At 69.7% G+C, this 56,649-nt stretch carries 47 protein-coding genes (2 of these 47 cut by a window edge); 18 read left to right on the plus strand and 29 right to left on the minus strand.

Annotated elements, in window-relative coordinates; genetic code table 11:
• The 3 genes in view from ACSFA5_RS00490 to ACSFA5_RS00500 are tightly spaced (at most 59 nt apart) and all read left to right on the plus strand, a layout consistent with a single transcriptional unit that may run on beyond the window.
• On the plus strand, positions 1-931 hold the 3' portion of the coding sequence (locus ACSFA5_RS00490) for a LysR substrate-binding domain-containing protein (RefSeq protein ID WP_435442040.1). Its footprint begins 125 nt before the window's first position; 931 of the gene's 1,056 nt are visible here — the last part of the coding sequence; its start codon lies off the left edge, out of view; the stop codon is at positions 929-931.
• On the plus strand, positions 897-1,700 hold the full coding sequence (locus tag ACSFA5_RS00495) for a helix-turn-helix domain-containing protein (RefSeq protein ID WP_435442041.1): 804 nt from the start codon (positions 897-899) through the stop codon (positions 1,698-1,700). Before ACSFA5_RS00490 ends, ACSFA5_RS00495 begins: the two co-directional genes overlap by 35 nt.
• A gap of 59 nt (positions 1,701-1,759) precedes the next feature.
• Positions 1,760-4,219, plus strand: coding sequence for a penicillin acylase family protein (locus tag ACSFA5_RS00500; protein ID WP_435442042.1), 2,460 nt, complete (start codon positions 1,760-1,762; stop codon positions 4,217-4,219).
• 14 nt (positions 4,220-4,233) lie between these two features.
• On the opposite strand, the gene ACSFA5_RS00505 is transcribed toward ACSFA5_RS00500, so the two are convergent.
• The 3 genes from ACSFA5_RS00505 to ACSFA5_RS00515 all read right to left on the minus strand — a co-directional run bounded on the left by ACSFA5_RS00505 (position 4,234) and on the right by ACSFA5_RS00515 (position 7,466).
• On the minus strand, positions 4,234-5,481 hold the full coding sequence (locus tag ACSFA5_RS00505; protein WP_475539805.1) for an MFS transporter: 1,248 nt from the start codon (positions 5,479-5,481) through the stop codon (positions 4,234-4,236).
• Positions 5,482-5,588: 107 nt separating this feature from the next.
• Positions 5,589-6,797, minus strand: a complete 1,209-nt coding sequence (locus ACSFA5_RS00510; RefSeq protein ID WP_435442043.1) for a Fic family protein — start codon at positions 6,795-6,797, stop codon at positions 5,589-5,591.
• A 144-nt stretch (positions 6,798-6,941) separates the two neighbouring features.
• A complete protein-coding gene (locus tag ACSFA5_RS00515) occupies positions 6,942-7,466 on the minus strand; it encodes an MOSC domain-containing protein (RefSeq protein ID WP_435442044.1) in 525 nt (174 codons plus the stop codon).
• 112 nt (positions 7,467-7,578) lie between these two features.
• Here ACSFA5_RS00515 and ACSFA5_RS00520 point away from each other — a divergent pair, with 112 nt between their 5' ends.
• The 7 genes from ACSFA5_RS00520 (at position 7,579) to ACSFA5_RS00550 (ending at position 15,974) form a co-directional block, all read left to right on the plus strand.
• Complete coding sequence (locus ACSFA5_RS00520) at positions 7,579-8,526, plus strand: GlxA family transcriptional regulator (protein WP_435442045.1); 948 nt, start codon at positions 7,579-7,581, stop codon at positions 8,524-8,526.
• Between the two features lie 107 nt (positions 8,527-8,633).
• Positions 8,634-9,458 (plus strand): SDR family NAD(P)-dependent oxidoreductase, encoded by an 825-nt coding sequence (locus ACSFA5_RS00525; protein ID WP_435442046.1) that lies wholly within the window; start codon positions 8,634-8,636, stop codon positions 9,456-9,458.
• Between the two features lie 102 nt (positions 9,459-9,560).
• Entirely contained in the window at positions 9,561-11,432 is a 1,872-nt protein-coding gene (locus ACSFA5_RS00530) for an acyl-CoA synthetase (protein ID WP_435442047.1), read from the plus strand.
• Between the two features lie 31 nt (positions 11,433-11,463).
• On the plus strand, positions 11,464-12,273 hold the full coding sequence (locus tag ACSFA5_RS00535; protein WP_435442048.1) for an enoyl-CoA hydratase-related protein: 810 nt from the start codon (positions 11,464-11,466) through the stop codon (positions 12,271-12,273).
• A gap of 49 nt (positions 12,274-12,322) precedes the next feature.
• Positions 12,323-13,324 (plus strand): Bug family tripartite tricarboxylate transporter substrate binding protein, encoded by a 1,002-nt coding sequence (locus ACSFA5_RS00540; RefSeq protein WP_435442049.1) that lies wholly within the window; start codon positions 12,323-12,325, stop codon positions 13,322-13,324.
• Between the two features lie 2 nt (positions 13,325-13,326).
• Positions 13,327-15,045 carry a tannase/feruloyl esterase family alpha/beta hydrolase gene (locus ACSFA5_RS00545; protein WP_435442050.1) on the plus strand — a complete coding sequence of 573 codons (1,719 nt, stop codon included), beginning with the start codon at positions 13,327-13,329 and terminating at the stop codon, positions 15,043-15,045.
• A 71-nt stretch (positions 15,046-15,116) separates the two neighbouring features.
• A complete protein-coding gene (locus ACSFA5_RS00550; protein WP_435442051.1) occupies positions 15,117-15,974 on the plus strand; it encodes a helix-turn-helix transcriptional regulator in 858 nt (285 codons plus the stop codon).
• A gap of 63 nt (positions 15,975-16,037) precedes the next feature.
• On the opposite strand, the gene ACSFA5_RS00555 is transcribed toward ACSFA5_RS00550, so the two are convergent.
• On the minus strand, positions 16,038-16,325 hold the full coding sequence (locus tag ACSFA5_RS00555; RefSeq protein ID WP_435442052.1) for a hypothetical protein: 288 nt from the start codon (positions 16,323-16,325) through the stop codon (positions 16,038-16,040).
• Between the two features lie 266 nt (positions 16,326-16,591).
• On the opposite strand from ACSFA5_RS00555, the gene ACSFA5_RS00560 reads away from it, so the two are divergent.
• Together ACSFA5_RS00560 and ACSFA5_RS00565 are read left to right on the plus strand one after the other, a co-directional pair.
• On the plus strand, positions 16,592-18,151 hold the full coding sequence (locus ACSFA5_RS00560) for a sensor domain-containing diguanylate cyclase (protein WP_435442053.1): 1,560 nt from the start codon (positions 16,592-16,594) through the stop codon (positions 18,149-18,151).
• A 107-nt stretch (positions 18,152-18,258) separates the two neighbouring features.
• Positions 18,259-19,398 carry a BMP family ABC transporter substrate-binding protein gene (locus ACSFA5_RS00565; protein WP_435442054.1) on the plus strand — a complete coding sequence of 380 codons (1,140 nt, stop codon included), beginning with the start codon at positions 18,259-18,261 and terminating at the stop codon, positions 19,396-19,398.
• Here ACSFA5_RS00565 and ACSFA5_RS00570 read toward each other — a convergent pair.
• Both ACSFA5_RS00570 and ACSFA5_RS00575 read right to left on the minus strand, forming a co-directional pair.
• Entirely contained in the window at positions 19,391-20,749 is a 1,359-nt protein-coding gene (locus ACSFA5_RS00570; protein WP_435442055.1) for an LLM class flavin-dependent oxidoreductase, read from the minus strand. The genes ACSFA5_RS00565 and ACSFA5_RS00570 overlap by 8 nt on opposite strands.
• 133 nt (positions 20,750-20,882) lie before the next feature.
• Positions 20,883-22,316 carry an aldehyde dehydrogenase gene (locus tag ACSFA5_RS00575; RefSeq protein ID WP_435442056.1) on the minus strand — a complete coding sequence of 478 codons (1,434 nt, stop codon included), beginning with the start codon at positions 22,314-22,316 and terminating at the stop codon, positions 20,883-20,885.
• A 130-nt stretch (positions 22,317-22,446) separates the two neighbouring features.
• On the opposite strand from ACSFA5_RS00575, the gene ACSFA5_RS00580 reads away from it, so the two are divergent.
• The gene (locus ACSFA5_RS00580) at positions 22,447-23,349 is read left to right on the plus strand and encodes a LysR family transcriptional regulator (RefSeq protein ID WP_435442057.1); all 903 of its coding nucleotides are present in this window, start codon (positions 22,447-22,449) and stop codon (positions 23,347-23,349) included.
• Positions 23,350-23,375: 26 nt separating this feature from the next.
• Here ACSFA5_RS00580 and ACSFA5_RS00585 read toward each other — a convergent pair whose 3' ends face one another.
• From ACSFA5_RS00585 to ACSFA5_RS00680, 20 genes are all read right to left on the minus strand, one after another.
• Entirely contained in the window at positions 23,376-24,725 is a 1,350-nt protein-coding gene (locus ACSFA5_RS00585; protein ID WP_435442058.1) for an LLM class flavin-dependent oxidoreductase, read from the minus strand.
• A gap of 37 nt (positions 24,726-24,762) precedes the next feature.
• Positions 24,763-25,653 (minus strand): ABC transporter ATP-binding protein, encoded by an 891-nt coding sequence (locus ACSFA5_RS00590; protein WP_435442059.1) that lies wholly within the window; start codon positions 25,651-25,653, stop codon positions 24,763-24,765.
• Between the two features lie 14 nt (positions 25,654-25,667).
• A complete protein-coding gene (locus tag ACSFA5_RS00595; RefSeq protein ID WP_435442060.1) occupies positions 25,668-26,486 on the minus strand; it encodes an ABC transporter permease in 819 nt (272 codons plus the stop codon).
• On the minus strand, positions 26,483-27,331 hold the full coding sequence (locus ACSFA5_RS00600; protein WP_435442061.1) for an ABC transporter permease: 849 nt from the start codon (positions 27,329-27,331) through the stop codon (positions 26,483-26,485). Before ACSFA5_RS00600 ends, ACSFA5_RS00595 begins: the two co-directional genes overlap by 4 nt.
• 52 nt (positions 27,332-27,383) lie before the next feature.
• Positions 27,384-28,469, minus strand: a complete 1,086-nt coding sequence (locus ACSFA5_RS00605; RefSeq protein ID WP_435442062.1) for an ABC transporter substrate-binding protein — start codon at positions 28,467-28,469, stop codon at positions 27,384-27,386.
• 5 nt (positions 28,470-28,474) lie between these two features.
• The gene (locus tag ACSFA5_RS00610) at positions 28,475-29,992 is read right to left on the minus strand and encodes an amidohydrolase family protein (protein ID WP_435442063.1); all 1,518 of its coding nucleotides are present in this window, start codon (positions 29,990-29,992) and stop codon (positions 28,475-28,477) included.
• A 109-nt stretch (positions 29,993-30,101) separates the two neighbouring features.
• Positions 30,102-30,941 carry an ATP-binding cassette domain-containing protein gene (locus ACSFA5_RS00615; RefSeq protein ID WP_435442064.1) on the minus strand — a complete coding sequence of 280 codons (840 nt, stop codon included), beginning with the start codon at positions 30,939-30,941 and terminating at the stop codon, positions 30,102-30,104.
• A 9-nt stretch (positions 30,942-30,950) separates the two neighbouring features.
• Positions 30,951-31,802: a nitroreductase family protein gene (locus ACSFA5_RS00620; RefSeq protein ID WP_435442065.1), complete on the minus strand. Its 852-nt coding sequence runs from the start codon at positions 31,800-31,802 to the stop codon at positions 30,951-30,953.
• Positions 31,799-32,842 carry an ABC transporter ATP-binding protein gene (locus ACSFA5_RS00625; protein ID WP_435442066.1) on the minus strand — a complete coding sequence of 348 codons (1,044 nt, stop codon included), beginning with the start codon at positions 32,840-32,842 and terminating at the stop codon, positions 31,799-31,801. The genes ACSFA5_RS00620 and ACSFA5_RS00625 overlap by 4 nt, the downstream gene beginning before the upstream one ends.
• Positions 32,839-33,675, minus strand: a complete 837-nt coding sequence (locus tag ACSFA5_RS00630; protein WP_435442067.1) for an ABC transporter permease — start codon at positions 33,673-33,675, stop codon at positions 32,839-32,841. The genes ACSFA5_RS00625 and ACSFA5_RS00630 overlap by 4 nt, the downstream gene beginning before the upstream one ends.
• Complete coding sequence (locus tag ACSFA5_RS00635; RefSeq protein ID WP_435442068.1) at positions 33,672-34,703, minus strand: ABC transporter permease; 1,032 nt, start codon at positions 34,701-34,703, stop codon at positions 33,672-33,674. Before ACSFA5_RS00635 ends, ACSFA5_RS00630 begins: the two co-directional genes overlap by 4 nt.
• Positions 34,700-36,325, minus strand: coding sequence for an ABC transporter substrate-binding protein (locus ACSFA5_RS00640; RefSeq protein WP_435442069.1), 1,626 nt, complete (start codon positions 36,323-36,325; stop codon positions 34,700-34,702). Before ACSFA5_RS00640 ends, ACSFA5_RS00635 begins: the two co-directional genes overlap by 4 nt.
• Before the next feature lie 57 nt (positions 36,326-36,382).
• Entirely contained in the window at positions 36,383-37,564 is a 1,182-nt protein-coding gene (locus ACSFA5_RS00645; protein WP_435442070.1) for an SfnB family sulfur acquisition oxidoreductase, read from the minus strand.
• Positions 37,561-38,931, minus strand: a complete 1,371-nt coding sequence (locus ACSFA5_RS00650; protein WP_435442071.1) for an LLM class flavin-dependent oxidoreductase — start codon at positions 38,929-38,931, stop codon at positions 37,561-37,563. Before ACSFA5_RS00650 ends, ACSFA5_RS00645 begins: the two co-directional genes overlap by 4 nt.
• Before the next feature lie 72 nt (positions 38,932-39,003).
• On the minus strand, positions 39,004-39,939 hold the full coding sequence (locus ACSFA5_RS00655) for a TauD/TfdA dioxygenase family protein (protein ID WP_435442072.1): 936 nt from the start codon (positions 39,937-39,939) through the stop codon (positions 39,004-39,006).
• Positions 39,940-40,051: 112 nt separating this feature from the next.
• Entirely contained in the window at positions 40,052-40,984 is a 933-nt protein-coding gene (locus ACSFA5_RS00660; protein ID WP_435442073.1) for a CysB family HTH-type transcriptional regulator, read from the minus strand.
• Positions 40,985-41,199: 215 nt separating this feature from the next.
• A complete protein-coding gene (locus ACSFA5_RS00665) occupies positions 41,200-42,153 on the minus strand; it encodes a substrate-binding periplasmic protein (protein WP_435442074.1) in 954 nt (317 codons plus the stop codon).
• A complete protein-coding gene (locus ACSFA5_RS00670; protein ID WP_435442075.1) occupies positions 42,146-42,973 on the minus strand; it encodes an ABC transporter permease in 828 nt (275 codons plus the stop codon). Before ACSFA5_RS00670 ends, ACSFA5_RS00665 begins: the two co-directional genes overlap by 8 nt.
• A gap of 184 nt (positions 42,974-43,157) precedes the next feature.
• Positions 43,158-43,976, minus strand: a complete 819-nt coding sequence (locus ACSFA5_RS00675) for an ABC transporter ATP-binding protein (protein WP_435442076.1) — start codon at positions 43,974-43,976, stop codon at positions 43,158-43,160.
• Between the two features lie 4 nt (positions 43,977-43,980).
• The gene (locus ACSFA5_RS00680; protein ID WP_435442077.1) at positions 43,981-45,072 is read right to left on the minus strand and encodes an ABC transporter substrate-binding protein; all 1,092 of its coding nucleotides are present in this window, start codon (positions 45,070-45,072) and stop codon (positions 43,981-43,983) included.
• A 341-nt stretch (positions 45,073-45,413) separates the two neighbouring features.
• On the opposite strand from ACSFA5_RS00680, the gene ACSFA5_RS00685 reads away from it, so the two are divergent.
• Positions 45,414-46,874 (plus strand): SidA/IucD/PvdA family monooxygenase, encoded by a 1,461-nt coding sequence (locus ACSFA5_RS00685; protein WP_435442078.1) that lies wholly within the window; start codon positions 45,414-45,416, stop codon positions 46,872-46,874.
• Positions 46,875-46,919: 45 nt separating this feature from the next.
• On the opposite strand, the gene ACSFA5_RS00690 is transcribed toward ACSFA5_RS00685, so the two are convergent.
• Positions 46,920-47,903 (minus strand): tripartite tricarboxylate transporter substrate binding protein, encoded by a 984-nt coding sequence (locus tag ACSFA5_RS00690; RefSeq protein WP_435442970.1) that lies wholly within the window; start codon positions 47,901-47,903, stop codon positions 46,920-46,922.
• A 181-nt stretch (positions 47,904-48,084) separates the two neighbouring features.
• Between ACSFA5_RS00690 and ACSFA5_RS00695 the strand changes: the two genes are divergently transcribed.
• Genes ACSFA5_RS00695 through ACSFA5_RS00710 form a run of 4 tightly spaced genes read left to right on the plus strand, consistent with a single transcriptional unit; the run spans position 48,085 to position 54,068 of the window.
• Positions 48,085-50,313 carry a rhodanese-like domain-containing protein gene (locus ACSFA5_RS00695; protein WP_435442079.1) on the plus strand — a complete coding sequence of 743 codons (2,229 nt, stop codon included), beginning with the start codon at positions 48,085-48,087 and terminating at the stop codon, positions 50,311-50,313.
• The gene (locus tag ACSFA5_RS00700; RefSeq protein ID WP_435442080.1) at positions 50,310-51,293 is read left to right on the plus strand and encodes an ABC transporter permease; all 984 of its coding nucleotides are present in this window, start codon (positions 50,310-50,312) and stop codon (positions 51,291-51,293) included. The genes ACSFA5_RS00695 and ACSFA5_RS00700 overlap by 4 nt, the downstream gene beginning before the upstream one ends.
• A 53-nt stretch (positions 51,294-51,346) precedes the next feature.
• Complete coding sequence (locus ACSFA5_RS00705) at positions 51,347-52,336, plus strand: ABC transporter permease (RefSeq protein ID WP_435442081.1); 990 nt, start codon at positions 51,347-51,349, stop codon at positions 52,334-52,336.
• A 1-nt stretch (position 52,337) separates the two neighbouring features.
• Positions 52,338-54,068, plus strand: a complete 1,731-nt coding sequence (locus tag ACSFA5_RS00710; protein WP_435442082.1) for an ABC transporter ATP-binding protein — start codon at positions 52,338-52,340, stop codon at positions 54,066-54,068.
• 678 nt (positions 54,069-54,746) lie between these two features.
• On the opposite strand, the gene ACSFA5_RS00715 is transcribed toward ACSFA5_RS00710, so the two are convergent.
• Together ACSFA5_RS00715 and ACSFA5_RS00720 are read right to left on the minus strand one after the other, a co-directional pair.
• On the minus strand, positions 54,747-56,348 hold the full coding sequence (locus ACSFA5_RS00715) for an ABC transporter substrate-binding protein (protein WP_435442083.1): 1,602 nt from the start codon (positions 56,346-56,348) through the stop codon (positions 54,747-54,749).
• A 38-nt stretch (positions 56,349-56,386) separates the two neighbouring features.
• A protein-coding gene (locus tag ACSFA5_RS00720) for a hydantoinase B/oxoprolinase family protein (RefSeq protein ID WP_435442084.1) crosses the window boundary here: on the minus strand, positions 56,387-56,649 show its 3' portion. Its footprint extends 1,474 nt past the window's final position; only the last 263 of its 1,737 coding nucleotides appear in the window; the start codon falls outside the window, past its right edge; its stop codon occupies positions 56,387-56,389.

The following is a 56,649-nucleotide window of genomic DNA, read 5'->3' on the forward strand; positions in this document are numbered from 1 at the left end:
GAAGCTGGAGTCGCAGGCCGGCACCGTGCTGTTCCGCAAGGAGGGGCGCGGCCTGGCGCTCACCGATGCCGGCGAAACGCTGCTGGCCTATGCGCACCGCATGCTCGAGCTCAACGACGAGGCGGGCGCCGCCATGCGGGGCGCCGACCTGCAGGGCTGGGTGCGGCTGGGCCTGCAGGAAGACTTCGGCGAGACGCTGCTGCCCGCCGTGCTCGGGCGCTTCGCGCGCGCCCACCCCAAGGTGCGCATCGAGGCCTGCGTGGCGCGCAGCGGCGAGCTGCGCGAGCGGCTCGAGCTCGGCCAGCTCGACCTGGCGCTGGCGTGGGACGCGGGCGACCAGCCGCTGTCACCGTACGCCGAGCGCGTGGCGCGGCTGCCGCTGTTGTGGATCGGCCCGACGGCGCCCGAGCGGGTCGATGCCCCCTGGTGGACGGAGCGCGAGCACCGCGGCCCCGGCGCGCGCCAGCCCAAGAGCAAGGAGCCCTTGCCGCTCGTGATGCTCGACGCCCCATGCCCGCTGCGCGAGATCGTCATCGCCGCGCTCGACCGCGCCGGCCTGCCCTGGCGCCGCGCGTTCGGCAGCGCCAGCCTGGCAGCCTTGTGGGCCGCCACCTCGGCCGGACTGGGCCTGACCGTGCGCACGCCGTTCGGGTTGCCTTCGCATGTGCGCACGCTCGACCGCTCGGTGCTGTCGCTGCCGGCGCTGCCGCAGATCTCGCTGGTGCTGTACCGCGCGCAGGCGCACGCCGAGGCGCCGGCCAGCCGGCTGGCGACGTTGCTGCTGGAGGCGGTGCGCCAGCACGTGCAGCCGGTGCAGCACGTGGCGGGGCCGATGCATGAGAATCCACCGCTGGAGACAAAGGCAAAAGCAAAAGCAAAGGCAGAAGCGAGACCGCATGGCAACGCACAACTTCCTGCATCTGTGGGATGACCGGTTCCTGTACATCACGCCGGCGATCCAGTCGGGCCTGACGGCCCGTTCGTCGGCCACGCTGCTGGCCTCGGTCAGCGGCCACCCCTTCACCCTGGAGGCGGTCGACGGCACGCGCGTGCGCTGCACCGCCGCGCTGGTGGCGCCGCACGTGTCGCGCCGTCTCGACGTCGACGGCTGCGGCCTGCTCTCGCTCAACCTCGACCCGGCCTCCGTCGCCTACCGCATGCTCGCCAGGCGCATGGGCGGCCACGGCATCCAGCCGCTGGACGCGCGGCGCTTCGGCCGTCTGCGCGACGACTTCGCGCCGGCGCAGTGCGGCGCCCTGGCCGACGACCGCTTGCAGATGCTCAGCGCGAAGATGGTCGAGGCCATCACCGAAGGGCCCGAGCTCGAGGCGCCCATCGACCCGCGCATCGAACGCGTGCTGCAGGCGATTCGCGCGCACGCGGGCCAGATCGCCCTGCGCGAGCTGGCGGCGGTGGCCTGCCTGTCGCCCGACGGGCTGACGCACCTGTTCGCCCGGCAGGTGGGTGTGTCGGTCAAGCGCTATGCGTTGTGGACCAAGGTGCGCCGCACGGTGCAGCAGTTCACCGGGCAGCGCGCGCTGACCGACGTGGCGCTGGTCAGCGGCTTCACCGACGCGGCGCACATGAGCCGGACTTTTCAGCGCTACTTCGGTTTGCCGCCGTCCTTCCTGGCAAGCCAGGTGTGCGTGACGGCGGATGCGCAGGCTTCTCATGCATGGGGTCAGCGGTCGGTGCACTGAGGCTTTGTTTGCTGCCTTGTGTTTTGCTGAACAAAAGCGCAACCAGAACGTCAACCAGCATGCGCGCCAAATTTCCTCGCGGCCTTCGGCCGCTTTTTCTTGTGTCCGTTGCCATGGCCCTTGCGGCTTGCGCCGGCATCGACGATCGACCGGCGCCCGCGCCCCAAGGCGCCTACAAGGCCGAAATTCGCCGCACCGCCATGGGCGTGCCGCACATCAAGGCCGACGACTGGGCCGGTGCGGGCTATGGCTATGGCTTCGCACAGGCACAAGACAACCTTTGCACCCTGGCCGATGCCTTCCTTACCTACAGCGGGGAACGCTCGCAGTTCTTCGGCGCCGAAGCCCTGGTGTCGGCCAAGAGCACCATCGGCCGGCCGAAGAACATCGATGCCGATTTTTTCCACAGGCACGTGCTCGACGCCGCGCATGTCGATGCCATGGCCCGCGCGCAGCCCGCGAACATCCAGCGCCTGGTCGAAGGCTTTGCCGCCGGCTACAACCGCTATCTGCGCGACCTGAAAACCGACGCCCACGGCGCTGCCCATGCGCACGCCCACGCCGCCTGCCGCAACGAAGCCTGGGTGCGGCCCGTGACCCCCCACGACATCTACCGCCGCATGTACGCCACCAACCTGGCGGCGGGCTACAGCAACTTCGTCGCCAACATCGCGACCGCAGTGCCGCCCGGTGCCAAGGTGTCGTCGCACGACACGCGCGACTCGGCACAGCAACAGCAGCAGTTTGCGATGGAAGTCGGCGGCACCGCCGGCGTGGGCAGCAACATGATCGGCTTCGGCACCGCGGCCACCGGCGACGCGAGCCCGCTGCTGTTCGGCAACCCGCACTGGTACTGGCGCGGACCCGACCGCTTCTACCAGGCGCAGATCACCATTCCGGGGCAGATCGACGTGAGCGGCACCTCGTTCCTGGGTGTGCCGGTGATCCTCATCGGCTTCAACGAGCACGTGGCGTGGAGCCACACGGTGTCGGCGGCGCGGCGCTTCGGGCTGTACCAGTTGCAGCTCGCGCCCGGCGACGCCACCAGCTACCTGCGCGACGGCCGGCCGGTGAAGATGCAGGCCCGCGTCGTCACCGTGCAGGTGAGGCAGCCTTCGGGCGCGGTCGAGCCCGTGACGCGCACGCTCTACACCTCGGCCTACGGCCCGCTGGTGAACCTGGGCAGCCTCAGCCCGGCGCTGGCCTGGAGCTCCACCTCGGCCTTCGCCATCCGCGACATCAATGCCGACAACTACCGCACCTTCCGCACCTGGCTGCGCTGGGGGCAGGCGAAGTCGCTCGACGAGCTGATTTCGGTGCAGCGCGAAGAAGCCGCCATTCCCTGGGTCAACACCGTGGCGGTAGGCCGTGGCAGCGCCAAGGCCTGGTACGCCGACATCGGCGCCGTGCCCAACGTGTCGCCCGCGCAGGTCAAGGACTGCACCCCGCCCGCGGGGCAGGCCATCGGCGCCGCGATGCCGCGCGTGCCGGTGTTCGACGGCTCGCGCAGCGCCTGCGACTGGCAAAGCGATGCCGACTCGGTGCAGCAGGGCGCCATCGGCCCTTCGCGCATGCCCAGCCTGCTGCGCGACGACTACGTCGCCAACATGAACGACAGCCACTGGCTCGCCAACCCGAAGGCGCCGATCAAGGGCTACCCGGTCATCTTCGGGCCGGCCGGCAGCGACGCGCAGACTTTCCGCACGCGGCTGGGCCACCTGATCGCGCAGGGGCTGGCGGGCACCGGCGCCACGGTCGACGGCATGAAGCGTGTGGCGCTGAACAGCCGCGCCTACACCGCCGAGCTGTTCAAGGCCCGCGCGCTGGCCCTGGTGTGCAGCGTGCGCCGTATCGCGGTCAAGGCCGACCCGCAGACCGGCGAGGCGTTCTCGCCGCCGCGCAGCGTCGACACCGGCCCTGCCTGTGCGGTGCTGAAAGCGTGGAACGACACCGGCACGGCGTCGGCGCGCGGCGCCCATGTGTGGGACGAGTTCTGGGCGCGCGCCGAGCTACTTCCCGCGGCCCGGCTCTACGCCATGCCCTTCGGCGCGAGCGATCCGCTCGCCACGCCGCGCGGCCTGCAGGCCTCGGCCGCCGACGACCTGCGCCAGGCCTTCGGGGCGGCGGTACTGCGCGTGCAGGCCAGCGGCTACGCGCTGGACGCCTCGCGCGGCGAAACCCTGTTCGTGACGCGCAACGGCCGCAGGATTCCGCTGTCGGGCGGCTGCGACGGCCAGGGTTACTTCACCGTCGTGTGTTCAGAAAGCCGCCTCGACCGGGGCGGCTACGGCATGGACGGCGACCCGAACGGCAACAGCTACATGCAGATCGTGCGGTTCCCGCAAGGCGGGGTGGAAGCCCACACCTTCCTGAGCTTCTCGCTGTCGGACGACCCGGCCTCGGCGCACCACGCCGACTACACGCGCGCCTACAGCGCGGGGCAGTGGCTGCGCGTGCCGTTCTCGCAGGCCGAGATCGAGGCCGACGCGGCCTACCGCAGCGTGACGATCGGCGAATAAGGGCCCACAACGCGTCAGGGCTGGCGCCGTTTGGCGAGCCAGTTCCACCCGGCGCCCGCGGCCATCAGCAAGCAGGTGCCGAGGAACACGGCGCGCATGCCGATGTGCCCGCCCACGAAGCCGCCCAGCAGCGGCCCCGCGACCTGGCCGGTGTACTGCGCCGAGGTCGAGTAGCCCAGCATGTTGCCGGCCACGCGCTCGGGCACGTTGTGGCGGATCACGCTGGCAATGCACGGCAGCAGCCCGCCGAGCGACAACCCCATCAAAAAGCGCAGCACCACCAGCTGCCAGCCCGCGGTGACGAAGGCCTGCGGCACCAGCAGCAGGGCAGACACCGCCAGGCAGCCGACGATCACGTTCCAGTGCCCCACGCGGTCGGCCAGCTTGCCCAGCCGCGAGGCCGAGAGAATGCTGCCGAGCGCGGCGGCCGACATCACCACGCCCGCCATCATCGTCACGCGGTTCGGGTCGTCGACCAGCGTGGCCACGTACACGGTGATGATCGGCTCGATCGACATGTTCGCGAGCATCAGCAGCATGCCGGTGAACAGCATGGCGACGAGCGGGCGCTTGTCCGCAATGGCGGCCCAGCCGCCGTCGGTGGCGTTGCGCTGCTTCTTGTCGGCGGGCGTGTTCCTGTCTTCGCGAATGAGGAAGGCCGTCGCCAGGAAGGCCACGAAGATCATCGCGCCCGCCGCGAAGAAGGTTGCGCGAATGCCGATGAGCGGCGGCAGCACGCCGCCCACCAGCGGCCCCACCAGGTTGCCCGCCATGATGGCCGACGACATCGTGCCCAGCGCCCAGCCGGTGCGGTCCTTCGGCGTCTGCGTGGCCACCAGCACCATCGAGCCCGAGGCATAGCCGCCCAGCAGCCCCGCCAGCAGCCGCAGCCCGACGAGCTGCCACACATTGCCCGCCAGGCCGATCAGCGCCATGGCCACCGACATGCCCAGGCTCGCGCGAATGAGCATGGGCTTGCGCCCGTAGCGGTCGGCCAGCCGGCCCCACAGCGGCGCCACCAGCGCGGCGCTCAGAAAGGTCGCGCCATAGGCCGCGCCCGACCACTGCACGATGGCCGCATGGTCCGTCACGCCCAACTGCTCGACGTACAGCGGCAGAAAGGGCAGCAGCAGCGTCATCGCGATGATGGTGGTGAAGGAGCCGAACATGCACACGGCGAGGTTGCGCTGCCAGTGGATGTGGGTGTGGGCGGCCGCCGCGGCTTCAGGTGCGGGCGCGTTCGTTGTCGTCGGGTGCGTCATGGGAGCGGCCATTGTGTGACGCGACAACCGGGATGGCGCCTGCCGGATGGCGGCGGCACCCATCGTGAGGGGCGGGGGCGGCAGGGCACGCTGCCGATCCTGCTGGCTCAGTCTTGAACTGCCGTCGATGCTTCCGGGTAGAGGTTGGGCAGAAGGATGCTCAACGAAGCGAGCGGAAAGCCGATGCTCAGATCGGACCGGTGTCCTTCGCTTTTCAGAAGCCCGTCCTTGAGGAATCGCGAGATCACCTTGCGTGCCGTGCGCGCTTCCAGTCCCATCATTTGAACGAAGTCGCCGCGTGACACGCCGCCGCCGCAAGCGACGGCCTGGAGCGCAAGGACGGCCTCTTCGCGGTATTCGGCAATGCCGTCGACGATGCCTCTCACCGTCACATAGGCGCGAATCCGGTCCTTGAGCCTTGCAAGATCGAGCATCGATGCCATGAACTTCACCTGGTCTTCGCAGAGTTCGATGAAGTACTCGCACCACGCCCAGAGCATTTTTTCGCTGAGGTTCCCGCGACCGTCGAGATCCCCCTGCCGTACCCCGTCTGCCCCGTCCAGCATCTCGTAGTACCGCTCGCGATGGCGTGCCAGGCCGCGGTTGACGGACCAGAGCCCGCCATTGAGCGCAAGCAGGGCGCAGTGGGTTTGCAAGCGCACCGCGCGACCGTTCCCATCTTCGAACGGATGCGTCCACGCCATTCGGTGATGGGCTGCGGCAACGGTGTAAAGCATGGCATCCACGCCTTTCAGGCGCCCATAGACCTCGTCCATGCGGCCCAGGAACCGAGGGACCGAGGCCCATGTCGGCGGCTGGTGCCGTCCTACGGCGACGTCATGGCGCCGAAGCTCACCCGGAACGATGAGGCGGCCGTCTTCGGTCATGCGGTCCTGCGGGGGCAGCCTGCCGTAGAGGCTTTCGTGGGCCTTGCGAAGAAAGCCGCTGTTCAACGCCGCCGCCTCGGTCGTGACGAGCGCCTCCAGTTCTCGCTCGGCTTCGATGTGCGCCAGCGCGACCCGCTGGCCCTTGGCGACGTCCGGCTTGTCGGAAAAATCGCTTTTCAGCGCGCGTTCGATGTTGGCCGGATGCGTGCCTTGACCCTCGATACGGTTCGAGTAGTACGAGTTCATTGACCGAACAATTTCGCGCAGTGCCGTGCGCGCCTCCGGGCTTGCCGAGGCCTTCAGCTCCGATGACTTCTCGAATATCCGGCGTGTAGCCTCGCTCAGCTCGTCGAGCTTGCGGCTTGGAAGCAGCGGCTCGAACTGATGCGGCTGATCGTAGACTGAAATGGGAATAGATGGGGCTGACATGTTTCCGGTTACGTTGCCACCAATATTAGATTAAAAAACCTTATAAATCAAATACTTGCATTTTTCTGTCGTGTAGAAAGTTGCCGGTTCAGTTGCCGGTAAAAATTCCGGGCAGATCCCCTGATTTTTTACCGGCATCGATGCCTATTCCGCCGCTGCCACCGGCCGGCAGGTCACCGCATCCCCCACCCGCAAGCCCCCACCCCGCAGCACCCGCGCCGTCAGCCCGCCATGCCCGCGCACCGCGTTGTAGCCGCCGGGCCCGAGCGCCTCTTCCATGCGCGAGCAAGGTTCGCACGGCCCGCTGATTTCCAGCAGCACCTCGGCGCCGATGCACAGCACCAGCGGCTGGTCGCGAAACAGCGAGCGCGCGGCGATCAGGTTCAGGCCCGACACCACGAGGTTGCGGCGCAGCACGTCCGCCCCGACCTCGGCCCGCGCGCACAGCGCGGCGATCACCGGCAGGTGCTCCGCCTGCATCAGCGTGACCTGCCGGCGCCCGCCAGGCTGCGCCGCACCGCTGCTGCGGTCGCCCTGCAGGCCCCGGCCTTCGAGCACGACCGCGCCATCCACCGACTGCACGGGCGCACGTCGTGCAGGCCGCAGCAGGATGGCGTCGAGCCGGCCGCGGCGGGGAAACTGGCGGGTCAATTCGCGGAGATCGGGCATGCGGCGATTGTGCGCAAGCCCGCTTGGCATGGCCCTGCCGCCGGCCCGGTCTGGCGGCAAGGCTTACCCTCTCGTCCCGAATGACAGACAACCCTCTTTTCAGGACACGGCCATGAAACGCATCGGCGTGCTCGTCTTCCCCGGTTTCCAGATCCTCGACCTTGCGGCCATCGCGGCCTTCGAGCTGGCCAACATGCATGCGGGCAAGCCCGTCTACAAGGTCGCGTTGCTGTCGGAAGCGGGCGGCCTGGTCGCCAGCTCGTCGGGCGTGGCGACCGACAGCAAGCGCTTCGCCTCGGCCAGGTTCGACACGCTGCTGATGACCGGCGCGCTCACCATCGAACCCACCTCCGAGAAGATGTGCCGCTTCTTGCGCGCGGGCCTGCGCCACGCGCGCCGCGTGGCCAGCATCTGCACGGGCGCGTTCGGGCTGGCCGACGCGGGGCTGCTCGACGGCCGCCGTGCCACCACGCACTGGGCCTTTGCGCAAGAGCTGCAAAAGCGCCACCCCGCCATCGAGGTGCAGCCCGACCGCATTTTCATCAACGACGGGCCGGTGTGGACTTCGGCCGGCATGACGGCGGGCATCGACCTGGTGCTGGCGCTGGTGGAAGAAGACCTGGGCGTGGAGGCGGCGCGGTTCATCGCGAAGAAGCTGGTCGTGTACCACCGCCGCGCGGGCGGGCAGTCGCAGTACTCGGCGCTGCTGGAACTGGAACCCCGCTCCGACCGCATCCAGCAGACGCTGGTGCATGCGCGCGCCAACCTGCGCGACGCGCTGTCGGTGGAAGAACTGGCCGAGGTGGCGCACCTGAGCCCGCGCCAGTTCAGCCGCGCCTTCAAGGCCGAGACGGGGCAGTCGCCCGCGCACGCCGTGGAAAACCTGCGCGTGGAAGCTGCGCGCGCGCTGATCGACGAAGGCAGCCTTGCGCTGGGCGTGGTGGCGCGCGAAACCGGCTTCGGCGACCCCGAGCGCATGCGCCGCGCCTTCCTGCGCACGCTGGGCCAGCCGCCGCAGAGCGTGCGCCGCGTGGCGCGCCGGCAGGTGGCCACAGCCTGAGACGCCGGATGTCCTGAAAGGTGGCTTATATGACATTTACGCCATAGCCTCGAAGGAAGAGACTTCCCCCACGGCCACACCCCGTGTGGCGACAAAAGGAAGTTCTCATGACTGCAACGACAAAGGGCACCGCCCTCATCACCGGCGCATCGTCGGGCATCGGCGCCGTGTACGCCGACCGCCTGGCACGCCGCGGCTACGACCTGGTCTTGGTGGCGCGCAACCGCGCTCGCCTGGCCGCGCTGGCGGACCGGCTCGCGGGCGAGACCGGACGCAAGGTCGAAGTGCTGCCGGCGGACCTCACGGACAAGAGCGACATCGCGCGCGTCGAGGCCGTGCTGCGCACGCGCAGCGACATCACGCTGCTGGTGAACAACGCCGGCGTGGGCGCCACGGCGCCGCTGCTCGCGTCGGACATCGACAAGATGGAGGAGATGATCGCGCTCAACGTGAACGTGCTCACGCGGCTCACCTATGCGGCGGTGCCGGGCTTCGTGGCGCGGGGCGCGGGCACGCTGGTGAACATTGCCTCGATCGTGGCGATCTCTCCGGAAACGCTCAACGGCGTGTACGGCGGCAGCAAGGCCTTCGTGCTGGCGCTGAGCCAGTCGCTGCAGCACGAGCTGGCCGGCAAGGGCGTGCGCGTGCAGGCCGTGCTGCCGGGCGCCACCGCCACCGAGTTCTGGGGCATCGCCGGCCTGCCGGTGCAGCACCTGCCCAGCGAGATCGTGATGACGGCCGAGAACATGGTCGACGCCTCGCTCGCGGGGCTCGACCTGGGCGAACAGGTCACGATTCCCGCCCTGCCGAACCAGGACGAGTGGAACGCCTTCGAGGCGGCGCGCCGCGCGATGTCGGGCCGGCTGTCACGCACGGCGCCTGCAGCGCGCTACGGCGTGCATGCGAGCGAAGGCGTGGCCGTCTCAGGGTAAGCCTGTCCCCATCGCGGCGGACAGACGCCGCGCCGCCGGCTGCTTACGCTCCCGTCAGACATTTGCCCGGCAACGGGTCACTTCTGACTTGGGAGCGCGCGTTTGAGAGCAGCAACTGGCATCGGCAGCCTGGAGGACATCCAGCGGATCGAATCGAAGCCCTATGCGGACTTCATGCCGCACGCGGACGTGCTCGATGCACTGGAGGACGCGGCGCGACAACACCCCGAGCGCCCCGCCATCACCTGCATTCGCAGCGCCGACCCCTCGGTGCCGCCCGCGCGCTGGACGCATGCGCAGATGGTGGCGCAGGTGCGCCGCGCGGCCCGTGCGTTCACCGCGCTGTGCGGCGGCGCCGAGCCCCGGGTGGCCTTTTTGCTGCCCGCCATTCCCGAGGCCTACTTCACCCTGTGGGGCGCCGAGGCGGCCGGCGTGGCCTGCCCCATCAACTACCTGTTGGGCGAGGAACACATCGCCGAGCTGATCGACGCCGCGCAGGTCAACGTGCTGGTGGCGCTGGGGCCGCACCCCGAGCTGGACATCTGGCGCCGCGTGCCCGGCCTGCGCAGCCGCTGCAGGTCGCTGGCGCATGTGATCGCGGTCGGCGGCGCGGCAGATCCGGAAGAAGCGCTCGACTTCGACGTGCTGCTGGCCTCCCACTCGGACGCGCCGTTGCAGCGCACCCGCGAGCCCGACGCCCACCGCATTGCCGCGCTGTTCCACACCGGCGGCACCACAGGCCGGCCGAAGCTCGCGCAGCACACGCACGGCAACCAGTTGCATGCGGCGTGGGGCGCGGCGCGCATGTACGGCACCACCGAGAACGACGTGGTGCTCAACGGCTTTCCGCTGTTCCATGTGGCGGGCTCCTTCGTGTACGGCCTGTCGACGCTGCTTTCGGGCGGCGAGGTGGTGCTGCCCACGCTGCTGGGCCTGCGCAACACGGCCTTCATGCAGGCCTACTGGCAGTTCGTGGCGCTGCACCGCGTCACGCTGCTGGCGGCGGTGCCGACCGTCATGTCCACGCTGCTGGGCGTGCCGCGCAACGGCGAAGACCTGTCGCGCGTGCGCTGCCTGCTCACGGGCGGATCGCCGCTGCCGTCGGACCTGGCCGAGGCCTTCGAGCAGCGGCTGGGCATCGCGGTGCGCAACATCCTGGGCATGACCGAGTGCGGCGGCGTGATCGCCATCGAGCCGGCGGGCGCGCCGCGCGTGGCGGGCTCGGTCGGCTGGCCGCTGCCGTTCACCCGCGTGCGCGCGGCCGATGAAACCGGCGCGCCGCTGGCGCCGGGCAAGGAGAACGAGGAAGGCATCCTGCAGATACAAGGCCCGAACGTGGGGCCGGGCTACACCGATGCCGACAACAACGCCGGCGTGCTGGTCGAGGGCGGCTGGCTGGTGACCGGCGACGTCGGCCGCATCGATGCGCAGGGGCGGGTGTTCGTGACCGGGCGCTCGAAGGACCTGATCATTCGCAGCAGCCACAACATCGACCCCGTGGTGATCGAGGACGCGCTCATGGCCCACCCCGACGTGCTGCTGGCCGCGGCCGTCGGCGCGCCCGACGAATACGCGGGCGAGGTGCCGGTGGCCTATGTGTCGCTGCGCCCGGGCCGCACGGTCGACAGCGAGCAGCTGGCCGCTTTCGCGCAGGCGCGCATTCCCGAGCGGCCGGCGTTCCCCAAAGCCATCTTCATCCTCGACGCCTTGCCCGTCACCGCGATCGGCAAGCTCTACAAGCCCACGCTGCGCGCCATGGCGATCCGCTGGGTGGTGCAAGACCGCCTGGCGCGCAGCGCGCTGGCGTCGAAGGTGCAGGTCGACGTGCGCGCCGAGGGCAAGGGCCTGGTGGTGCATTGCACGCTCGCCGGCGATGGCCCCGACAGCCCCGGCACGGCAGCGCAGGTGCGCAAGCTGCTGGGCGCGTTCGCGCTGAACTGCCGCGTCGCCACCGCCGAAGGAGCCGACGCATGAGCGCCGCGCCGCGCAGCGCGGAGGTCGTCGAATGAACGACGACATCCGCTACGAAAAAAACGGCCACGTCGCCACCATCACGCTCGACCGGCCGCAGGCGCGCAACGCACTCACGCCGCGCATGCTGTGCCTGCTGGCCGACGCCTTCGTCGACTTTCGCGCCGACGCGGCCCTGCGCGTGGCCATCCTCACCGGCGCGGGCGAGCAGGCCTTCTGCGCGGGCGGCGACCTGGCGACCACGCTGCCGCTGATGACCGGCGACCGCGCGCCGGCGGATGCCTTCGAGCACCGCATGCTCGCCGACCCGCTGGTGCTGGCGGCCTCGTCGCTGCGCGACTTCGCCCTGCACAAGCCGGTGGTCGCCGCCATCAACGGCGCCTGCATGGCCGCGGGTTTCGAGACCATGCTGGGCACCGACATCCGCATTGCCGCCGCGCATGCGAGCTTCGGGCTGCCCGAAGTGCAGCGCGCGCTGATTCCCTTCGCGGGCTCGATGGTGCGGCTGCCGCGGCAGATCGGGCATGCGCGGGCGATGGAATTCATGCTCACGGGCCGGCCCATGAACGCCGAGGCCGCCTTGCAGTGCGGGCTGGTCAACCACGTGGTTCCGGCGGACCAGCTCATGGCCAGGGCGAACGAGATCGCGCGGCAGATCGCCGCCAACGGCCCGCTTGCCGTGCAGGCCGTGAAGCAGACGGTGATGGAAGCCAACGGCGTGCCGCTCGATGTCGGCTACCGGCTCGAAGACCGCGCGAAGAAGGCGGTGTTCGCCAGCGCCGACGCCCGCGAAGGGCCGCGTGCCTTCATGGAAAAGCGCAGCCCCGACTACAAGGGCCGCTGAGCCGCGCCCTTCGAACGCATTCGATTCAAGAACCAACGGAGACAAACCGATGAACCCCACGCAGATGTCCAGAAGAGCGTGCCTCACCGCGGGCGCGGCAGCGTCCCTGGCGCTGGCGTGCCCGCAGCTCGCCTTCGCGCAGACCCCGCAGGCCTACCCGTCGCGCTCGGTGCGCCTGGCCGTGGGCTTCGCGCCCGGCACCGGCCCCGACGTGCTCACGCGCGTGCTCGGCCAGCGGCTGGGCGAGACCATCGGCCAGCCGGTGGTCATCGAGAACCGGGCCGGCGCGGGCGGGCAGATTGCCGCGCAGTTCGTCGCCAAGAGCACGCCCGACGGCTATACGCTGCTGATCGCCGACGTGAGCGCCATCAGCATCGCGCCGGCCGCGTTCTCCAAGCTGCCCTACGACCCGGCGCGCGAGCTGGTGCCGGTGTCGGAGGTGGTGCGCACCGACTTCATCCTGGTGGTGCCCAATTCGTCGCCCGCCAAGACCGTGGCCGATTTCGTGAAGATGGCCAAGGCCGAGAAGGACAAGGTCAACTTCGGCACCTTCGGCGCGGGCACGCCCGGCCACTTCGGCGCCGAGATGTTCGCGGAGCAGGGCGGCTTCAAGGTGGAGCCGGTGCACTTTCGCGCGACCGGCGATGCGGTGACGGCCATCATCGCGGGCGACGTGCAGGCGGCTTTCGTGTCCACCGCGCTGGCCATGGCGCAGGTCAAGGGCGAGAAGATGCGCGCGCTGGCCACCACCGCGCCGCAGCGCTCGCCGCTGTTGCCGGCGGTGCCGACGTTCACCGAATCGGGGTTTCCCAAGGCCGACTTCTCGGCGTGGTTCGCCCTGTTCGTGCCCGTGGGCACGCCCCAGGCCGTGATCGACAAGCTCAACGCGCAGGTGGTGGCGGCGGTGCAGTCGCCCGAGGTGCGCCGCCGGCTGGAGGAGGCCGGTTTCAGCATCGCGGGCACCAGCGCGGCCGACACGCGCCGCATGATCGCCACCGAGACGGTGCGCTGGCAGAAGGTGGTGGCGGCCACAGGCTTCAAGGGAGACTGAGCATGCGCACGCACTTTCTTGCGGCCGGGGTGCTGCTGTTGGCGGGTTGCTCGGGCATCGACACGGGCACGGGCACGGGCACAGGCGCTTCCGCCGGCGCCTCGAACGCGCCGCTGGCCTGCGCACGGCTGGCCTCCGCCGTGCCGGCCGGCACGCGCCTCACGCTCAGCGAAACGGTGCCCGCGGGCACCATCCAGCTCACCGGCGTGCAGCCCGGCGCACCCGGTTCCACTGCGCCGGTGCCCGCGCACTGCCATGTGCAGGGCAAGATCGACGAGCGCACGGGCATCGACGGCAAGCCTTACGCCATCGGCTTCGACCTGCGCATGCCCTCGGCCTGGAACGGCCGCTTCTTCTTCCAGGGTGGCGGCGGCACCGACGGCACGCTGCGCGACGCGGTCGGCCAGCTCACCGGCGGCGGCAACACCAGCAACGCCTTGCTGCAGGGCTATGCGGTGGTCTTCACCGACACCGGCCACCTCGACGAACCCGGGCCCGACGGGCCCTACCGCTTCGGCCTCGACCCGCAGGCGCGGCTGGACAACGGCTACAACTCGATGGCGCAGACCGGCCGCGTGGCCAAGGCGCTGATTGCCGCGCACTACGCGAAGGCGCCCGAGCGCTCGTACTTCGTGGGCTGCTCCAACGGCGGGCGGCAGGCTTTGATGATGGCGCAGCGCGACCCCGACATGTTCGACGGCGTGATCGCTTCCGCGCCGGCCTACCGCGTGCCGCTGGCCTCGGTGCAGGCGGTGTACGACACGCAGCTCTACGCCAGGGCCGCCGCCGAAAATGCGCCCCCGGTGAACGGCCGCCCGGTGCTTTCGGCCGCGTTCTCGCCGGCCGACATGAAGCTGCTGACCACCGAGGTGCTGAACCAGTGCGACGCGCTCGACGGCCTGAAGGACGGCATCGTCGACAACTGGCCCGCCTGCCAGTTCAAGCCCGAGGCGCTGCGCTGCACCGGCGGCAAGACCGCGCAATGCCTGACGGGCAAGCAGGTCGATGCGCTCGCGAAGTCGTTCGCCGGCCCGAAGGACGCGAACGGCCGCGCGATCTACAGCGACTGGACCTTCGACGCCGGCCTGCATTCGCAGGAGTGGACGCGCTGGAAGTTCGGCGACGCGCCCGGCGCCGTGCCCAACGCGCGCAACATCACGCTCATGACCGGCGCGCTGGCCATGGTGTTCAGCACGCCGCCCACGGTCACGGCCGATTTCTACGGCCATGCGCTGGGCTACGACGTGGCACGCGACAGCGCCAAGGTCTACGCGTCGAACGCCACCTTCACGCAGTCGGCCATTCAGTGGGAGGTGCCCGATTCGCCGAACGTCGACGCCTTTGCGCGGCACGGCGGAAAGATGCTCTTCTTCCACGGCGTGAGCGACCCCGTGTTCTCGGTGAAGGACACGGTGCGCTACCTGGGCCAGCTGCGCGAGCGCTACGGCGACAAGACCGACGCCATGGCGCGCCTGTTCACCGTGCCGAACATGGCGCACTGCGCGGGCGGCCCGGCCACCGACCAGTACGACGGCCTGGGCGCGCTGGTGAACTGGGTCGAAAAGGGCCAGCCGCCCGAGCGCATCGTGGCGCGCGCCCGGCCCGAGAACCGCGACGTGACCACGCCGGGCCGCACGCGTCCGCTGTGCGCATGGCCGAAGCAGTCGCGCTACAAGGGCAGCGGCAGCATCGAGGACGCGGCCAGCTTCAGTTGCAATTGAGGCCCACCGGAGCGGGCCGGAACAGGGTCAATCCCGATGGAAGAACGCGCGGCACGCGCTAGCTTGGCCCCATGGACCTGATACCCCTGAAGCAACGGCCCGCGCCCGCCAGCCTGGCGGCCGCGTCGGAGCGCGCGAGCCTGGCGCTGGCCGGCGTCATCGGCTGCACCGGCCAGCCCGATTTCAGCGCCAAGGCGCTGATCGAGCTCAACCGCATGCTGCCGATGTGCTGGATGTCGATCTACAAGCTGTTTCCCGATGCGCCGCCCCAGAGCTACGGCGGCGGCGCCTTCGGCATTGCCGACGGCACGCGCGATTCGTGGCGCGTGTACCGCCAGGGCCTCTACAGCCGCGACCGCACCTTTCTCGCGGCCCGCGAGGTCACCGAGGGCGGCGACGCCGTGGTCACGCGCTGGCATGCGGGAGAGATTCCGCTGGAGCACCGCAAGGCCATCTACATTCGTCACGGCCTGCGCGAGCGGGTGTCGCTGGTGGCGGGCGATGCGTCCGGAGGCGGTGGTGGGGCAGGGGTGTTGGCGGTGAACCTCTACCGCGGCATGGAACAGCCGTCGTTCCGCGACGACGAGGTCGACCTGCTGTGCAGCCTGGCGCCGCCGCTGCTGGCCACGGTGCAGCTGCACCTGCGGCTCGCGGCGCCGCAGCACATGGGCGACCTGCAGGCAGGCGACGCCGTCACGCTCGACCCCGAACCCGCCGCACTGGCCGAGCTGCCGCGCCGCGAGCGCGAGGTGTGCCAGCGGCTGCTGCGCGGTTGGACCTACGACGGCATCGCCGCCGACCTCGGCATTTCCGCGGGCACGGTGAAGACCTACCGCAACCGCGCGTTCGAACGCATGGGGCTGCATCACCGCAACGAGCTGTTCGCCAAGGCGCTGGCCGAGGTGGCAGCCTCGCCGACCGCCATGTAGGACTGCGGCGCGGGTTGCGAACGCAGCGCCGCGCGGCGGCGGCTCGCACGACCCGGCAGCTTCTTAGATCCTGTTGGTGCGCCGCGCGTAGAACAGCGCCAGCGCGATGCCCGTCACGGCTGCACCACCCCACGCGGCGGCTGGGCTTCGGAGTGCGCGCATCAGGCGGGCGCGCTTGCCCAGCGCGCCGTCGTCGGCATTGGCTGCGCTCTGCGCCGCCTGTTCCTTCAGGCTGAGCGGCCGCGCGACGTTCGGGTTTTCCTCGCCCTCCAGCACGGCCTGCGAAATGTCGAGCGGGGTCAGCGATTCATCGGCGATCGATGCGGGCATGGCGGTGGAAGCGGCGGTCATGGTGGCTGGCCTTTCTTTTTCTCTGAGGAAACGATGTGACCTGCAAGGTTCGCGCGCCCCGGCGCTTGCCGGGTACGGCGAAGCGCCGACATTGAAGTAGGTCGATGCCCCGGCCGTGCCGCCCGCCCACCGCAATGCAATCAAAAGCCTGACTTTGTAAGCAATTTTGCAAATTCATGAAACAATTCGGACCGCTTCACCCAGCGGGTGCGGCGTATCTCGCTCCTCTCGAAGGCACTCAAATCAGGCAGGCGTTGACGAATCAGATGGTTTCCGACACAGAGTTTCTTGCGCAGGCGTTGATGGCGCACGGCGCCTCCGCCGTGTGCGGCTACGACGCTTCGGAGCGGGTCACCTTCTGGAACGAGCGCTACCTCACCTTCTTTCCCGAGGTCGTGCCTTTTCTGCGGGTCGGCACGGCGTACCTGGAGACGCTGGAGCCCTTTCTTGCGGCGCAGCACCCCCAGGCGACGCCCCAGGAGCGCGCCGACGCGGTGCGCAATGCGCTGCACCGGCACGCCCATGAAGAGGGCCCGATCCAGTACCAGCGCGCCGACGGCCGCTGGCTGGAACTGCGCATGTTTCACCGGCCGGGGGGCGGGCGGTTCAAGATCTGGAACGACGTGTCCGCGCAAAAGACGCCGGGCACCGAAGGCAACCTGCTGCAGGGTCTGATGGCGGTCGCCAACGTGGGCCTGATCGTCCACGACGCGGCGGGCAACCTGCGCTACGTCAATTCGCGGTTCTTCTCGGAGCACTTTCTCAGCCTGATCGAGCAGGTGCCGTGCATCGAGCGGCGCGAGGCCGGGCAGGGCGCCTACTGGCAGAAGTTCCAGGACATCTTCGGCGGCGACGACGCCTTCGCCCAGCTGTGCCGCAGCACCGACGCCGGCCCCGTTCAGGCCCCCCTCACGATGCGCGCGCGCACCGGGCGCTTCTACCGCGTGCAGGAGCAAGCCTGGGACATGGGCGGCACCGCCTGCGTATGGACCGACGTGACCGAGCTGGTCCAGCGCGAGGACGCCCTGCTCGCCGCGCACCGCGAGCTCTCGCTGCTCAACCGGCGCCTGGTCGACCTGTCCGAGACGGATGCCCTGACCGGCCTGCCCAATCGCCGCCGTTTCAACGACGTGCTGCAGGCGGCGCAGGCCGCCGTGCAGGGCGGCTCGCAAGGCGTCGTGGCCATCGTCGACCTGGACTATTTCAAGTCGGTCAACGACCGCTTCGGCCACGACGCGGGCGACGTCGCGCTGGTGGAAGTGGCAAGGCGGCTGAGCGCGCTGGTGCCCGGCGGGGCCTCCGTCTCGCGGTTGGGCGGAGAAGAGTTCGGCCTGGTCTTCGAGGGCCAGTCGCTGCCGCAGGCGCATGCCTGCGCCGAAGCCATTCGCGCGGCCTTTTCCGACCATCCGTTCTCCATCGATTCCGAGGTGATTCCGCTCACGTTGTCGATCGGCATCGCACCGTTGACCGCCGCGCGCGACGCCAGCACCTCGCTCAAGGAGGCGGACATGGCGCTGCTGCGGGCCAAGGCGAGGGGGCGCGACTGCGTGGTGCTCGCGGGCCGCAACGCCGCCATTCCGCTGGACACCGCGCCCGCCGAAACGGCGGCGCCGAGCGAAACCCTTCTGTCGCTGGACGCCTTCGCCGGCGACATCGAACTGAGCGCCAACGACCTCGGCGACAAGTACGGCACCGCGAACGAGCACCCCGCCTTTGCCCGCGCCAGCTGGAAAAAGGCCGTGGACGACGGTGCGACCTTCGACCACTACTGGGGCTGGGTCGAGTACCAGATTTCCGCCAGCCTGCAGTCGCCGGAAACCGAGTAGGCCCCCCAACGAAGGCCTGAGCGGCGCGTTTAAACTGCTTCCCCCGCAGCAGGGCGTCCCGGCCGGCTGCGGGTTTTTGCTTTTCCGGGGCCATGTAGAGGACCACCATGTACAAAAACCTCGCGGGCCGCGCCGTTCTGGCGTGGGTTGCCGCTTGCTGTTCATTTCCCGCTTTTTCACAGACGCCGCAGCCGCCCAAGGTGCCGCTGGTTGCGCCGCTCAAGATCGGCTTCGTCTACGTCGCGCCCGTCACCGATGCGGGCTGGGTGCGCCAGCATGAAGAGGGCCGCCAGGCCGTCGCAACGGCGCTGGGCGACAGGGTGAAGACCACCTATGTCGAGAACGTGGCCGAGGGCGCCGATGCCGAGCGCGTGATTCGCGACCTCGCGCAGCAGGGCAACACCCTCATCTTCACGCCGAGCTTCGGCTACATGGAGCCGACGCTGAAAGTGGCGAAGGATTTCCCCGGCGTGAAGTTCGAATCCGTCACCGGCTACAAGACCGCGCCCAATGTGGCGACCGCGAACGCGCGCTACTACGAAGGCCGCTACCTGGCGGGCATCGCGGCCGGCCGCATGACGAAGAGCAACGTGGCCGGCTACGTGGCGGGCTTTCCGATTCCCGAGGTGCTGCAGGGCATCAACGCGTTCACGCTCGGCATGCGCTCGGTGAACCCGGATGCGAAGGTGGTCGTGGTGTGGCTCAACGAATGGTTCGATCCGCCGAAGGAGCGCGACGCGGCGATGGCGCTGTTCAACCAGAACGCCGACGTCGTGGCCTTCCACACCGGCTCCACGGCCGTGATGGCGGCGGCGCAGGAGCGCGGCAAGATGGCCATCGCCTACCACTCCGACATGCGAAAGATCGCCCCCGACGCGCAGCTCGTCGCCGTCACCCACCGATGGGGCGGCTACTACACGCAGCGCGCGAAAGCCGTGCTCGACGGCAGCTGGCAGAGTGGCAACGTCTGGGGCGGCGTGAAGGAAGGAATGATCCGCGTCGGCGACTTCGGCACCCGGGTGCCCAAGGCGGTGCAGGACGAAGTGCTCGCGCGGCAGCAGGACATCGCCGCCGGCAAGCTGCAGCCGTTCCGCGCGGTGGACAGCGATGTGCGCGACAACGAAGGCCGCGTCGCGATCGCCAAGGGCACGCAGCTGGGCGACGCGCAGATCCTGAAGATGAACTGGCTCGCGCAGGGCGTGCAGGGGCGCGTGTCCGGCCCCAGGGACCCCGCCCCGGTCAGGTAGCCAGCGCTTCGTCGAGTGCCCGCCGCGCCGGATGCGCGGGCCGCTGCAGGCCCAGGTGCTCGCGCAGCGTGCGGCCCTCGTACTCGGTGCGGAACAGGCCGCGCCGGCGCAGCTCGGGCAGCACCAGCTCGATGAAGTCGTCCAGGCCGCCCGGGAACCAGGGCGACATGATGTTGAAGCCGTCCGCGCCGCCTTCCTCGAACCACTGCTGCAGCTGGTCCGCGATGCTCGACGGCGTGCCCACCACCTGCTGGTGGCCGCGTGCGCCGGCAATGCGCAGGTACAGGTCGCGAATGCTCAGGTTCTCTCGCCGCGCCAGGTCCAGCAGCAGCCGCTGGCGGCTCTTCGGGCCGTTGGTTTCCGGCAGGTCGGGCACCGGTCCGTCGACCGGCAGGTGCGAGAAGTCGAAGCCGCCGATCACGCCCGACAGCAGCGACACGCCGACCACCGGGTGCACCAGGTCCTGCAGTTGCGCGAACTTGTCTTCGGCCTCCGCCTGCGTGCGCCCGACCACCGGAAAGATGCCCGGCATGATCTTCACCGCGTCCGGGTCGCGGCCGTAGGCAACCGCGCGACCCTTGATGTCGCCGTAGAAACCTTGCGCCTCGTCGAAGGTCTGGTGCGCCACGAAGATCACCTCGGCCGTGCGCGCCGCCAGGTCGCGCCCGGCCTCCGATGCGCCGGCCTGCACCACCACCGGGCGCCCCTGCGGCGAGCGCGACACGTTGAGCGGCCCGCGCACCGAGAAGTGCTTGCCCTTGTGGTGGAGCACGTGCAGCTTGTCTTCGTCGAAGTACTGGCCGCTTTCCTTGTCGCGCACGAAGCTGTCGTCCTCCCAGCTGTCCCACAGGCCCGTCACCACGTCGTGGAACTCCGACGCGCGCTCGTAGCGCAGCGCGTGCTCGAAGTGTTCCTCGCGGTTGAAGTTCTGCGCCTCGCCGGTGCCGCTCGACGTCACCAGGTTCCAGCCCGAACGCCCGCCGCTGATCTGGTCGAGCGACGCGAACTTGCGCGCCACGTTGAAGGGCTCGTTGAAGCTGGTCGACACCGTGGCGATGAGACCGATGCGCTCGGTCAGCGCGGCAATGGCCGACAGCAGCGTGAGCGGCTCGAAATGGTCGCTGCGCGCGGTGCGCGACAGCGAGGGCAGGTTGCTGCTGCGCACGCCCACCGAGTCGGCCAGGAAGACCGCATCGAACTTCGCGGCCTCTGCCTTCTGTGCCAGCTGCACGTAGTGGCGAAAGTTGCTGCCCGCGTCGGCCTGCGCGCCGGGGTGGCGCCAGGCGGCGATGTGGTGGCCCGTCTGCATGAGGAAGGCGCCGAGCTTGAATTGGCGGGTCGATGAGGCCATGGCGGAACGGTGCGAGTGGAGGGGATGGGGGCGCAGGTTAGGTGCGATGCACCTTTCGCGGAAAGAAGGCTTTCGCGTTTGCTTAGACGCTGCGTGCGCCGCAGTCCGTTCGTTCGTTCGTTCGGTGCGCCCCTCACATCGTGATGGCCTTGTGCTGGATGTATTCGCCCAGCCCTTCGGTTCCGAACTCGCGCCCCGTGCCGCTCTGCTTGCAGCCACCGAAGGGCGCGCGGAAATCGGGCGCGGCCGCGTTCACCTCGAAGGTGCCCGTGCGAATGCGCCGGGCCACGGCGAGCCCGCGCGCCGGGTCCGCGGTCCAGACCTGGCCGCTCAACCCGTAGTCGGAGTCGTTGGCGATGCGAATCGCTTCTTCCACGCCGTCGTAGGGAATGACGCAGAGCACCGGCCCGAAGATCTCCTCGCGTGCGATGCGCATCGTGTTGTTCACGTGGCCGAAGATGGTCGGGCGCACGTAGTTGCCGGCGGCAAGCCCTTCGGGCATGCCCGGGCCGCCCATCGCCAGGGTCGCGCCCTCCGCCATGCCCAGTGCGATGTAGCCTGCAACGCGGCCCTGCTGCGCCTTGGAGACCAGCGGGCCGATGCGGGTCGAAGGGTCCGACGGGTCGCCCACCTTCCACTGCGAAGCTGCGGCGACAAGAACGCTCACGATCGCGTCGTGGCGTTCGCGCGGCACCAGCAGCCGCGTCTTCGCGACGCACGATTCGCCGTTGTTGGCGAAGGCCGCGCCGACCATGTTCATGGCCAAGGCCGGCACGTCGGCGTCGTCCAGCACGATGCCCGCGGACTTGCCCCCCAGCTCCAGGCTGACGCGCTTGAGCTGCCCGCCGGCAATGGCGGCGATGCGACGGCCCGCGGCGGTGGAGCCGGTGAACGCCACCTTGTCGACGCCGGGGTGGCTGACCAGGTGTTCGCTGACGGCCTTGTCCGCGGCCACGATGCTCAGCACACCGGGTGGCAGGCCGGCCTGCTCGAACAGCTCGCCCAGGAACTGGCCGCCGAGCGCGGTTTCTTCCGCGAGCTTCAGGATCACCGTGCAGCCGGCCAGCAGCGCCGGAAACAACTTGGCCAGCGCCGACTGGTGCGGCGCATTCCATGGAATGACGGCGGCCACCACGCCCACGGGTTCGCGGCGCCACACGGTGCGCCCGGCGCCGGTGCCGGGCATCGTCGTTTCCCAGGGGTAGCTTTCGGCGGCCTGCAGGTAAGCCTTGCCCTGCGCCTCGATGCCGCCGTGCAGCAGCCGCGTGAACCACAGCGGCGAGCCGTTCTCGCGCGAAGTGAGTTGCGCGAATTCTTCGGCGCGTGCCGCGTGCAGCTCGGCGAAGCGTGCGAGCACCGCGCGGCGCTCGGCGGGGGGCAGTGCCGGCCACGGGCCGGTGTCGAAGGCTTGGCGCGCGGCGGCCACGGCGGCATCGATGTCCAGGGTGCTGGCCGCTCGCGTGCGCCCGACCACGCTGGCGTCGTGCGGCGAGCGCAGCTCGAGCATCGGGCCGCCCAGGGAGTCGATGCGGCGACCGCCGATGAAGAGTTGTTCGAAGACGTTCATTTGTCAGTTCCTTTGCCCGTGAAACAGGCGGTTCGTTGCGATGAACCGGACTCTAGGTTTCAGGCATTGATTCGACTAGCCCCATAATTCCGCACGGCTTGATAAGCCATGCCAAACAATGGAGCCACGCATGAAACGCAACGGTCTGTCCGAACTCGACGGTGTGGTGGCCGTGGCCTCGCACCGCAGCTTTCGCAAGGCGGCGGCAGAACTGGGCATTTCGCCGTCGGCGTTGAGCCAGTCGGTGTCGGGGCTCGAAGCGCAGATGGGCGTGCGGCTGTTCCACCGCACCACGCGCAGCGTGGCGCTGACCCAGGCCGGCGAAGATTTTCTGGACAAGGTGCGACCCGCGCTGCGGCAGCTGGCCGCGGCCATGGATGCCACCAACGCCTTTCGCGAGACACCCGCAGGCACCTTGCGCATCAACACCTCGGAGGGCGCGGCGCGACTCGTGCTGGTGCCGGTGGTGGGGGAGTTCCTGCGGCGCTACCCCGACATGGCGGTGGAGCTCGTGACCGAGGGGCGCCTGGTCGACATCGTGAAGGCGGGCTTCGATGCCGGCATCCGCTTCACCGAGAACGTGCCGCAGGACATGATCGCCGTGGCCTGCAGCCCGGCGTTGCGGCACGCGGTGGTGGCCTCGCCCGCGTACTTCAAGGGCCGGTCGCGGCCCACCCATCCGGACCAGCTGGCGACGCACAACTGCATTCGTGCGCGGCTCGCCGCCGGTGCCATCTACCACTGGGAGTTCGCAAGAAACGGGGAAGCCTTCGAGGTGGACGTGCCCGGCACGCTCACGCTCGACAACCAGACGCTCATCGTGCGCGCGGCCGTCAACGGCATGGGTGTGGGCTACGTGGCGGACTGGGCGGTGACCGGGCACCTGGCCTCCAAGCGCCTGGTTCGCGTGCTGGAAGACTGGACGCCGCCGTCCCCCGGCCTGAGCCTGTACTACTCCGGTCATCGGCACGTACCGGCCGGGCTGCGTGCGTTCGTCGACCTGGTGCGGGAGCTGACGCCCCCGCTGCCCTGAAGCCGGCCGCGGCGCGGCGCTGTGCCTCAGTGCGCGCGGGCAGCCGCCGGATGCGCGGGCCTCTTCAACCCCAGGTGCTCGCGCAGCGTGGTGCCCTTGTACTCGTCGCGGAACAGCCCGCGCCGGCGCAGTTCGGGCAGCACCAGCGCGATGAAGTCGGTGAGCCCGCCGGGCAGCGTCGGCGCCATGATGTTGTAGCCGTCGGCGCCGTGGTGCACGAAGCGTTCCTCGAGCTGGTCGGCGATCTGCTCGGCCGTGCCCACCAGCTGCCAATGGCCGCGCGCGCCGGCCACGCGCTGGTAGAGCTGGCGGATCGTGAGGTTCTCGCGCCGCGCGAGGTCGATCATCAGCTGCTGCCGGCTCTTGCTCGCATTGGTCTCGGGCAACGGCGGAATGGGCCCGTCGAGCGGGTATGCCGACAGGTCGAAGCCGCCGGTCAGCCCCGACACCAGCGCCAGGCCCACGACCGGGTCGATCAACGACTGCAGCTCCTCGAACTTTTCCTTCGCCTCGCTCTCGCTGCGGCCCACCACCGGGAACACGCCCGGCAGGATCTTGAGGTCCTCCGGCGCGCGGCCGTATCTGGCGAGCCGGCCCTTGATGTCGGCATGGAACGCCACGGCATCTTCCAGCGTCTGCTGCGCGGTGAACACCGCTTCGGCCGTGCGCGCCGCAAGCTCCCTGCCCGCTTCCGACGAACCTGCCTGCACCACCACCGGATGCCCCTGCGGCGGGCGCGACACGTTCAGCGGCCCCTGCACCGAGAAGTGCTTGCCCTTGTGGTGCAGCACGTGGCGCTTGGCCGGGTCGTAGAAGCGGCCCGAGGCCTTGTCACGCTGGAAGGCGTCGTCTTCCCAGCTGTTCCACAAACCGCTGACCACGTCGGCGAATTCGCCGGCACGCTCGTAGCGGTCGGCATGCGCAAAGTGCGCGTCGCGGTTGAAGTTGCGCGCCTCGTGCTCGCTCGACGAAGTCACCAGGTTCCAGCCCGCGCGCCCGGCCGAGATGTGGTCCAGCGACGCGAACTTGCGTGCCACGTGATAAGGCTCGTTGAAGCTGGTCGACGCGGTGGCCACCAGGCCGATGCGCTGCGTGACCGCGGCCAGCGCCGACAGCAGCGTGATCGGCTCGAACTGCGCCTGGTAGCTGTGCGCCGTGCGGCTCAAGAATTCGACGTCGGTGCCGCGCGTGCCCACGCCGTCGGCCAGAAAGACCAGGTCGAACTTCGCGGCCTCGGCGGCGCGCGCGAGTTCCACGTAGTGATGGAAGTCGATGCCCGCGTCGGCCTTCGCGTCAGGGTGGCGCCAGGCGGCGATGTGGTGGCCGCTGGGGTACAGGAAGGCGCCCAGGCTGAAAGGGCCCTTGCGTTGCGTCATGAAGGTCGGTCCTCGAGATGAATAACAGGGTTGGCGCTCACCAGGCCAGCTGCAGGCCGGCCGGCAAGCCAGGCACCGGCACCGGCAACCCGCCCTGGGGCTTGTGCGGCGGCTGAGGCGGATGCGTGGGGGCCCGTGCCTCGGCACCGCTGTCGATGAAGTCGCTCAGCACGTCGTCGCGCAGCCGGATGAACGCCGGGTCGCTGCGGTTGCGCGGATGCGGCAGGTCCACGTCCACCGTGCGGCGAATGCGCCCCGGCGAAGGCTGCATCACCACCACGCGGTCGCCCAGGAACACGGCCTCTTCAACGTCGTGCGTCACCAGCAGCATGGTGATGCGCTCCTGCTGCCAGATGCGCTGCAGCTCGTTCTGCAGCCGCGATCGCGTGAGCGCGTCGAGCGCACCGAAGGGTTCGTCCAGCAGCAGCACGCGCGGCCGGTTCACCAGCCCGCGCGCTATGGCCACGCGCTGCGCCATGCCGCCGGAAATCTGGTGCGGCCACGAGCGCTCGAAGCCTTCCAGGCCCACCAGCGCCACATGCTCGGCCACCCGATCGGCCTTCTGCCGCGCGGTGTACGGCGCATTGCGCAGGCCAACCGCGATGTTCTGCGCCACCGTGAGCCACGGAAACAGCCGGTGGTCCTGGAACACGATGCCGCGCTCGCGCCCCGTGCCCGAAATGGGCTGGCCGCCCAGCAATATCTGCCCTTCGTACTGCGTGTCGAGACCGAGGATGAGCCGCAGCAGCGTCGACTTGCCGCAACCGCTCGCGCCCACGATGCTCACGAAGCGGCCCTCGGGCACATGCAGGTCGATGCCTTCGAGCACCTGCAGCTCGCCGCTTTTCGCCTGGTCGTGGGTGTAGCGCTTGCCGAGGCCTCGAATGTCGAGCTCGTTGGAGGTCTGTGGTTTCAGCAGAGTGGTCATGGGTTGTGGATTCGTCAGGTGGCGCGGCCGGTCCAGCGCGCCAGCCGGCGCTCCAGCGCGCGGGCCGCGGCGTTCATCAGCCAGCCGACCGTGCCGATCACCAACATGCCGAAGATCACCAGGTCCATCTGGAAATGCTCGCTGCCTTCGATCAGCGTGTTGCCGATGCCCTTGCCGGACACCAGCAGGTATTCGGCGCCGATGGTCGCGAGCCAGGAATAGATGAGCGCGAGGTACACGCCAGTGAAGATCGACGGCAGCGCCGCCGGAAGCACCACCTGCGTGACGGTCTGCCAGCGCGTGAAGCCGTACACCCGCGCCACCTCCAGCAGCCCGGGCGGCACGGTGCGGATGCCGTCGCAGGTGTTTTTCACCACCACCGGCACCAGCGCGGCCAGCGACAGGAACACCACCTTGGCCACGTCGCCCAGCCCGAACCACACCGAGATGAGCGGAATCCACGCGAACAGCGAGATCTGCTTGAAGGTGTTGAAGCTGGGGCCGACGATGCGGTTGAAAAGCGGCGACAACCCCAGCAGCGCGCCCAGCAGCAGGCCCGACACGGTGCCGATCAAGAAGCCCGTGGCCTCGCGCGCCAGGCTGGCGCTCAGAGCCCGCCACAGCCGCCCGGTCACGACCTGCTCGACAGCGGTGTCGAACACCTTGGCCGGCGACACCAGCAGGGCCGAGTTGGCGATGTCCAGCGACGACAGCAGCCACCACAGCGCCACCGCCGCCACCGGCAGCACGAAGCCGCGCCAGCGGCTGCGGTCGGCCGGGCGCAGCGGTTGCACGGCGGCCAGCTCGGCCGCGTCCCGCGAAATACCGCTCATCGCGCGCCTCCGGGCCGATGCCGGTTGGCCGTGGCCTCCAGGCGGTCGAGCAGCCGGTCGATGGCATAGCCGATGGCACCCACCACGATCACCGCGGCCATCACCAGGTCGAGCTGGAACAGCTGCCGGCCGTACACGATGAGGTAGCCCAGCCCTTCGCTCGACGCCACCAGCTCCACCACCACCAGCGACAGCCAGGCCTTGGTGAAGCCCAGCCGCACGCCCGTGAAGAGCGTGGGCACCGCGTGCGGCAGCACGATCTCCAGCACCTGCTGGCGCCGGCTGTAGCCGTACACCCGGCCCACTTCGCGCAGCCCCACCGGCGTCTGGCGAAAGCCCTGCAGCGTGTTGAGCGCCACCGGCACCATCGCGGCCTTGGCAATGAGGATGTACTTCAGCGGCTCGCCGATGCCCACGATCAGCAGCACGAAGGGCAGCCAGGCCAGCACCGGTATCTGCACCAGCGCATTGAAGCTCGGCAGCACATAGGCCTCGAAACGCTGCGACAGCCCCATGGCCGCGCCCAGCAGCAGCCCCAGCGAAGTGCCGATGGCGAAGCCCACGCCCACGCGCATGAAACTGGTGCTCACGTGCAGCCACAGGTCGCCGTTGAGCGCGAGGTCGCGCAGCGTTTCCCAAACGAACTGCGGCGGGGGCAGCACTTGCGGGGAGATCCAGCCTTGCTCGGCGCCCGCGAACCACAGGGCGACGAGGCCCAGGGGCAGGAGCCAGGGGAGGGCGGCGTCGCCGACTCGGGCGCCGATGCGGCGCCAGGACAGCGGTGCGCGTGCGGGCGGGGCGTCGTCGCGTTCGAGAACGGCCGACAGTTCGGCTTCGGCGCTCATATGTCTTGCCCCCTCTCCCGCTTGCGGGAGAGGGGACAACACAACAACGCCCTCATTTCGCCGCGACCGATGGGTCTGCCTTCTTGGCCTGCCCCTTGGCATCGAAGGCCGTCCAGTAGTTTTCCAGCCCCTGCTTCTTCAACGCCGCCTTCAGGTAACGCGTGTCGAACCAGTCGTCCACCGACACCTCGCGGCGGATCAGCTTGAGCTTGAGCGCATCGGCCACCACGGCCTTGTAGCGCGCCACGATGAACTCATCCACCAGCGGCGAGTTGCGCACGGCCAGCGGCTGCTGGTCGAACTCGGCCGCCCACGAGGCTACCGGCGTGCCGCTGCGCGCCCAGATGTTGAACAGCTCGTCGCGGTTCTTCTCGTCCGACGACCAGCGTGCCGCGCGCACGAACACATCGACCACGCGCTGCACCTCGGCCGGGTTGGCCTGCTCGAATTCGCTGCGCACCAGCAGCGAGGCCTGCCGCGTGAGGGCCGGGTCCTTGCCCTGCGTGGAATACACCACCTTGGCCAGCCCCGCGTCGCGCACCTTGAACCATTCGTAGCCGCCGAAGGCCGCGTCCACGCCGTTGGACACCAGCGCGGCCTGCGCACTGCCCGCGTCCAGGTTCACGCCCTTGACGTCGCGCTCCGCCAGCCCGCTCGCGGCCAGCACGTTGATGGCCACCAGGTGCCCGTTGGTGCCGCGAAAGATCGACACGTTGCGCCCCTTCAGGTCCTTGACCGACTGGATGTCGGACTTGGGCGGCGTCACCAGGTACAGGTTGTTGCGCGCGCCGCTCACCATCAGCAGCTTGGTCTTCAGCCCGTTGGAGCGCCCCACGATCTGCGGCAGGTCGCCCTGGTAGGCAAAGTCGATCTGCCTGTTCGACAGCGCCTCGTTCACCGCCGGGCCCGCGCCCTTGAAGAACAGCCACTCGACCTGGATGCCCGACGCCTTGAACTCGTCTTCCAGCCAGTTGTTGCTGCGCGCCACGCCGCCGGGCGAGCCGCCGAAGGTGACCGGGTCGCCGCCGCCGGCCGATGCCACGCCGATGCGGATGGTGTCGGGCGCGGCATGGGCCGAAGCGGCAAAGGCCAGCGCGAGCGTCGCCGTCCAGCGCAGCAGATGTGTGAGGGGCTTCATGCCGTTCATTTCGTGTCCTTCAGCGCGAGCTTGCGGCCCACTTCGGTGCCTTCGAAGAAGCGCGGGTTGGCCTCGGTGTAGAAGCGGTGCGGGTTGCCGAAGACGAAGGCCTTGAAGTCTTCCGGCGAGATCACGCCCTGCTGCACCAGGTCCCAGGTTTCCGCGAGCGGCTCGGTGAACTCGGGCACGTCCCAGTGGCCCACGTCGGACGACCAGATCGCGTTGATCCTGGTGCCCAGCGGGTTCACCTTGGTGTTGAAGGCCGCGGCCACCGTGCGGTCGTCGGCCTCGGAGCCGAAGTAGAAGTTGTTCACCCAGCGGTCGCGAATGTCTTCCACCTTCTCGATGCCGGCCAGTGCGAAGTCGTCGATTTCCGATTCGTTCGGCTCGCGGCTGTGGGGCAGCGCGGAGAGGCCCAGGCTGTCGCGCAGCAGCGTCGACTTGTCCAGCGTGCGGCCCTTGAGCAGGTCGCCGCCGTAGCGCTCGAACAGCGAGGCCAGCAGCTCGATGTCGGCCTCGGCCGGGTCGTAGTTGCGCACCGCGTTCCTGTTGCGCTTTTCCCAGCGGTCCACCAGGTGCGTGTACACGTGCGAACCCCAGTCGGCGCCGCCTTCGAGCAGGCCCACGCGCAGGCCCGGAAAACGCCGCGTCACGCCGCCGAAGAACAGCGCCTTGGCGAACGCCTGCGAGCCGTCCGCGAAGTGCCCGACGTGGTTGTTCATGTAGTTGCTGATCGACTGCCGGCCGGTCCAGCCCTGGCTGCCGTAGTGCGTGGTCACCGGCACGCCGAGCTCGACCACCTTGGCCCAGAAGGGGTCGTAGTCGTGCTCGCTGTCGATGCCGTAGAAGTCGATGTAGCCGACCTGCCTGGCGATGTCGGGGTGCTCGGCGGCGGGGTACTTCTCGGCAATGGCGCGAATCGGCCGGCGCACGCCGCCTGCGATGTTGATCACCTTCAGGCCCAGCGTCTTCACCGCGAACTCCAGCTCCTCGATGCCTTCCTGCGGCGTGTGCAGCGGAATGCCCGCCACCGGCGTCAGGCGGTCTGCGTAAGGGCGGTACTGGTCGGCGTGGAAGTGGTTGATGGCGCGGTGCAGCGGCTGGCGGAATTCGCTGCCGGCCGCGGCGGGCGAGAGCACGTCGTTGGGAAAAAGGATGGAATAGTCCGAGCCCTGCTCTCCCAGGCGCTCGTGCAGCAGCGCGGGCAGCGTGTAGGTGGCCAGGTCGTAGGTGTTGCGCGTCACGCGGGCCCACCAGGGCGCGCGCAGCGTGCGGTGGAACTGGCGCTCTTCTGCGCTTTGCTGGTACCAGTCCTTGCCGCCGCCGTTGCGCGTGACGAAGCGCCCGCCCAGCGCCTTGCGCAGCGCATCGACCAGCTTGACGCCGCCGTACTGGGCCACGTAGTCCTCCAGCACGGGGGCGAAGTCGTTGACGTGCACGTCCGTGTCGATCACGGGATGGTCGAGGCCGGCCTTGACGGCGGCGGAGCGCGAGGCGTGCACGCGGTTCAAACGATCGTTCATCTGGGGGTTCCCTGGGTGTCGACGCGGTGGAAGAAGCAACGCCGCAGGCTACGCGCGCCCTGCGCGCTTGCCAAAGAAGGGTTTGGCTGTTGCTTAGGCAAAGCGCGCATTAGGAAAGAACGGCGCGCTCGGGAAACCTCGGAATGGCTGCGGCCAGCGCCGCGGTGTAGGCATGGCGCGGCCGGTCGAACAGCTCGCGCGCGGCGCCCTGGTCGACGATGCGGCCTTCGCGCATCACCAGCACGCGCTCGCACAGCAGGCGCACCACGCCCAGGTCGTGCGAGACGAACACGATGGCCAGGCCCAGCTCGCGCCGCAGCCGGTCGAGCAGCGCCAGCACGCCGGCCTGCACCGACACATCGAGTGCGGCCGTGGGCTCGTCCAGGATCAGCAGCTCCGGGCCCGGCGCCAGCGCACGCGCGATGCCCACGCGCGCAGCCTGCCCGCCCGACAGCTCGTGCGGGCGGCGCTGCAGCAAGTCGGTGCCCAGCTGCACGCGCTGCGCCACGTCGAGCACGCGCTGGCGCAAGCCGTCACCTTTCAAGCCCGGCAAGCGGCCCATGCTGCGCAGCGGATCGGCGATGGCGTCGAAGGCCGTCTTGCGCGGATCGAGGCTGTCGTGCGGGTCCTGGAACACCATCTGCACGCGGTGCCGCCACGGCGCCTGCGCGGCGCGCGACGCGGGGTGCCCTGCCAGCTCGATGCCGTCGAACACGATGCGCCCCGACACGGGGTCGCTCAGCCGCGCCAGCAGCGACACCAGCGTCGATTTGCCGCAGCCCGATTCGCCCACCAGCCCCAAGGCCTCGCCGCGCGCGAGCGAGAAGCTCACGCCGTCCACCGCCTGCAGCCAGCGCCGCCGCGTGACGAGGCCGCCGAGCGACGGCGTGCCGGGCAGCGGATAGCGCGCCACGAGGTCGCGCACGTCGAGCAGCGGCAGGTCGGCCATGGGTCGCTTTCAGCGCAGGCCGATGCGCTGCGCTTGCAGCGCCTCGACCAGCCGGTGGCGCCCGCGCAGTTGTTCGGGACCGCGCAGGCGCGCGAGCGAATGCTCGCTCCAGCGCGCGACGGGCATGCCCTGCGCGGCGTAGAACGACTGCATGGTGCTGTCGTAGCGCTTCACGTGCTGCTGCGCTTCGGGCTGTGCGTAGCGCTCGCGCGAGAGCACGGCGCTTTGCGGCAGGCGCGGCTTCACCGCGGCGGGCCGTGAGGCGTCGGGCCGGCCGATGCACAGGCCCACCACCGCGAACACGCCGGGCGGCAGCCCGAGTTCTTCCGCCACGCGCTCGGGCTGGTTGCGAATGGCGCCAAGGTACACCGTGCCCAGTCCGAGCGACTGCGCGGCAACCACGGCGTTCTGCGCCGCCAGCACCGCGTCGATCACGCCCATGAGCGACGAATCGAGGTAGTCCGCGCCGTCGATGGGCACCTGCGCCTGCGCGGCCAGGCCGCGCAGGCGCGCCAGGTCGGCGAGCCACACCAGCACCAGCGGCGCCTCGCGCACCTGGCGCTGGTCGCCCGCGAACGCGGCCAGGCGCGCCTTGCGCCCGGCGTCTTCCACCGCGATCACGCTCCAGGTCTGCAGGTTCGACGAACTGGGCGCCGACTGCGCCGCGGCAATCAGCCATTCGAGCGTGCCTTCGTCCAGCGGCGCAGGATCGAAGGCGCGCACTGAGCGGTGTGCCAGCAGGGCTTGCAGCACCGGGTTGGGCGCGGCCGGTGCCGCAGGCGCGATGCCTTCGCCGTAGCGGGCGTGCCACAGGCCGGCAAAGCCGTGGTCGGTGGTCGGGGGAACGAGGGGTGTGGTCATGCGGCGATGGGAAGCGGTGGATGGAAGACTTGAACCACTTGAACCACTTGAACCGGGTGCCAGCACGCCAGCGCGTGCTGCGCACCGAAGCGCGTGCCCAGGCGCGTGGAAGGGGCGGCCAGCGTGCGGCAGCGCGCGTCGGCCCTGTCGCAGCGTTCGGCGAAGCGGCAGGCGGGCAGGTCGTTGCGGGCCAGGTCGGGCAGCGCGCCGTCCACGCTGCGCAGGTCGGCCAGCGTGGGTGCCGATTGCGGCGTGGCGCGCAGCAGCTGCCGCGTGTACGGATGCGCCGCGCCGTCGCGCAGCCCGGCGGACGGCAGCGTCTCGACCAGCTGGCCCGCGTGCATCACGGCGATGCGCGCGCAGCGCTGCGCGGCCAGCGCCAGGTCGTGCGTGATCAGCAAGGTCGCCAGGTGCCGCTTGCGCGCGAGCCCGGCGATCAGGTCGAGCACGCGGGCCTGGGTGCTCACGTCCAGGCCCGTGGTCGGTTCGTCCGCAATCAGCAGCTCGGGCTCGCCGGCCAGCGCCAGGGCGATCATCACGCGCTGGCACTGGCCGCCCGAGAGTTCGTGCGCATGGGCCTTGAAGCGGCGCGCCGGGTCGCTCAGGCCCACGCGCTCGATCCATGCGAGCGCCTCCTGCCGCGCCGGGGCGGCTTTCAGGCCGCGGTGCACCTGCAGCACCTGCTGCAACTGATCGCCGATGGTGCGCAGCGGGTGCAGCGCGCGGCGCGGGCTCTGGAACACGAAGCCGATGCGGCGCCCGCGCAGGCCATGCCATGCGGCAATGTCGGGCTCGCCCCGGCTGTCCAGCAGGTCGCGCCCCTGAAAGCGCAGCCTGCGCGCCTGCATCTGCGCGCGTGCATCGAGCAGGCCGGCCAGCGCCAGCGCAGTCACCGACTTGCCCGATCCGCTCTCGCCGACCAGCCCCAGCGTTTCGCCGGCCTGCAGCGTGAAGCCGACGTTGTCGAGCACGTTCACCAAGCCCGAGGGCGTGCGAAAGCGCAGCGTGAGGGCTTCGACCTCGAGCATCGGCGCGCTCATGGCCCGGCCGCCTCGGCCGCGCCACGCGGATCGAGCAGGTCGCGCAGCGCATCGCCCAGCAGCGTGAAGCAGCCCACGGCCGCGAACAGCGCCAGCCCGGGAAAGAAGGCCAGCCACCACTGCCCCGTGATGATGTAGGGCGCGCCTTCGCTCACCAGCACGCCCCATTCGGCCGTCGGCGGGCGCACGCCCAGCCCGATGAAGGACAGCCCGGCGCCGTTCAGCAGCGCCCAGCCGAGGTTGATGGAGCCCTGCACCGCCAGCATCGGCAGCACGTGCGGCAGCAGCACGCCGAACAGCAGGCGTGGCGCGGTGGCCCCGCCCAGCCGCGCCGCCAGCACGTAGCCCGCGTTGCGCCGCACGCCCACTTCGCTGCGCGCCAGCCGGATGTAGAAGGGCAGGTTGATGAGTGCCGTCGCGTACACGATGTTGGCCACGCTGTTGCCCCATGCCGCGACCAGCGCCATGGCCACGACGAAGAGCGGAAAAGCCATCAGCACGTCGACCAGCCGGCCCACCCAGCGGTCCAGCCGCCCGCCGACAAAGCCGCACCACGCGCCCAATGCGCTGCCCGCGAGCAGCGACAGCACCACCGCGCCGGCGGCCATGCCCAGGTCGAGCCGCGTCGCGACCAGCACGCGCGAGAACAGGTCGCGGCCCAGCGCGTCGGTGCCGAACCAGTGCGCGGCGCCGGGCGGCTGCAGCCGCGCCAGCATGTCGGTGGCCAGCGGATCGAAGGGCGCCAGCGCAGGGCCCAGCAGCGCGGCCAGCAGGAACAGCGCGAGCAGCAGCAGGCCCAGCGCGGCGTTCGCGCCTGGAAGCCGGGCCTTCATGCGTCGGCCCCCGCGCGCGGATCGATGCGGCCGTGCAGCAGGTCGACCCCGAGGTTCACCGCCACGAACAGCAGCGCCACCAGCAGCACGAAGCCCTGCAGCGGCGCATGGTCGGCGGCCAGCAGCGCATCGAGCGCATAGCTGCCGATGCCGGGCCAGGCGAACACCTTCTCGATCACCACGTTGGCACTCAGCATGTAGGAGAAAACCATGCCCGCCCCGGTGACGACCGGCAGCAGCGCCAGGTGCAGCGCGCTCGCCAGCACCGCGCGGCGCGGCAGGCCGAGGGCGCGCGCGGTGCGCACCGGGTCGCTGCGCAGCACGCCGAGCAGCGACGCCCGCATGAGCCGCGCCACCGGCGCGAGCGAGAACAGCGCCATGGCCACCGCCGGCAGCAGCAGCCGGCCGGCGGCCGAGGCGAGCGCGTCCCAGCGGCCCGAGAGCGTGGCGTCGATCAGCAGAAAGCCGGTGACTGTGAGCGGCGGCGTCAGCATGGCGTCGATGCGCCCGGTGGGCTCCGGTGCCCAGCCGAGCAGAAAGTAGAAGACATACACCAGCAGCAGCGCGATGACGAAGGTCGGCATGCAGCTGCCGCCGACCGTGAGCAGCGTGCAGGCCCGGTCCCACATCGAGCGCGGACGCAGCGCGGCGGCCGCGCCCAGCGGCAGCGCAATGGCCAGCGTCAGCGCGAAGGCGATGAAAGTGAGCTCCAGCGTGGCGGGCAGGCGCTGGCGCAGGTCGGTCCACACCGGCTGTCCGGTGGTGTGCGACTGGCCCCAGTCGCCCTGCGCCAGCGCCACCAGGTAGTGCCACAGCTGCGTCGGCAGCGGCTGGTCGAGGCCCATGCGGGCACGGATCTGCGCAATTTCCTCAGGCCCCGCGCTCGGCCCCGACGCCAGAAAGGCAGCCGGATCGCCGGGCAGCACGTGCGTGAGCAGGAAGGTGAAGACGACCGCGCCCAGCAGCACCGGCACGGTGGCCAGCACCCGGGCGCCGACGCGCCCCGCGAAGTTGCCGCCCGTGCTCACGAGCGGGTCAGCGGCCTGAAGTCCACCTGGCCGTGGATGTAGTAGGTGAAGCCCTGCAGGTCGGGCTGCAGCGCGGCCTCGAACGAGGGCAGCCACAGCGGCACGAGCGGCACCTGGTCGAAGGCGATCTCGATGGCGCGCTGGACGGTGCGGTCGTACTTCACGCGGTCGGTCTCCCAGCGTGCCTGCTCGACAAGTTTGGCCAGCTCGTCGTTCTTGAACGAGCCGAAGTTCCAGCGCCAGTCGCCCTGGAAAAAGATGCGCAGGAAGTAGTCGGGGTCGTTGAACCACGCGGACGAACTGTCGATGAAGAAGGGCAGCTTCTTCTCGGTCTGCAGCGTGCCCCACTGCGCGCCGGGCACCTTCTCGATGGACAGCTCGATGCCGATCTTGCCCAGCGCCTCCTGGATCAGCAGCGCGGCCGGCTCGGCCAGCGTGGCGTCGCCCACGTTGTAGCTGAAGCTGGTCTTGAAGCCCTTGGCCAGCCCGGCCTGCGCGAGCAGCTCGCGCGCGCGCAGCAACTGCGTTTCGTAAGGGTAGGGTTGCGGAAAGCGGCTGCTGGCGGGCTTGGTCGACTTGGCGCCGAACAGCGGCTCGCCGCGGCCCAGGTTGGCGCCGCGCAGCAGCGAGGTGTAGGGCAGGGCGTAGGCAATGGCCTGGCGCACGCGCACGTCGTCGAAGGGCTTGGCCTGCGTGTTGAAGGCCACGAAGCGGAAGCTGGTGGTGACGGGCACGGAGACGACCTTGGCGCGCGTGGTGTCTGTGAGTGCGTCGAGGTCCTTGGGAGGCAGCTGCAGCGCGACGTCGGCGTCGCCCTTCAACAGCGCGGCCACGCGGTTCGACGCGGAGGGCACGACCTGGAAGACGGCACGACGCACTTGCGGGAGCGCACCGCTCTTCCAGCCGTCGAAGCGCGCATAGATGACCTGCTGGCCCGGCGTGAAGTTCTCGACGCGGTAGGCGCCGCCGCCGGCCGCATTGGCCTTGACCCAGTCGGCAGCCCAGGGGTCTGCCGCCGTGGCATGCGAGCGGGCGAGTTCCGAGTTGAGCACCGATGCGAAGAACAGCGCCAGGTTGGGCAGCGTGTAGCGGTCGGCGCGGGGCAGGGTGATGCGGAACGTGTGAGGGTCCACCACGCTGAATTGCGCGGGATTTTCCAGCGAGCCGGTGGCCAGTTGGCGCTTGCTGGCCGGCAGCGAGACCGCGCGGTCGAGCGACCATTTCACGTCGGCGGCGGTGACGGGCTTGCCGTCGTGGAAGGTGGCGTCGCGGTGCAGCTTGAAGCTCAGCGTGCGGCCGTCGGCCGACTGCTCGAAGCTTTCGGCAAGCTCGCCGCGAAAGCGTGTGTAGTCGTACTTGAACACTCCCGGCGACACCTGCACCCGGTCGAAGTTGATCAGCCGGTCGTACACGTTGGTGAAGAGTCCGAGCGACTCACGGCTCACGCCTTCGCCATGCGGGTCTTGCGAGTTGGGCGCGCCTTCGGCGAGCACGCGCACGGTCTCTTTGCGGGACTGTGCGAACGCTGAAAGCGGCAGGCCAAGGCCTGCGGTGGCGATGGCCCCGGTGGTGCCCACCGAGACGAATGCGGTGCCTTGTTGGATGAAGCTGCGACGGTCCATAGGGAACTCTCTTTTTTCAAAACCAGGAAGTGGTGGGTGGTTAGCCCGGGCGCTTCTTCACAGCGAAGCGTGCCGTTGCGGCGTCGCACCGTTGAGCCAGTGGTTGCCGATGGCGTGCGGCTTCCAGCGCACCGGGTCGTGCACGGTGTGCGTGCGTGCATTGCGCCAGTGCCGGTCGAGGTTGTGCTCGGCGAGCGTGGCCTGCGTGCCGCCGAGCTCGATGAGCGTGGTGGCCGCGCGCAACGCGAACTCGGTCGTCAAGACCTTGGCCTCGGCGACGGCGATGGAGGCTTCGGTGACGAGTTCGGGTGTGCTGTGCTCACGGGCCTCGTCGAGGTAACGGCCGCTGCGCGCCAGCAAGGCCTCGGCGGCGTGCTGCTGGATGACCAGCTCGCCGAGCCTGGCCAGTGTCAGCGGGTCGTCTGCCGCGCGTGCCACGCCGCTGTCGGGCCAGGGGCGTGCGCGGTCTCTCACCCACGTGCGCAGGTCCGCCATGGCGGCACGGCCGATGCCCAGGTCGATGGCCGCGTGCAGGATCTGCGCGAACGGGCCGTGGATGGTGGGCGGTTCGAACAGTTGCGCGCGCGGCAGCACCTGCAGCGGCTCGACAGCGACGTTCTCGGCGGTCACCGTGCCGCTGGCGGTGGTGCGCTGGCCGAAGCCGCTCCAGTCGTCGAGCACCTCCAGGCCGGGCGCGTCGCGCCGCACGTACACCAGCACCTGGCGGTCTTGTTCGTCCTTGGCGGCCACCGGCACCCAGTGCGCGAACAGCGCGCCGGTGCAATAGAACTTGCGGCCGTCCAAGCGCAGGCCGTGGGGACCCTGGCTCAGGCGCGCGGTGACCACCTTGGCGTTGGGCGTGCCGCTCTCCGACACCGCATTGCCGAAGCGCTTGCCTTCCAGTGCCTCGCGAAAAAAGAAATCCTGCTGCGCGGGGCTGCCGATGAGCCGCACCGCATCGACCAGGCAATGGTGGTTCTGCGGAATCTGGCCCAGCGCCGGGTCGGCCTCGGAGATCAGCGCGACGACTTCCGCCAGCGTCGCATGCGACACCGCCGCGCCACCGAAGGCGCGCGGCACCGCGATGCCCCACAGGCCGCTGGCCGAAAAACGCTCGACCTCCGCATGCGGCAGCCGGCGCTCCCGGTCGCGCTCGGAGGCGCCGGGCGCGAACTCGGCCGCCAGGGCGCGGGCCACTTCCAGGGCTTCGGCGTCGGTCTTGATCAGGTGGGCGGTCATGGCTGAAGGGGGTGCTGTCTGGCCGACTGAACGGCGGGCGGGCGCACGCTCGCGCGCCCGAAGATCTTTTCGCGCCAGCTGCCTTCGGCGTAGGCGCGCTTGTGCAGGCCGCGCCGTTGCAGCTCGGGCACGACCAGGTCGACGAACTGCTCCAGGCCTTCGGGGCTCACGGTGCGCACCAGGTTGAACCCGTCCACGCCCGCCTCGCCGACCCAGGCCTCGATTTCGTCGGCGATCTGCGCGGGCGTGCCGACCACCGGCGCGTGACGGCCGCCCAGCGGCATCTGCGCGAGCAACTGGCGCACGGTGGGCGCCGCGCTGTGCCGCTGCAGCGACGCGACCGAGCTCTGGATCGCATCGGCGCTGCCGCCGGTCACGGGGTCGTCCAGGCCGTGGCGCGACAGGTCGGCGCCGATGGCGCTGGAGAACTGCACCAGGCCGGCCTCGGGCCGTGCGTAGCGGCGGTAGTCTTCGTAGCGTTCGCGGGCTTCGCTTTCGGTGCGGCCCGGCACCACCTGCAAGGTGGTGACGAAGCGTGCGTTCGACGGGTCGCGCTCGGCCTCGGCCATCGCGGCGCGCAGCGTGCGCACCACGGCCGCGGTGGCCTGCAAGCCCTGGTTGGGCACGAACACCACCTCGGCATGGCGGGCCGCGAAGGCGGTGCCGCGCGCGGAGGCGCCGGCCTGGAACAGCAGCGGCGTGCGCTGCGGCGAGGGTTCGCAGGGGTGCACCGCGTCCAGCCTGTAGAACTCGCCTGCGTGGTGGATGGCGCGCACTTTGGCGGGGTCGGTGTAGATGCCGCGCACGCGGTCGGCCACCACCGCGTCGTCGTCCCAGCTCGACTCCCACAGCTTGTAGACCAGTTCCATGAACTCGTCGGCGCGGTCGTAGCGCTGGTCGTGGCCGGCTGTGGCCGCGTCGCCGCGCGCACGCGCCGAACTCTCGAGAAAGCCGGTGACGATGTTCCAGCCGATGCGGCCTTCGCTCAGATGGTCGAGCGTGGACATGCGCCGCGCGAAGGCATGCGGTTGCTCGGCCGAGATGGTCGCGGTGATGCCGAAGCCCAGGTGCCGCGTGACGCTGGCCATGGCGCCGACCAGCACCGCGGGGTCGTTGATCGGCAGCTGGATGGCGTCGCGCAGCGCAGCGTCGGCATTGCCGCCCCACACGTCGTACACGCCCGTGACGTCTGCCAGGAACAGGCCGTCGAACAGCCCGCGCTCCAGCGTGCGGGCCAGGTCCAGCCAGTAGGGCAGGCGCTTGTAGTCGGTGGAGCGGTCGCGCGGGTGGCGCCACAGGCCGTGCGAGATGTGGCCGACCGTGTTCATGTCGAACGCGTTCAGCAGGATGGGGCGGCGGGAGGCCATGAAGGTGCTGCGCGCGGGCTGTTGCGAGCCGGCGCCCTGGGGCGCTCGGTCGCTGGGTCGCGGCTGCGTCGTTCAGTAGGGGCGGCTGCCCGACAGGCTGATGCGCTTCAGCAGGCGGCGCTCGCCGTTGTCGAAGGCACTGCGCGCATGCAGCGTCGCCTGGTTGTCCCAGTAGACGATGTCGCCTACCGTCCAGCGGTGCGTGTAGGCAAAGCGCGGCTGGAGCAGGTGAGCGCGCAGGCGTGCCACCAGCGCGGCGCCGTACTGCGGCTCGACACCGACGATCTCGACCTCGGTGCGCGCACCCAGGTGAAGAATGCGCCGGCCGCTGTCGGGGTGGGTGCGCACCAGCGGGTGCACCTCGAAGGGCGCGAGCGGCTCGATGTCGGGCGTGCGGTACAGCGGAAACCCCGCGCTCAGCGGCTTGAGCTTGCGCAGGAAGGGGTTGTAGGTGATGAGTTTCAGGCCTTCGATCTCGCGGCGCGTGCCCGCGTCGAGTTCGTCCCATGCGGCCGCGAGGTTGTACCAGGTGGTGTCGCCGCCTTCGGTCGGCACCTCGATGCCGTAGAGCAGCGAGCCGGACGACGGCACCGGCGTCCAGTGGTGGTCGGCGTGCGCCGCCAGTTCGTCGTGCCCGAGCACGCCGCCGGCCTGGTTGGACACGTGCACGATGTCCGGCGTGTTGCCGCCGTAAGGGTCGGAGCCGAGCACCGGCACGTTGGCCGGCGGGCGGAACACGCTGCCGAAGTAGCTGGCCAGCCGCTCGAACTGCGCATCGTCGAGCTGCTGGCGTTTCAGAACGAGCACATGCCGCTCCAGCAGGGCGTGCTTCAGCGCCAGCACCTGCGTGGCCGGCAGCGGCCGTGTGGCGTCGAGGCCGGTGACCTCCGCGCCCAGCGATGCGTCGATCGGCGCGATGCGGAAGTGCTCGCGATCAAGCGCGAGCGAGGCGGCGGAGGTGATGGCGGCCGGTCGGGCCAGGGTGTCGGTCGGCGAGGAGATGGACATGGTTTTTCAGCGCGGTGCAGTGCATGGGGATGCTAGGAAAGTTCGCGTGCGCTGCATGCGCCCATTGCGCATTTGGATATGCGCAAACCGGCACTGGGCCCTTGCAGGATGTTCAAGGGTCGTTCGCGGCCGCGGCCTGCTCGATCACCGCGCGCACCAGCGGCGGCGCGAACGACTCGATGAACGCATACACATAGCTGCGCCGGTAGCTGCCGCGGCGAACCGCCAGCTTGGTCTGGTTCTCGCCGAAGAGATGGCCCGCGTCGAGCGCGCGCAGCGGCGTGTCGCGCCCCGCGTCGTAGGCCAGGTCGGCCACGATGCCCACGCCCATGCCCAGCGCGACATAGGTCTTGATGACGTCCGCGTCCATCGCGGCCAGCACGATGTCGGTGGCGATGCCTTCGCGGGCAAAGGCCTCGTCGATGCGCGAGCGGCCGGTCAGCCCGTTGTCGTAGGTGATGAGCGGCCATGCCGCGAGCTGCCCGAGCGTGAGGGGCCCCGCGCCCAGCAGCAGCGGATGCCCCAGGGGCGCAATGACCACGTGGTTCCAGCACCGACAGGGCAGCACCAGCAGTTGCGGGTAGTCGCTGAGCGCTTCGGTGGCGATGCCCACGTCGGCCTCGCCATCGAGCAGCATCTGCGCAACCTGCTTGGGCGAGCCTTGGTGCAGCTGCAGCGTGACCCCTGGAAACCTGCTGCGAAACACCTGCACCGCGGCGGGCAGCGCATAGCGCGCCTGCGAATGCGTGGTGGCCAGCGACAGCACGCCTTGCTGTTGCGCCAGGAAGCTCTGTCCCGCCTCGCGCAGGTTGCGGCTTTCGGCCAGCACGCGCTCGATGATGGGCAGCAGGTGGTCGCCGGGCGGCGTGAGCCCCGTGAGCCGCTTGCCCGAACGCACGAAGAGCTCGATGCCGAGTTCCTGCTCCAGGTCACGAATCTGTCGGCTCACGCCGGACTGGGAGGCCCGCAGCGTCTGCGCGGCCTCGGTCAGGTTGAAGCCGCTTCGAACGGTCTCCCGCACGGAGCGCAGTTGCTGGAAGTTCATGAATGGATGGTTTCGAAGTCTGCGTTGTCTCTGTGTGGTGTCGCCGGGCTGACCTGCATCGGCCTGCGAGTGTGGGTTGCGCACGTGCTCGCGGCCAAAGAAGAAATGCGGCTATGGATATGCGTTCGTGGGGTCGGGGATTCAGGGCGGCGCACACCGGCAGCGTGTCCTGTTCACTCGCCCTGAACAACGACGCAAGCAACAGCACCACCCACTCAAGAGTGGCAGACCAGCCCGTCCTTCAGCAGCGTGATCTCGAACTGCAGGTTGCCCGCACGCGCGCTGCGTGCCTTGGCAAGGGTGCCGTCGGCACGCCATCGGCGCAGGGCCGTCGCCAGGTAGTCGCGCGACAGCGTGTCGCCCTGCGCCAACCGCACCGATGCGTCGCTGCGCGATTGCAGGCCCTGCGCCAGTGGCTTGTAGAAGCGCCACTCCTCGTTGCGCATCAGCCGTTCCAGCACCTCGCTGTCTTCGGCCAGTGCCGCGCATTCGCCCGCCATGAAGGCCGATGCCGCATGCACCGACGACGGGTAGCTGCGCGGCTGCGCGCCGTAGCGTTGCGCCACTTCGCCCGCATAGCCCGAGCCTTCGCCCACGCACACCGACGCACCGCGCAGCGCGGCCTCGTCCTGCAGCCGGCCGCGCCGCAATGCAACCACCAGCCCGCGGCCCGTGTCGTAGCTGCCCGGTGCCGCGTCAATGCCTTGCTGGCGCACCGCTTCGGCCGCCACGCCGGCAATCAACAAGTCGATGCGCCCGTCGCGCAAGGCGCCCTCGCGCTCGTCGGGTGCCAGGCCGACCAGCCTGAGCTTCACGCCCAGCGCATCGGCAAGCTGGCGCGCCAGCGCGGCGTCGAAGGCGTCGGGCTCGGGCGGGGTCGGCGCCTCCGGCGGAGCGGGGCGCGGATAGCGGCGCACGCCGACGACCAGTTCGCCGCGCGCCACCGCGCGGTTCAGCACCGGGCCTTTGGGCAGGTTCGCCAGCGGCGGCGTGGTGTCCAGCAAGCGCAGCCAGGCGAGCGATGCAGGCAGGCGCGGGTCGGTGTGGTCCGCGAAAGCCCACGAGCCGCCGATGCTGCCCAGGGCCGCCAGGGCGAGCGCTACACCCAGCACCGTGCCGGTCGCGGCGCGCGTTCGGCTGTGCAGGCCGGTGTGCTTGCGCTCATTCATCGAGGCTCAACCCCACGCGCCAGCGCAGCAGGCGGCGTTCCAGCAGCGCCAGCAGGTAGTTCAGCAGCAGGCCCAGCACCGCCAGCATGAGGATGCCCGCGTACATGGTCGGGATCTGGAAGGTCTCCTGCGAGTTCAGCGTGAGAAAGCCCAGGCCCGAATGCGCGCCGATCATCTCGGCCGCCACCAGCGCGGTGATGCTGTAGGCGCCGGCCAGCCGCACGCCAGTGAAGATCGACGGCAGCGAGGCCGGCAGCACCACCTTGAAGAAGATGAAGCGGCGCGACGCCCCCATCGACAGGGCCGAGTTCACCAGCAGCCGGTCGACCTGCTTCACGCCGCTCACCGTGCTCAGCAGCACCGGCCAGAACGACGCCCAGAAAATGATCGCCACCTTCGACAGCTCGCCAATGCCCAGGAACAGGATGAACACCGGGAACAGCGCAAAGGCCGAGGTCTGGCGAAACAGCTGCAGCACCGGATCGACGATGGCCGCCAGCCGCCTGAAGCCGCCGACCAGCAGGCCCAGCACCACGCCCGCGCTGCTGGCCAGCACCAGTCCCCACAACGAGCGCTGCAGGCTGGCGGCCACGTGTTTCCACAGCTGGTGGTTGTCGACCAGTTGGGCGATGGCGGCCAGCACGGCCGAAGGCGGGCTCAGGTAGGCGTCGCTCACGATGCCCAGGCGCGGCAGCGCTTCCCACAGCAGCAGGAACAGCACGATGCCGATGCCGCGTTCGGCGATGCGGAGCGCGCCGCGGGCGAACTTGAAGAGGCGGCTGGGCCGTCGTACCTTGGGGGCTTCGAGCACGGCACTCATTGGGCGGCCTCTGTTGTCGGAGAGTCGGCCGATGTGCCGCTCGCGGTGTGGTTTTGGCTCCCTCTCCCCTTGGGGAGAGGGCCGGGGTGAGGGTATCGGCCTTCGCACGAGCCCGGCCTGTGCCATTGCCGCTGGCCCTCACCCCAACCCTCTCCCCAAGGGGAGAGGGAGCAAGACGCGGAGCTCATGACAACGCCCCCGCAGGTTGCTGCGACCGTTGCCCGAGCAACCCAAGCTGCACCTCGTCCTTCAACACCTCCCAAGCCCGCTGCCGCAGCGCCGCGAACTCCGCCGTGTGGCGCAGCTCGGCCGAGCGCGGCCGCGCCAACGGAATGTCGATGATGTCCTTGATGCGCCCGGGCCGCTGCGTCATCACCGCTACCCGGTCCGACAGGTACACCGCCTCTTCCAGGCTGTGCGTGATGAACACGATGGTCTTGCGGTGCTGCTCCCAGATGCGCAGCAGCTCGCCCTGCAGCACCTCGCGCGTCTGCGCGTCGAGCGCGGCGAAGGGCTCGTCCATCAGCAGCACGTCGGGCTCGTAGGCGAGCGAACGCGCAATGGCCACGCGCTGCTTCATGCCGCCCGAAATCTCGTGCGGGTAGCGTTCGCCGAAGCCGTGCAGGCCCACCAGCTCCAGGTATTCCTGCGCGGTGCGCCGCCGCGCCGCCTTGCCCTGCCCGCGAATCTCCAGCCCCACGGCGATGTTGTCGAGCACCGACAGCCACGGAAAGAGCGCGTAGCCCTGGAACACCACGCCCTGGTTGCGGTTGATGCCGGCAATGGGCTTGCCGTCGATGGCGATGTGGCCGCCGGTGCGTTCGGTCAGCCCGGCCAGGATGCCCAGGAAGGTCGACTTGCCGCAGCCCGAGGGGCCGAGCACCGACAGGAACTCGCCCTCGCGCACCTCGAGGTCGAAGCCCTCGAGCACGCGCACGCGTTCGCTGGCGCCGCGCGCCGCGTAGTCCATCCGCACACCGCGGGCAATGATCTTGATGCGCATCGGGTCAGGTCTTCGCGGGCTGCGGCTGCTGCCCTTGCGCATGGGGGTTGAACTCGTTCGTGTAGACCTCCTTCACGGAGACCTTGCCGGCCGCGATCTTTCCTTCGGACTGCAGGATGTCGACGTAGTACTGGATCGGCGGCTCGGTCACCACCAGGTCCTCGACGTAGGCGTAGCGGTCCACGTTCTTCAGGTCCATGTTGATGCGCTTGGCCACCAGCTTGCGCGCCTCTTCGGGGTTGGCATTGACCCAGTTGCCGGCCTTCGCCAGCGCGGTGACCACGTCGCGCACCGACTCGGGGTGCTCGCGGATGAACTTGCCGTGCGCGCTGTACGGCGCCATGCCGCCCAGGCCGCCGTCCAGGTCGAAGTCGCTCCACAGCCGCAGCAGCTGGTCGGCGTTTTCGGCGCGGCCGGAGAAGGGCGCGTGGATGATCGCCAGGTCGGTGTTGCGCGTGACGAGCGTCTGCTCGGCCTGCTCGTCGGGAATGACCACGAAGTTGATCTTGTTCACGTCCACGTTGTGCTGGCGCAGGTACTTCTTGGTGACGAACTCGGCGCAGGCGCCGAAGCTGTTGAAGCCGACGGTCTTGCCTTCGAGGTCTTTCGGTGTGCGGATGCCCGAGTCCTTGCGCACGAAGTACTTCATGTGCGGCGCCTCCTGCAGCGTCTTGCCGCCGGCGGCCACCACCTTCAGGTCGGCGCCCGAGGCGATGGCCGAGATGACGAGCGGCACCATGCGGCTGCCGAAGTCGATCTCGCCCGTGCCCACCAGCGGAATGATCTGCGGCGCCGCGATCTTGCCGACGTACTGCGGGCGCGTGTTGGTGCCCTCGAAGTAGCCCAGCTGGTCGGCCAGGTAGATCAGGTCGAACGAGGGGTTGTCGGGGTACTTGAAGGCGACCTTCTCGCCGGCGCTCTTCACCACCGCCGGGCCGCCGGAAGCCGCGCTCTTGTTGTCGTCGCCGCGCGAGCAGCCGGCCAGCCCGAGGCTGCCCAGGCCGCCGATAGCCGTCAGCGACGCGAGCGTCTTGAGCGCCAGGCGCCTGGAGGGAACGGCGCGGGCGGGAAGGGCAAGGGGCGACTCGATGGGCATGGCGGCGCGCTCCGGCACGGGAGCGTTCGATGGGTTGGGAAGCAGGCATCGTAGAAAGCGCCGCGCATGCCATCAACGAAGAAAACCGCGCATGAATATGCGGTGGGGTGCGGTGGGGTGCGGTAGGGCGCGTTGCCAGCTTGTGGCAGCGAGGCCAAGGAATGAAAGCGAATCAACGTATGCGATTTACGTGCTTCGGCTTGCGCGCCGGCTCGCCAAAAATGGCGGCTCTTGCCTTCGAGGGTGAGTGTCTCCTGGTCGCCGGAAAGCGGCGACGGTTCGCGGGCCCTTCGGGGCCCGCACTTTTCTTGCAGCCCCCTTCCAGCCGATCAGGCCAGCCCATGACATCTGCGTCGCCTTCGAACCCAGACCATTTCGCGCACGAAGCGCTGCGCCTGCTCGGCCCCGCGCCCGCCAACTGGGTGCCCGCGCACGAAGGCGTGGACCACAACGTGCTCATCGTCGGCAGCGGCCAGAGCGGGAGCGCCTTCGCTTTCGCGCTTCAGCGCGCGGGCATCGGCGGCGTGAGCGTGATCGACGCGGCCGGCGGCGCGGGCCAGGCGGGCGTGTGGCTCACGCGCGCACGCATGCACAAGCTGCGCACGCTCAAGAGCCTCGTCGGGCCCGAAGGCCCGGTGTCGGCGCTGGGCTTCCAGGCCTGGTACGAATCGCGGCACGGGCAGGAGGCCTATGCGGGCATCGACCGCATCGGCCGCACCGATTGGGCTGCCTACCTCGACTGGTTTCGCGGCGTGACCGGCACCACGGTGCGCTACGGCACGCGGCTCGTGCGCTTCGAGCCCGTCCAGGGCGGCGCGGTGCCGCATTTCAGGCTGCACCTCGAAGTGGACGGCGTCGAGCGCGTGGAGACCGCGCGCAAGCTCATCTTCGCCAACGGCGTGGCCGGCAGCGGCGCGCCCTTCATTCCCGATCTGCTGTCGAACGCGGTGAGCCAGGGCCTTGCGGCCCACACCGGCCATGCGATCGACTTCACGGCGCTCGCGGGCAAGACCGTGGCGGTGATCGGCGGCGCCGCATCGGCTTTCGACGCGGCCGCGGTGGCGCTGGAGAACGGTGCCGCCGCCGTGCACCTGTTCGCGCGGCGTGACCGCATCGCAGCCACGCCGGTGGCCCGTGTGCGCGGCTACCCCGGCTTCTACGACAACTACCTGTCGCTGCCCGACGCCACGCGCTGGCACCACGCGTCGCGCTACCGTCGGCTGGGCACCACGCCACCGCCCGACTCGGTGCAGCGCGTGCTGGCATTCCCCAACTTCCACCTGCACCTGAACGCGCCATGGCAAGGCGCCCAGGTGCAGGGCGCGCAGGTGGTGGCCTCGGTGCACGACGAGCGTTTTCACTTCGACTTCGTGATCGCGGGCACCGGCTACACGCACGAACTCTCGCAACGGCCCGAGCTGGCCGGCATCGCCGACCTGGTGCTGCGCTGGCGCGACCGCTTCCAGCCTGGCGCCGACGAGCGCGACGACGAACTGGGCGCGGCGCCTTACCTGGGTGCCGGGCTCGAATACACCGAGAAGACGCCGGGCACCGCGCCCTGGCTGCGCGACATCCACACCTACAACCCCGGCGGCTTCGCCAGCACCGGCCTGCCGCTGGGCGACGTGCCGAGCATCCGTGGCTATGTGCCTGCGGTGGTGCGCCGCATCAGCGAAGACCTGCTGCACACCGACCTGGCCTTGCACGAGGCCCGCACGCGGGCCGATGTGCCGGCGGACTTCGGCGAGGAGCTCTATGCAGGCGCTCTCTGGCAGAGCGGGGCGCAACGGCTCGCGGCCTGAGCGTCGAAAGAGCCCCGTTCCTGCGCCGCTTCGGCGCGCAGGATGTCAGCGCAACGTGATGCCCGCCGTCTGGATGGTCCTGGCGTAGCGCACGCGCTCGCCCGCGAGCGTGCGCGCCATGTCCGAGGGCGTGCCGCCAGCCACCTTGAAGCCCATGTCCTCGAGCTTCGCGCGGGTCTCGGGCGCGGAAATCACGGACTCGATGTCGCGGTTGATCTTCGCCACCACCGCGGCCGGCGTGCCCGCGGGCGCGAAGTAGCCCTGCCAGCTTTCCACCGAGAAGCCGGGCAGGCCGGCCTCCGCCATGGTCGGCACATCGGGCAGGGCGGCGGAGCGGTACGGGGTGGTGACGGCCAGCGCGCGCAGCTTGCCGGCGCGTACATGGTCGGTCACGGCCGCCAGCGTGATCAGCGTGGCGTCTACATGGCCGGCCAGCACGTCGAGCGTGGCCGGCCCGCCGCCGGAATAGGGGATGTAGTTGACCTGCGCGCCGGTGTCCTGCGCGATCATTTCGTGCGCCACGTGGGCGATGCCGCCGTTGCCGGGCAGGCCCAGGCTGATCGACAGCGGCTGCGCCTTGGCGCGCGCCAGGTAGGCGCGGAAGTCGGTGATGCCGGTCTTGGGGTTGACCACCAATATCTGCGGATTGACCACCGCCTTGATGACCGGCGTGAAGGCTTTCTGGCCGTCGTAGGGCAGGCGGTCGAAAAGAATGGCGTTGAGCGTCAGGCCTTCGCCCTGCTGCAGCAGCGTGTAGCCGTCGGCGGGCGCCTTGGCCACGCGCGCCGCGCCGATGGTGCCGCTGGCGCCGGCCAGGTTCTCGACCACCACCGACTGGCCCCAGCGTTCGGTCAGGCCCTGCGCTATGAGCCGCGTGAGCTTGTCGGCGCTGCCGCCGGCGGCCACGGGCACCACGATGTGCACCGGCTTCGACGGAAAGCCAGCGGCGTCGTCGGCGGCATGCGCCAGGGTGGCGAAGGCACCGAAACCGCTGAAAGCCCATGCCGATGTGACCAGTGCGCCCAGCATGGCGCGGCGCGGGGCAAGGAAGGGGGAGTGTGTGTTCATGTGGCGGCCAATCTAGGCGCCGCACCGGCCGGTTCCAACGAAGCAAACCGGATATGCGTAGACGAAAAAGTTCGTTGGGCGCGCGCGGCAGCCGGCTTAGCCTGAGGGTCGAATTGCCTTTGCCGCCCCCAGAAAGCCCCCCATGAGCCTCACCGAACTTCCCGTGGAAACCGCGGGCAACGACATTGCCAGCGCCCGTGCGCGCGCCATCGACGCCTTTCTGGCCCAGGCGCGCGGCCTGCTTGCCCGCACCGCGGACAGGCCCGCGCTGCAGGCCGTGGCCGATGCGCTGATTGCGCTCGGCCAGCAGAAGTCGCTGTTCCCGGCCGCCCACTTTCCGCTCGACGCGGCCCGCCCCGCGCAGGTCTACCGCCTGGCCGAAGACGCCGACGGCGGCTTCGCGCTGTACCTGTCGGCCGGCCTGGCGGGCAAGGCCCAGCCGCCGCACGACCACACGACCTGGGCGGTGATAGCCGGCGTGGAGGGCAACGAGCGCAACGTGCTCTACCGCCGCGAGAAAACCGCCGACGCGTCGCGCGACACGCTGGTGCAAACCGGCACCGTCGACGTGGCCTCCGGCAGCGCCGTGGTGCTGCTGCCGGACGACGTGCACACCATCGAGCTCATCGGCGGCCAGGACGGCCGCCACCTGCACTTCTACGGCCGTGCGCTGCAGCTGCTCGACCGGCGCGTGGTGTTCGAAGGCACCGAGGGCGGGAGCTTTCGCCACTTCGCGCCGCCGAAGAACATCCGCCATCCGGCCATTACGCCCCAGGCGCTGAAGGCCGCGCTGCAGGACGGCGAAGAGATTGCGCTGCTCGACGTGCGCGAGACCGGCGTCTTCGTGCGCAGCCACATCCTGCTGGCCGCCTCGGCGCCGCTGTGGCGGCTCGAAGTGCAGATCGACCGCCTGGTGCCGCGCCGCGGCACGCGCATCGTGCTGGCCGACGCCGACGAATCGCTCGCCCATGAAGCCGCCGCCAAGCTGGTGCGCCTGGGCTGGCGCAACGTGTCGGTGCTGGCGGGCGGCACCGAAGGCTGGGCTGGCGCGGGCTACGAACTCTTCAGCGGCAGCAACGTGCCGAGCAAGGCCTTCGGCGAGGTCATCGAGCACCAGAAGCACACGCCCTGGATCTCGGTCGACGACCTGCACGCGCGCGTGGAGCGCGGCGACGACATTGTGGTGGTCGACAGCCGCACGCCCGAAGAGTTCGCGGACTTCAGCCTGCCCTTTGCGCACAGCCTGCCGGGCGCCGAGCTGGTCTATCGCATCCAGGAACTCGCGCCCCGGCCCGAGACGCTGGTGGTGGTGAACTGCGCCGGGCGCACGCGCAGCATCGTGGGCGCGCAGACGCTCATCGACGCGGGCATTCCCAACAAGGTGGTGTCGTTGAAGGACGGCACCATGGCCTGGCTGCTGGCCGGGCGCCAGCTGTCGCACGGCCGCGCCGCGCCGCTGCCCGAGCCGGGCGAGGCCACGCGCCAAAGCGCGCGCGCCCGTGCCGAAGACGTGGCCGCGCGCGCCGGCGTGCGCCGCATCGACGCGGCCACGCTCGCGCGCTTCGAGGCCGACGCCGCGTCCGACGAGCGCTCGCTCTACCGCTTCGACGTGCGCACCCGCCAGGAATACGAAGCCGGCCACCTGGAAGGTTGGCGCTGGGCGCCCGGCGGCCAGCTGGTGCAGGCCACCGACGAATACGTGGGCACGCGGCATGCGCGCATCGTGCTGGCCGACTGGGACGGCGTGCGCGCGCTCACCACCGGCGCATGGCTCGCGCAACTGGGCGGGCACGAGGTGTTCGTGCTGTCGCCGCCCGCACTGCCGGTGCGGGTGCTCGGGCCCGAACCGGTGCGCGTGCTGGCGCTGCGTGCCTTCACCCCCGACATCGCGCCGCGCGAGGCTGCCGCGGCACTGGAAGCCGGCACCGCGGTGGCTTTCGACGTGGAGCGCCGCTCGGCCTTCGAGCGCCGTCATGTGGCGGGTGCGCGCTTCGCGGTGCCCGACCGGCTGCAGGAGTTCACCGCCGACCTGCCTGCGTCGCAGGTCATCGTGCTCACTTCGTCCGACGGCGTGCTCGCGCGCACCGTGGCGGCCGAACTGGCCGAGCGCACCGGGCGCACGGTGCGGGCCATTGCGGGCGGCACCCTGGCCTGGGCGGCCGCCCGCCTGCCCACGGCCACTGGCCCCGAAGGCGTGCTGACCGGCGACGACGACCACTGGTACAGCCCCTACGCGCATGCCGACCTGGCCAAGCGGGATGCCGGTTTCCAGCAATACCTCGACTGGGAAATCGGCCTCGTGGCGCAACTGGAGCGCGAAGGCGACGTGGGCATCCGCCTGGTCGCGCCGGGCAAGGCGACCGCGTCATGAACCTGCGCAGCGCGAGCCGCACGCTGGTGCGCACGGCATGGCAGGCCGTGCCGACCGTCATCGGCGTGATCCTTCTCAACTTCCTGCTGATGCAGTGGATTCCGGGCGACGCCGCCGACGTGGTGGCGGCCGAGTCGGGCTCGGCCACCGCGGAGAGCATGGCGCAGCTGCGCACGCACTTCGGGCTCGACCTGCCCGTGCTGCACCAGCTGGGCGCCTACCTGAACAACCTGGCGCATTTCAGCCTCGGCGTTTCGCCGCGCTACAACATGCCGGTGACGGCGCTCATCGGTGCGCGGCTGGGCAACACGCTGCTGCTGATGACGACGGCGCTCGCCTTTGCGCTGGCCATCGGCATCGCCGCGGGCACGGTCATGGCCACGCGCGTGGGCCGCTGGCAGGACCGCACGCTCTCGGTGCTGGCGCTGCTGCTGTATTCCACCCCCGGCTTCTGGCTGGGCCTGATGGCCATCGTGCTGTTCTCGGTGCACCTGGGCTGGCTGCCGACCGGGGGCAGCGAGAGCATCGGCGCGGGCTACACGGGCTGGACGCATGGGGTCGACGTGGCGCGGCACCTGGTGCTGCCGGCGCTGGCCATGGCGGGCTTCTACATCGCGATCTTCTCGCGCCTGACGCGCGCCGCGATGCTCGAGGTGGCGCGCCAGGACTTCGTGCGCACCGCCGAGGCCAAGGGCCTGCACCCGTGGACGGTCAACCTGCGCCACATCCTGCGCAACGCGCTGATTCCGGTCACCACCGTGGCCGGCATGCACTTCGGCACGCTGCTGGGCGGCGCGGTGGTGGTCGAGACCGTGTTCAGCTGGCCCGGCCTCGGCCGGCTGGCCTTCGACTCGGTCGCGGGGCGGGACTACACCGTGCTGCTGGGCGTGCTGCTGATGTCGTCGCTGCTGGTCATCGTGGCCAACATGCTGGTCGACCTGCTGCACGCGTGGCTGGACCCGCGCATCCAGGTGCGCTGAGCGCGCGCCGTCGACTTCCCTTTTTTTGAAATTCCGGGCTTTCAAAGCTTTCGATGTCCACACCTTTCACACTCGATTCCGCGCTCGCCAATCCGCCGGCTCACCCGCCGGCGCCACCTGCCGCCCGCCGCCCTGAACCACCTGCCGGACCTCTCGCGCCGGTCGTCCCTGTCGCCAGGGCCGCGGTGGACGCCAAGCCCGTCTCCAACCGCCACGCCGCGTTGCGCGCCTTCCTGCGCAACCCCGCCGCCGTGGCGGGCGTGGTGCTGCTGTTGTTCATGCTCATCCTGGCGCTGCTCGCGCCGCTGCTCTACCCGGGCGATCCGCTCGACATGGTCGCGCAGCCGCTGCTGTGGCCGGGGCAGGACGCGGCCTATCCGCTGGGCAGCGACTCGCTGGGCCGCGACGTCATCGCCGGCATTGCGCACGGCGCGCGCGTGTCGCTCGCGGTGGGCGTGGTGGCGGCCGTGCTGAGCGTGGTGATCGGCGTGCTCGTGGGTGCCACGGCCGGTTATTTCGGTGGCCGCATCGACGACGTGCTGGTGCGCATCACCGAGCTGTTCCAGACCATGCCGTCGTTCCTGTTCGTGATTGTGGTGGTGGCCATCGGCCAGCCCTCGGTGCCGGTGATCGTGTTCGCCATCGGCCTGGGGTCGTGGCCGGTGATCGCGCGGCTGGTGCGGGCGGAATTCCGTGCGCTGCGCGAAACCGAGTTCGTGCTGGCCGCCCGCAGCCAGGGCTTCAGCCATGCACGCATCATCTTCCAGGAGATGCTGCCCAACGCGTTGCCGCCGGTGATCGTGACCACCTCGGTGCTGGTGGCGAGCGCCATCCTCATCGAGTCGGCGCTGTCCTTCCTGGGCATGGGCGACCCGAACGCGGTGTCGTGGGGCAGCATGATCGGGCAGGGCCGCGAGCTGCTGCGCACGGCGTGGTACCTCACGGCGCTGCCGGGTGCGGCGATCGTGCTGACGGTGCTGGCGCTCAACCTGGTGGGCGACGGGCTCAACGATGCGTTCAACCCCCGGTTGAGGGGGCGCTGAGATGACGCTCGAACAAATCAACCCCACGCCGCCGCTGCTCGACGTGCGCGGGCTGGACGTTTTCTTCCACGGATCGAACGGCCCCATCCAGGCCGTTCGCGGGCTCGACCTGACATTGCAGCGCGGCGAAACGCTGGCGCTGGTCGGCGAGTCGGGCTGCGGCAAGTCGACCACGGCGCTCGCGCTGCTGCGCCTGCTTGCGCCCGGCGCCGTGCTGCGCGGCAACATCCACTTCGACGGGCGCGACATCCTGGCGCTGTCGCCGGCCGAGTTGCGCGAAGTGCGCGGCCGCGAAATCGCGATGATCTTCCAGGAGCCGATGACCTCGCTGAACCCGGTGCACACCATCGGCGCGCAGATCGAGGAGACGCTGCGCCGGCACGAAAAGCTCTCGGCGCTCGCGGCCCGCAAGCGCGCCATCGAACTGCTCGACCTTGTGCGCATTCCCGAGCCGCACCAGCGCATCGACGACCATCCGCACAACCTGTCGGGCGGCCAGCGCCAGCGCGTGATGATCGCGATGGCCGTGGCCTGCAAGCCGCGCCTGCTGGTGGCCGACGAGCCCACCACCGCGCTGGACGTGACCATCCAGGCGCAGATTCTCGAGCTGCTCGACGGCCTGCGCCGCGAGCTCGACATGGCGTTGCTGCTCATCACGCACGACCTCGGGCTGGTTGCGCAATGGGCCGATCGCGTGGCGGTGATGTACGGCGGCGAGAAGGTCGAAGAGGCGCCCACGTCCAAGCTCTTCGCCGCGCCGTCGCATGCCTACACCCGGGGTCTGCTCGGCGCGTCGCTGCATGCCGGCAGCGCGCTGCACTACGCCGACGCGCGGCTGCCTGAGATTCAGACGCGCCTCGACCCTGTGACGGGCGTGCGCGACTTTGCGTTGCACGTGCCGGTGCCGAGCTCGACCGTGCGGGCCTTGCCGGTGCGTGCGGCGGCCGGTGAACCCTTGCTGTCGGTGCAGGAACTGCGCACGGACTACCCCAGGCGTGGAGGCGGCGTGCTGCATGCGGTCGATGGCGTGTCCTTCGACATTCGCGCGGGCGAGACCGTGGGGCTGGTGGGCGAGTCGGGCTGCGGCAAGTCGACGCTGTCGCGCACGCTGCTGCGGCTGGTGAACCCGGCGTCGGGCCGCATCGTGTTCGACGGCACGGACATCGCGTCGTTGTCCGAGAAGGCGCTGAAGCCTTGGCGTCGTCGCGTGCAGATGGTGTTCCAGGACCCGTATGCGTCGCTGAATCCGCGGCGCAGCGTGTTCGACATCATCGAGTCGGTGCTGAAGGTGCACGGCGTGTCGGACCGGGCCGAGCGGCGCAACCGCATCGCTGCGATCCTGGAGCGGGTGGGGCTGCCGGCGGATGCAGGGCGGCGCTTTCCCAACGAGTTCTCTGGGGGGCAGCGGCAGCGCATCGGCATTGCACGTGCACTGGTGCTGCGGCCTTCGCTGGTGGTGCTCGATGAGCCGGTGTCGGCGCTCGATGTGTCGGTGCAGGCGCAGATCCTGAATCTGCTTGTCGAGTTGAAGGAAGACTTCGGGCTGTCGTATCTCTTCATCTCTCACGATCTTTCTGTGGTTCGCTATATCGCGGATCGGGTGATGGTGATGAACAAGGGGCAGATCGTGGAGACGGGCAGCCATCGGGATATATGGGATCGGCCGCAGCATGCGTATACGCGCAGCTTGATTGCTGCTGTGCCGGGGGGGGAGCGGCGGAAGGCTGCTTGATGCTTTTGGTTTTTTTGGTTTTTTGAAGGCTGTCGGCCGGGACTCGCCCCGGCGGGCGACCTGCTTTTCTTTGCTTCGCCAAAGAAAAGTAGGCAAAAGAAAGGCGACCCCACTGTCTGCGACCCCTTCGCTGCGCTACGGGGCAACCTGCGGTGCTCGCGTTTCGCGGGGTCTCGCAGAACTCGCTTCGCTCAAACAGCTGCGAGACCTGATCCGCGAAACGCTGCGCTCCTCGGCGCAGCCAGAGGGGGGGAGACCAATCGGGCCATCGCGTTGCTCGGCCACCAAGTTGCCGCAGGCGCTTCGCGCCTGCAGCGGTTGGTATGGAATCGTCAGTCTTGGTTGCTGGCTGCTGGCTGCTGGTTGTTCTGTGGCCGAGCGCAGCGAAGGCCCGTCGGTATCCAAACCCCTTCTGGATGCGCCGAGGAGCGGAGCGTTTCGCGGATGAGGGCTCGCCCTTGTTTGAGCGAAGCGAGTTTGGGCGAGACCCCGCGAAACGTGAGCACCGCAGGTTGCCCGGAGCGAAGCGCAGGGACGCAGCCAGCAGGGGTCGCCTTTCTTTGCTTACTTTCTTTGGCGAAGCAAAGAAAGCGAGTCGCCCGCCGGGGCGAGACCCGGCCGACAGCCTCAAGAAGAGCCGCAGCCAGCGCCCAACAGCAAGCGCCAACAGCAAACGCCTTACTTCTTCAACTCGTCCACCCACACATCCGCCAGATTCGACTCCACCCCATCCGCCGTCAAAGAATGGTCATGCACCCGCTGGTTGGCGATGGTGATGAACACCGGCTGATAAAGGTTCAGGTCAGGCACATCGCGCGCCACGGTGTCCTGGAAGTCCTTGAACAGCTTCAGCCGCCTGGCCGCGTCGTTTTCCACGGCCGCGTCTTCCAGCAGCTTGTCCACCACCGGGTTCTGGTAATGCGTGCCGTTCGAAAACGGCACGCCCTTGATGAAGTTCTTCGACCAGTACAGCCGCTGCACGCCCACCGTCGGGTCGAACAGGTTGCTCGCGCCGTTGTGGGTGAAGGCGAAGTCGCGGTCGGTGTAGATGCGCTTGATGAAGGCGCTCGGGTCCTGCGCGCGCACCGTCACCGCGATGCCCACGCGCGCCAGCGCCGAGCGCAGGTAGTCGGCCAGGCGCGGGCCGTCGGCGCCGATGGGGTTGAAGTCCAGCGGCACGCTGAAGCGCACGCCGCCGGCCTTCTTCGCAAAGCCCGCTTCGTCGAGCAGCGCGTTGGCCTTCTTCACGTCGAAGGCGTAAGGCGAGGGCGCCGGGTCGTGGAAGGCCTTCAGGCCGGGTGCGATGGGCGAGTAGCTCGCCTGGCCGTAGCCGTAGTTCACCACCTTCACGATCACGTTGCGGTCGATGGCATGGGCCACGGCCTGGCGCACCTTCTCGTTCCTGAAGTACTCGTTGTCGAGGTTGAACTCCAGCCGCGTCACGTTCGACGAGTAGCTGTTGCCCTTGGTCTCGAAGCGCAGCGCGGGCACTTTCTTCAGGCGCTCCAGGTCGGCCAGCGGCACGGGCGTGCGGTAGCCCAGGTCGACGGTGCCGGTCTCGAAGGCCACGGCCGCTGCGGCCGGGTCGGTCACGAAGCGCACGATGAGCTGGTCGACGAAGGGCTTGGGCTTGTCCCAGTAGTCGGTGTTGCGCTCGTACACGATGTGGCTGCCGCGCACCCACTCCTTGAACTTGAACGGACCGGTGCCGATGGGCGCGTTGTTGTTCGGGTTGCTGGCCGGGTCGGTGCCTTCGTAGATGTGCTTGGGCACGATGGGCGTCTCGGTCGCGACCAGCGCGCGGATCAGGTATGGCGCGGGCTTGGACAGCCGCAGCACGGCGGTGTATTTGTCGGGCGTGTCGATGCCGGTGAGGTTGGCAAAGGTGTTGCGCCCCCGCGGGTGGATCTTCTTCAGCAGCTCGATGGAATAGGCCACGTCGGCGGAGGTGAAGTCCTTGCCGTCGTGCCACTTCACGCCCTGGCGCAGCGTGAAGGTGTAGGTCAGGCCGTCGGGGCTGATCGTCCACTTGGTGGCCAGCTGCGGCTGCGGGTTGACGTCGTAGTCGTACTTCAGCAGGCCTTCGGTGACCTTGGCGCTCACGCTCAGGATGGGCGTGGCCACGTTGCCGATGGTGACGAGCGCGGTCGGCTCGCTGGTCGACAGCAGCGTGAGCGTGCCGCTGTGGTTGGGCGGTGCGGCGTGGGCGGCGAGGCCCACGGCGAGCAGCGCGGCGAGGAGGGCGCTGCGAAGCGGAAAGGAGGGGGTCGAGAACAACATGATTTGAAAAACAGGGTCGGTGGAAAGAAAAGAAAAAGTCAGGCGACGACAGGCTCGGCGCCGGCATGCACGGCGCCGGCCGAGGAAGCCTCCGGCGACACCAGCCCTTCGCGCAGGTCGCGCGCCACCAGCGCCGGGTCGCGCTTCGAAGGCTCGCCCAGGCCGCCGCCGCCGGGCGTCTCGACGATCAGGCGGTCGCCCGCCGGCACGATCTGCCGGCCCTTGGCGCGCAGCGTGGTGCCCGAGGACAGCCGCAGCGCACCCGGCGCGCCGTTGCCGCCGCCGAGCGCACCGCGCGCGG

The sequence above is a fragment of the Variovorax monticola genome (assembly GCF_051216855.1).
Taxonomy (GTDB): Bacteria; Pseudomonadota; Gammaproteobacteria; order Burkholderiales; family Burkholderiaceae_C; genus Variovorax.

Bases quoted from the DNA above. Each gene is read 5' to 3' on its own strand.
- ACSFA5_RS00605 (WP_435442062.1), bottom strand. From the start codon at position 28,469: ATGAAGCCCCTCACACATCTGCTGCGCTGGACGGCGACGCTCGCGCTG.
- ACSFA5_RS00570 (WP_435442055.1), bottom strand. From the start codon at position 20,749: ATGGCCTCATCGACCCGCCAATTCAAGCTCGGCGCCTTCCTCATGCAG.
- ACSFA5_RS00665 (WP_435442074.1), bottom strand. From the start codon at position 42,153: ATGAATGAGCGCAAGCACACCGGCCTGCACAGCCGAACGCGCGCCGCG.
- ACSFA5_RS00540 (WP_435442049.1), top strand. From the start codon at position 12,323: ATGAACCCCACGCAGATGTCCAGAAGAGCGTGCCTCACCGCGGGCGCG.
- ACSFA5_RS00675 (WP_435442076.1), bottom strand. From the start codon at position 43,976: ATGCGCATCAAGATCATTGCCCGCGGTGTGCGGATGGACTACGCGGCG.
- ACSFA5_RS00595 (WP_435442060.1), bottom strand. From the start codon at position 26,486: ATGAGCGGTATTTCGCGGGACGCGGCCGAGCTGGCCGCCGTGCAACCG.
- ACSFA5_RS00495 (WP_435442041.1), top strand. From the start codon at position 897: ATGGCAACGCACAACTTCCTGCATCTGTGGGATGACCGGTTCCTGTAC.
- ACSFA5_RS00520 (WP_435442045.1), top strand. From the start codon at position 7,579: ATGAAACGCATCGGCGTGCTCGTCTTCCCCGGTTTCCAGATCCTCGAC.
- ACSFA5_RS00545 (WP_435442050.1), top strand. From the start codon at position 13,327: ATGCGCACGCACTTTCTTGCGGCCGGGGTGCTGCTGTTGGCGGGTTGC.
- ACSFA5_RS00685 (WP_435442078.1), top strand. From the start codon at position 45,414: ATGACATCTGCGTCGCCTTCGAACCCAGACCATTTCGCGCACGAAGCG.
- ACSFA5_RS00680 (WP_435442077.1), bottom strand. From the start codon at position 45,072: ATGCCCATCGAGTCGCCCCTTGCCCTTCCCGCCCGCGCCGTTCCCTCC.
- ACSFA5_RS00615 (WP_435442064.1), bottom strand. From the start codon at position 30,941: ATGGCCGACCTGCCGCTGCTCGACGTGCGCGACCTCGTGGCGCGCTAT.
- ACSFA5_RS00670 (WP_435442075.1), bottom strand. From the start codon at position 42,973: ATGAGTGCCGTGCTCGAAGCCCCCAAGGTACGACGGCCCAGCCGCCTC.
- ACSFA5_RS00600 (WP_435442061.1), bottom strand. From the start codon at position 27,331: ATGAGCGCCGAAGCCGAACTGTCGGCCGTTCTCGAACGCGACGACGCC.
- ACSFA5_RS00550 (WP_435442051.1), top strand. From the start codon at position 15,117: ATGGACCTGATACCCCTGAAGCAACGGCCCGCGCCCGCCAGCCTGGCG.
- ACSFA5_RS00515 (WP_435442044.1), bottom strand. From the start codon at position 7,466: ATGCCCGATCTCCGCGAATTGACCCGCCAGTTTCCCCGCCGCGGCCGG.
- ACSFA5_RS00620 (WP_435442065.1), bottom strand. From the start codon at position 31,802: ATGACCACACCCCTCGTTCCCCCGACCACCGACCACGGCTTTGCCGGC.
- ACSFA5_RS00610 (WP_435442063.1), bottom strand. From the start codon at position 29,992: ATGAACGATCGTTTGAACCGCGTGCACGCCTCGCGCTCCGCCGCCGTC.
- ACSFA5_RS00525 (WP_435442046.1), top strand. From the start codon at position 8,634: ATGACTGCAACGACAAAGGGCACCGCCCTCATCACCGGCGCATCGTCG.
- ACSFA5_RS00700 (WP_435442080.1), top strand. From the start codon at position 50,310: ATGAACCTGCGCAGCGCGAGCCGCACGCTGGTGCGCACGGCATGGCAG.
- ACSFA5_RS00640 (WP_435442069.1), bottom strand. From the start codon at position 36,325: ATGGACCGTCGCAGCTTCATCCAACAAGGCACCGCATTCGTCTCGGTG.
- ACSFA5_RS00650 (WP_435442071.1), bottom strand. From the start codon at position 38,931: ATGGCCTCCCGCCGCCCCATCCTGCTGAACGCGTTCGACATGAACACG.
- ACSFA5_RS00565 (WP_435442054.1), top strand. From the start codon at position 18,259: ATGTACAAAAACCTCGCGGGCCGCGCCGTTCTGGCGTGGGTTGCCGCT.
- ACSFA5_RS00505 (WP_475539805.1), bottom strand. From the start codon at position 5,481: ATGACGCACCCGACGACAACGAACGCGCCCGCACCTGAAGCCGCGGCG.
- ACSFA5_RS00555 (WP_435442052.1), bottom strand. From the start codon at position 16,325: ATGACCGCCGCTTCCACCGCCATGCCCGCATCGATCGCCGATGAATCG.
- ACSFA5_RS00590 (WP_435442059.1), bottom strand. From the start codon at position 25,653: ATGACCACTCTGCTGAAACCACAGACCTCCAACGAGCTCGACATTCGA.
- ACSFA5_RS00710 (WP_435442082.1), top strand. From the start codon at position 52,338: ATGACGCTCGAACAAATCAACCCCACGCCGCCGCTGCTCGACGTGCGC.
- ACSFA5_RS00580 (WP_435442057.1), top strand. From the start codon at position 22,447: ATGAAACGCAACGGTCTGTCCGAACTCGACGGTGTGGTGGCCGTGGCC.
- ACSFA5_RS00535 (WP_435442048.1), top strand. From the start codon at position 11,464: ATGAACGACGACATCCGCTACGAAAAAAACGGCCACGTCGCCACCATC.
- ACSFA5_RS00560 (WP_435442053.1), top strand. From the start codon at position 16,592: ATGGTTTCCGACACAGAGTTTCTTGCGCAGGCGTTGATGGCGCACGGC.
- ACSFA5_RS00660 (WP_435442073.1), bottom strand. From the start codon at position 40,984: ATGAACTTCCAGCAACTGCGCTCCGTGCGGGAGACCGTTCGAAGCGGC.
- ACSFA5_RS00645 (WP_435442070.1), bottom strand. From the start codon at position 37,564: ATGACCGCCCACCTGATCAAGACCGACGCCGAAGCCCTGGAAGTGGCC.
- ACSFA5_RS00510 (WP_435442043.1), bottom strand. From the start codon at position 6,797: ATGTCAGCCCCATCTATTCCCATTTCAGTCTACGATCAGCCGCATCAG.
- ACSFA5_RS00690 (WP_435442970.1), bottom strand. From the start codon at position 47,903: ATGCTGGGCGCACTGGTCACATCGGCATGGGCTTTCAGCGGTTTCGGT.
- ACSFA5_RS00630 (WP_435442067.1), bottom strand. From the start codon at position 33,675: ATGAAGGCCCGGCTTCCAGGCGCGAACGCCGCGCTGGGCCTGCTGCTG.
- ACSFA5_RS00715 (WP_435442083.1), bottom strand. From the start codon at position 56,348: ATGTTGTTCTCGACCCCCTCCTTTCCGCTTCGCAGCGCCCTCCTCGCC.
- ACSFA5_RS00625 (WP_435442066.1), bottom strand. From the start codon at position 32,842: ATGAGCGCGCCGATGCTCGAGGTCGAAGCCCTCACGCTGCGCTTTCGC.
- ACSFA5_RS00500 (WP_435442042.1), top strand. From the start codon at position 1,760: ATGCGCGCCAAATTTCCTCGCGGCCTTCGGCCGCTTTTTCTTGTGTCC.
- ACSFA5_RS00695 (WP_435442079.1), top strand. From the start codon at position 48,085: ATGAGCCTCACCGAACTTCCCGTGGAAACCGCGGGCAACGACATTGCC.
- ACSFA5_RS00585 (WP_435442058.1), bottom strand. From the start codon at position 24,725: ATGACGCAACGCAAGGGCCCTTTCAGCCTGGGCGCCTTCCTGTACCCC.
- ACSFA5_RS00655 (WP_435442072.1), bottom strand. From the start codon at position 39,939: ATGTCCATCTCCTCGCCGACCGACACCCTGGCCCGACCGGCCGCCATC.
- ACSFA5_RS00705 (WP_435442081.1), top strand. From the start codon at position 51,347: ATGTCCACACCTTTCACACTCGATTCCGCGCTCGCCAATCCGCCGGCT.
- ACSFA5_RS00575 (WP_435442056.1), bottom strand. From the start codon at position 22,316: ATGAACGTCTTCGAACAACTCTTCATCGGCGGTCGCCGCATCGACTCC.